This window comes from Micromonospora sp. CV4, assembly GCF_003667455.1.
Lineage (GTDB): Bacteria > Actinomycetota > Actinomycetes > Mycobacteriales > Micromonosporaceae > Micromonospora.
The window spans coordinates 1-57,671 of sequence record NZ_RCVI01000293.1 but is presented as its reverse complement, the minus strand read 5'-3'; the positions used below and the strand labels follow the sequence as shown (position 1 = coordinate 57,671).

Below are 57,671 nucleotides of genomic sequence, written 5' to 3'. Positions count from 1 at the left end.
GGGCGTCGCGATGCTGCTCGCCGGCCTGGTGTTGTGGGATCGCCGGCCCGCGCGCTGACGCCATGTCCTCGCCGGTTCCATACACCATGCCTTTCCCGGCCTGTGCGAAAAGGGCCGGGGGAGGCCTGTCTCTGCTGATCTCGCTGCGACCGGGCTGGCACCTCGTCTAGTGTCAGGCTGTTCATATTTGGTGTGATTAGTCGGGAAGGTGCGGCGATGGGGGTGCGCAGCTGGTTCGAAGGCTGGCCGGTCTATCGCCAGCTGACCGGCACGGACCCGCTCGGCCGGGGCGCCGCGTCCAAGTCCGCGGGCTCACTGTCGCTCACCGCCCGCACCGACACCGCCGATTCGGTGGCCAAGTCCGTCTGTCCCTACTGCGCCGTAGGCTGCGCCCAGCGGGTGTACGTCAAGGACGGGCAGGTCAGCCAGATCGAAGGCGACCCGGACAGCCCGATCTCGCGTGGTCGGCTCTGCCCGAAGGGCGCGGCCAGCAAGAGCCTGGTGACCAGCCCGTTGCGACAGACCACGGTCCGCTACCGCCGGCCGTACGGCACCGAGTGGGAGGACCTGGACCTCGACACGGCGATGAACATGATCGCCGATCGGGTGTTGGCGGCCCGGGACGAGACGTGGGAGGACGTCGACGCCGAGGGCCGACCGCTCAACCGGACGCTGGGTATCTCCAGCCTGGGCGGGGCGACGCTGGACAACGAGGAGAACTACCTCATCAAGAAGTTGTTCACCGCGATGGGGGCGCTCCAGATCGAGAACCAGGCCCGTATTTGACACTCCGCCACCGTCCCCGGTCTGGGGACCAGCTTCGGTCGCGGCGGCGCCACCCAGTTCCAGCAGGACCTGGCCAACTCCGACGTCATCGTCATCCAGGGCTCGAACATGGCCGAGGCGCACCCGGTGGGCTTCCAGTGGGTGATGGAGGCCAAGCGCCGCGGCGCGAAGGTCTTCCACGTCGACCCCCGGTTCACCCGCACCAGCGCGCTGGCTGACGGGTACCTGCCGATCCGGGCGGGCACCGACATCGCGCTGCTGGGCGGGGTGGTGCGGTACATCCTGGAGAACGAACTCGACTTCCGGGAGTACGTGATCTCCTACACGAACGCCGCCACGATCGTGACCGAGGAGTACCGCGACACCGAGGACATGCACGGCCTCTTCTCCGGCTTCAAGGAGGAGAACGCCAGCTACGACCAGAAGAGCTGGCGGTACGCGGGAAACGGCCAGAACGCCGCGACCCGGGACACCGAGACACAGCGGGAAACCGCCGCCGGGCTGGAGCACGAGTCACACGGCGCGCCGGTGAACGGGCAGACCGAACGGGACGAGACGTTGCAGCATCCGCGCTGCGTCTACCAGATCCTCAAGCGGCACTATGCGCGCTACACACCGGAGATGGTCGAGCGGGTCTGCGGCATCTCGCAGGAGAAGTTCCTGGAGCTGGCCGAGGCCTGGACGCGGAACTCCGGCCGGGAGCGCACCGGCATGCTCGTCTACTCGGTGGGCTGGACGCAGCACAGCGTCGGGGTGCAGTACATCCGTACCGGGGCGATCATCCAGCTGCTGCTCGGCAACGTGGGTCGCCCGGGCGGTGGAGTCATGGCGTTGCGCGGGCACGCCAGCATCCAGGGCTCCACCGACATTCCGACCCTGTTCAATCTGCTGCCCGGCTATCTGCCGATGCCGCACCACTCCGACCACCCGACCCTGGACGACTGGGTGGACAGCATTCGGCATCCGGGGCAGAAGGGCTTCTGGGGCAACGCCCGCACCTACGGGGTGAACCTCCTCAAGGCGTACTGGGGGGACGCGGCCACCGCCGAGAACGACTACTGCTACGGCTACATGCCGCGGATGACCGGCGATCACGGCACGTACCAGCAGGTGCTGGACATGATCGACGGGAAGATCAAGGGGTACTTCCTGCTGGGGCAGAACCCGGCGGTCGGCTCGGCGCACGGGCGGGCCCAGCGCCTCGGCATGGCCAACCTGGACTGGCTGGTGGTCCGCGACCTGTTCGAGATCGAGAGCGCCACGTTCTGGCAGCACGCGCCGGAGATCGAGACCGGCGAGATCGTGCCCGAGGAGTGCCGTACGGAGGTGTTCTTCCTGCCCGCCGCCTCGCACGTGGAGAAGGAGGGCAGTTTCACCCAGACGCAGCGGCTGTTGCAGTGGCGGGAAAAGGCCGTCGAGCCACCAGGCGACGCCCGTTCCGAGCTGTGGTTCTTCTACCACCTCGGGCGGATCATCCGGGAACGGTTGGCCACGTCGACCCGACCCCGCGACCGGGCACTGCTCGACCTGAACTGGAACTACCCGACGCACGGCCCGAACGCCGAGCCGAGCGCCGAGGCGGTGCTGTACGAGATCAACGGCTACGAGGTGGCCAGCGGCCGGCCGTTGTCGACGTTCACCGAGATGAAGGACGACGGCTCCACCGCCGGCGGCTGCTGGATCTACACGGGGGTGTACGCCGACGGGGTGAACCAGGCCGCGCGGCGCAAGTCCCGGCACGAGCAGGACTGGGTGGCCGCCGAGTGGGGTTGGGCCTGGCCGGCGAACCGGCGGATCCTCTACAACCGCGCGTCCGCGGACCCGGACGGTAATCCGTGGAGCGAGCGCAAGAGGTACGTCTGGTGGGACCCGGACAAGGGCGAGTGGACCGGCTACGACGTGCCGGACTTCGAGAAGACCAAGCCACCGTCGTACCGGCCGCCCGCGGACTCCTCGGGCGTGGCGGGGCTCGCCGGCGACGACCCGTTCGTCCTTCAGGGCGACGGCAAGGGCTGGCTGTACGCGCCCACCGGCGTGCTCGACGGGCCGATGCCCACGCACTACGAGCCGGTCGAGTCGCCGGTGCGCAACCCGCTGTACCGGCAGCAGGCCAACCCGACCCGCAAGGTCTACACCCATCCGATCAACACGCTCAATCCGAGCCCGCCGGAAGAGCACAGTCAGGTCTTCCCGTACGTGTTCACGGTCAGCCGGCTCACCGAGCACCACACCGCCGGCGGGATGAGCCGGATGGTCCGCCCGCTGGCCGAACTGCAACCGGAGATGTTCGTCGAGGTGTCCCCCGAGTTGGCCGCCGAGGTCGGGCTGAACCACCTGGGCTGGGCCCACCTGATCACCACGCGCGCGGCCGTCGAGGCGAAGGTGCTGGTGACCGACCGGCTCACGCCCCTGCGGGTGGACGGTCGGATCATCCACCAGGTGTGGCTGCCGTACCACTTCGGGTTCGAGGGTCTGGTGACCGGCGACTCGGCCAACGACCTGTTCGGCATCAGCCTCGATCCCAACGTCCTGATCCAGGAGAGCAAGGTCGGCACCTGCGACGTCCGGCCCGGTCGACGACCGCGGGGCCAGGAGTTGCTGGACCTCGTCGCCGACTACCAGCGACGGTCCGGGGATCTCGGCCCGCACTATCCACCGCAGGTCACGACCGACGTCGCCGACAGCGGCCGCGACCCGGAGGTCTGACGATGCCCCATGTCAACAGCCTGTACGGCCCACTCGACCCGGCGCCCGACGCCGGCTACGTCGACGCCCCGCCGCGGATGGGGTTCTTCACCGACACCAGCGTCTGCATCGGCTGCAAGGCCTGCGAGGTGGCCTGCAAGGAATGGAACCTCGTCCCGGAGAGCGGCCGGGATCTGCTGGGCATGTCGTACGACAACACCGGGGCGCTGACCGCGAACTCGTGGCGGCACGTCGCGTTCGTCGAGCAGCCCCGCCCGGCCGGTTGGGCGACCCCGGCGTTCCTCGACACTCCGGACGGGCCGCCGGTCAGCCCGGCGACGGCGGAGGTCGCGGCGCACACCAGCACCGACACCGGAACGTACCCGGGTCTGCCGAGCGGCTCGCCGGGAGCGGCGGCCCGGATGTCGGGTGGGTCGGAGTTCCTCGGGATGCCGGGTGCGCAGCCGCCGGGTCGGGGCACCGGCGCCGAGGGGCGTACGGATTTTCGGTGGCTGATGATGTCGGATGTGTGCAAGCACTGCACGCATGCGGCGTGTCTGGATGTCTGTCCGACGGGTTCCTTGTTCCGCACGGAGTTCGGCACGGTGGTGGTGCAGGAGGACATCTGCAACGGGTGTGGTTACTGCATCTCCGCCTGCCCGTACGGGGTGATCGATCAGCGTAAGGACGACGGTCGGGCGTGGAAGTGCACGCTGTGCTACGACCGGTTGGGTGTGGGGATGACCCCGGCGTGTGCGCAGGCGTGTCCGACGGAGTCGATCCAGTACGGGGAGTTGGAGGAGTTGCGGGAGCGGGCGGCGGCGCGGGTGGCGACCCTGCACGAGCGGGGGGTGCCCGAGGCGCGGTTGTACGGGCACGACCCGAACGACGGGGTGGGTGGTGACGGCGCGTTCTTCCTGCTCCTGGACGAGCCGGAGGTGTACGGGCTGCCACCGGACCCGGTCGTGACCACCCGCGACCTGCCGGCCATGTGGAAACGCGCCGGGCTCGCGGCGATGACGATGGCTGCCGCCACCGCGGTCGCGTTTCTGGGCAGGCGGCCATGACGGACACGACGCGACCCGACAGGCAGCACCAGGCCGGTCGAGGGCGTGGCCACGGCGGCGAACAGCTGACCGTGCCGCCCGCCGACTTCAGCTCCTACTACGGCCGGCCGGTCCTCAAGCCGCCGGTGTGGAAGCACGACATCGCCGGTTACCTGTTCACCGGCGGCCTCGCCGCGGGGAGCGCCCTGATCGGCGCGGGCGCCCAACTGACCGGACGGCCCGGACTGCGGACGGTGAGCCGCTGGACGGCCCTCGGCGGGGTCGCCGCCAGCACGTACCTGCTGGTTCACGACCTCGGGCGGCCAGCCCGGTTCCACCACATGCTCCGGGTGGCGAAGCTGACCTCGCCGATGTCGGTCGGCACCTGGATCCTCGCCGCGTTCGGACCGATGGCCGGCGTGGCCGCGGTCGCCGAGCTCGCGCCGCTGCTTCCACAGCACGGCGCGCTCGGGCTCGCCCGCCGACTGGCGCCGCCCGTCGGTGACATCGCCGGTCTGGCCGCCGCGGCCACCGCGCCGGCGCTGGCCACCTACACCGGGGTGCTGCTCGCCGACACCGCCGTACCGTCCTGGCACGACGCGTACCCGTCGTTGCCGTTCGTCTTCGCCGGCAGCGCGCTTGCCGCCGCGTCCGGGGTCGGGCTGATCGCGGCACCGGCCGCGGAGACCGCCCCGCTGCGGCGACTCGCCCTGGCCGCCGCGACCATCGAACTTGTCGGCGGTCGCCGGATGGAGCGGCTGGGCGTGACCGGCGAGCCCTACGCCCACGGACGCAGCGGCCGACTGGTCCGGGCGGGGCGCGCGCTGCTCGCGGTGGGCACCGTCGCCGCACTGGTCAACCGGCGCAGCAGAATCCTGTCGGCCGTCGCCGGCGCGGCCCTCGTGGCATCGTCCGTCGCCACCCGGTTCGGCGTCTTCGAGGCCGGCAGGGTGTCCGCGCGCGATCCGAAGTACACGGTCCTGCCGCAACGGGAGCGGCTCGACCAGCACGGGCCGACGGCCGGCCGTTAGCGCGCGCGGAACGCCCCGGGCCACCCACCTAGCTGGTGGGTGGCCCGGGGCGTGTCGGCGGTCAGCCAGCCACCAGCGGCGCGGCTGACATCAGCCGGTGAACAGCTTCGCGGCGGTGATGGCGGTCTGGACGATGCCGTATCCGAGCAGCGCCGTGACGAGCAGCCACGAGAGCCAGAGGCGCCCGGTCTGGTTGCCGACCTGCTTCGGCACCGACGGTTGACTTTCCGGGCCCAGGGCGACCGGCTCGGTCACCGTGGCACGCGCCACCGGCGAGGTAGGCCCCCGGTCGGGTTCGTGGAACCGCTCCGGCACGGCGCGGACCAACAGGTTGGCGATGAAGCCGATGGCGAGGACGCCGACCATGGTGAACAGCGCGGGCCGGTACGCCGACGCGGTGAGGGTGCCGGGCTTGCCCTGCGTGTCGAGGATCCCGTTGACGATCAGCGGCCCGGCGATGCCCGCCGCCGACCAGGCGGTCAGGAGTCGGCCGTGGATGGCGCCGACCTGGAAGGTGCCGAACAGGTCCCGCAGGTAGGCGGGGGCAGTGGCGAAACCGCCGCCGTAGAACGAGATGATGGCGGCGGCGATCAGCACGAAGACCGCCGTCGCGGCGTGACCGGCGATGGCCAGCAGCGCATAGAGCACCATGCCCACGCCGAGGTAGACCATGTAGATGGGCTTGCGGCCGATGAGGTCGGACGTCGTCGACCAGACGAACCGTCCGGCCATGTTGAACAGCGACAGCACGCCCACGAAACCGGCCGCCGCCGACACCGAGACGGCGCTGACGCCGTTGTCCCGGAAGAAGTCCTGGATCATCGGGCTGGCCTGTTCCAGGATGCCGATGCCCGCGGTGACGTTGCAGAACAGCACGATCCACAGCAACCAGAACGAACGGGTGCGTACGGCGTTCGACGCGGACACGCTCGCCCGTGTCACCAGCGGCTTGCTGGCGACGCGCGTGGGGTCGAACCCGGCGGGCCGCCAGTCCGGCGCGGGTACGCGGACGTTGAACGGCCCGAACATCATGATCACGAAGTATCCGATGGCGAACGTGACGAAGAGTGCCACCAGGGCGTGCCCTGATGCCACCGCGGCCGGGTTGGCGGGGTTGTAGCCGGGGTCGTACAGGGAGAGCAGCTGGCGCGCGAGCGGGCCGGCGACCAGGGCACCGCCGCCGAAACCCATGATGGCCAGGCCGGTCGCGAGGCCGGGCCGGTCCGGGAACCACTTGATCAGCGTGGAGACCGGCGAGATGTAGCCGATGCCGAGCCCGATGCCGCCGACGACGCCGTACCCGAGGTAGAGGAGCCACAGTTGCTTGGTCGCGATGCCGAGCGCACCGATCAGGAACCCGGCGGCCCAGAAACAGGCGGAGACGAACATCGCCCGGCGCGGTCCGTTGCGCTCCACCCACCGGCCACCCACGGCGGCGGACGAACCCAGCATGACGATGGCGATGCTGAAGATCGCCCCGATCGCCGTCTGGCTGGCGTCGAAGTGCGCGATCAGGGAGTTCTTGTAGACGCTCGTCGCGTAGACCTGCCCGATGCAGACATGCACGGCCAGCGCCGCGGTCGGGATGAGCCAGCGGCTGTATCCCGGTGGAGCGACCGTGTGCCGAGGATCGAATACCGACAGCATGGGCATCGTCCGCACCTCCTGCGGCTGCGTGGGCCGACGGTGGCGCAGAGCAGGCCGAAGCCTCGCACCGTCACAGTGCCCACTGGGCAGAATCCACGCGTACCCGGATCACCGCCGGGTCGGTAATCTCGCCGGACCCACGGCAGTGTGCCGAGCGGCGCCGCCGCAGTGGCGGCCCGGCGCACGTCTGGCGTCAGCCGTTGACCGGCTGTACCTCACGTTACGTGCCAACCGGTCGGCAGCTTGTGGTTACCGAAAAACGCGGCCACGGCACCGGTGGCCAGCGACGACGGCGTGCCGGCGGAGCGCGCAGAGACGGGGGCGGGCCATTTCGGCCCGCCCCCGTTCGCACAGGCGCAGCTCAGTGAGTCGCCGCCTTCGCGGCTGCTTCCTCCTGTGCGCGTCGTTCGTCCCCGCTGAGGGTGTGGAGCGGCTTTTCCTTGATGAACAGCACGACGATCAGCGCGATCAGCGCGATCGGGGCGCCGACCAGGAACAGGTCCGCGGTGGCCGTGCCGTACACGTCCTGCACGATGCGCAGCACCGGCTCGGGCAGGGTGGACAGGTCGGGCACCTCGGCGGAGCCGCCACCGGCCGCGGCCGGGCCGAGCCGCTCGGCCGTCAGCGAGGTCACCCGGTTCGCCAGGACCGCGCCGAGGGCGCTGACCCCGATCGCGCCGCCCATGCTACGGAAGAACGTCAGCACGGAGGTGGTGGCACCGAGCTCGTGGGCCGGCACGTCGTTCTGCGCGGCGAGCACGAGGTTCTGCATGAGCATGCCGACGCCGACGCCCAGCACGGCCATGTAGATCGACAGGACGACGACGCTGGTGTTGGCGTCGATGGTGCCCAGCAGCAGCATCCCGACGGTCATCACGGCGGCGCCGGCCACCAGGTACGCCTTCCACCGGCCGTACTTCGTGATGAGCTGGCCGGCCACCGTCGACGAGACGAGCAGACCGAAGATCATCGGGAGGCTCATCAGGCCCGCGACGGTGGGTGACTTGCCCAGCGAGATCTGGAAGTACTGGGACAGGAAGACGGTGCCGCCGAACATCGCGACACCGACCAGCACGCTGGCGATGGTGGCCAGGGAGACCGTGCGGTTGCGGAAGATGCTCAGCGGGACGATCGGCTCCGCCGCCCGCGACTCGACGACCACGGCCAGCGCCAGCAGAACCAGACCGCCGATGACCATCAGGGCCGTCCAGCCGGAGGCCCAGTCGAACTTGTTCCCGGCCAGGGACGACCAGATCAGCAGCGTGGAGACGCCCGTGGTGATGAGCAGGGCGCCCAGCCAGTCGATCTTTGCCTTGCGACGGACGACCGGCAGGTGCAGGGTGCGCTGGAGCAGGACGATGGACAGGATGGTGAACGGAACCCCGATCAGGAAGCACCACCGCCAGCCCAACCAGGACGTGTCGACGAGCAGGCCACCGATCAGCGGACCGGCGATGGTGCCGACGCCGAAGACCGCGCCGAAGATGCCGGCGTAGCGGCCCAGCTCACGGGGCGGGATCATCGCCGCCATGACGATCGTGGCCAGCGCCGTCATGCCGCCGGCGCCGATGCCCTGTACGACCCGGCTGATCAGCAGCACCTCGACGTTCGGCGTGAAGCCCGCGATCAGTGAACCCACCACGAACAGCCCCAGCGACAGCTGGATCAGCAGCTTCTTGCTGTAGAGGTCGGCCATCTTGCCCCAGAGCGGCACGGTCGCCGTCATGGCGAGCAGTTCGCTGGTGACGATCCAGGTGTAGACGGTCTGGCTGCCGTTCAGGTCGGCGATGATCCGCGGCAGCGCGTTCGCCACCACCGTGGAGGCGAGGATGGACACGAACATGCCGACCATCAGGCCGGAGAGGGCCTGAAGAACCTCCCGACGCGACATGCGCGTGCTGACATCGGCCACGTCAGCGGGCGGGGCGGTTGTGGTCATTGACGCTCTCTTTTCGGGGTCTTGTCGGAGTGGCTGGCCCCGGAGCCGGTGCACCGGGGCGGAGACTGGTGGTCAGGCCGGGTGTGGTGGATCCGGCAGGCCGGCGGCGACCGCGGCGAACGACTCGTCCACGAAGTCGCGCAGGGGCCGGCTGTCGTCGTCGGCGGCCCAGCGCAGCATCGCGGTGCGGAAGGTCGCGCCGGCCACAGCGGTGACCAGCGCCGGGTGGCCGTGGTCGGGATCGACGCCGAGGCGGGCGGCGATGGTCGTGATCATGGCCCGCTCGGTCTCGATGTTCCCCGCCATCAGCCGGGGCAGCAGCGCGGGGTTCTGGGCGATGACCGCCAACCGCAGTCGCCACAACTCCCGGTCGGCCTGCATCGTGTCGACCGCCTCGTCGAGGGCGAGTCGCACGGCCTGCAACGCCGGCACCTCCTGCGGGGCGGTGGCCAGCCGCGCCACGACCGGCGTGCCGTCGAGCGCCGGATCGTCGGTGAGCGCCTCGTCCTTGCAGGTGAAGTAGTTGAAGAAGGTGCGCGAGGAGACGTCGGCGGCCTCGCTGATCTCCTCCACCGTCACGTGCTCCAGGCCGCGTTCGGCGACCAGCCGCAGCGCGGCGGCGGTCAGCGCGGCCCGCGTCTGCCGCTTCTTGCGGTCACGACGCCCGGTGGCGGCCTGGTCGGTATCGGTCACCCGGGGAGGCTAGAAGGCAACTTGCGGATCCTGCAAGTTTTTATTCTGTGAAGTGATGTTCCTGACCCACCCGATCCGGTCGATCGGTGCGGGGCACGGCACCGGTCGTCTCCAGGATGAGCGCGGCGACCAGATCCGGGTCGTCACTCATCGGCACGTGCCCGCAGCCGGGCATCGTCACCACCCGGGCCGCCGGCAGGCCGGCCCGGGCGCGCTCGGCCTGGTGTACGCCGAAGATCCGGTCGCAGTCACCCCAGCCGATGGTCACCGGCACCGTCGTGTCGGCCAGCCGGAGACCGTCGAAGCGGTAGTCGCGGGCGGCCCTGGCCACGGCGCTGAAGCCGAGCCCACGCCGTAGGGCGAGCGCGTCGCCCAGCGCGCGGTCGACGTCCAACAGCCTCGGACGGGCCACCAGCGGCGCGAAGCACATCGCCCGCAGGTACGCCGAGCGCAGGGCGACCCGCATGATCGGGGTGGGCAGGTACGAGTTGGCTCGCAACATCGTGAGGACGGCCAGGGCCCGTCGGCGCTCCGCGGGGGTGAAGAAGCCGGCGGGGGAGAAGGCGGTGGCCGAGGCGACCGCCCCGGTGGCGGCGAGTTCCAGGCTGATCGCCCCTCCGAGGCTGTAGCCGGCCACGTGCGGGCGCTCCAGCCCCCACCCGGTCAGGACCGGCAGGATCCCGGCGACGGTGCCGGCCATGTCGGCGGGCATGCCGGCGTCGGGCACCGGGGAGTTCCCGAAGCCGGGCAGGTCGAGCGCGATCACCTCGTGGTGGGCGGTCAACCGGTCGAACACCGGTTCCCAGGCCTGGTGGCGGTGGCCGATGCCGTGGATGAGCACGAGCGGCTCACCGCTGCCCGCGCGACGGAAGTGAACGGTCATGGCTACCCCTCCACGGAGGTCCTGCCGAAGGAACGCCCCAGCTGGCGTACCTCGTCTTCCATCTGGTCGACCATGCTGTGCCCGCCGAACCGGGTGATCAGCGCGTCCGAGAACCCGCTCAACACCACCGGTCGCAGCGCCTGCACCACGGCGAGCGAGCGCGGCACGTAGACCTTGCGTTTGCGTCGTTCGATGCCCCGCAGCAGGGCGTCGACGCACTGCTCGACGGGTACGACGGTGGACAGCGGCCACGGCAGCCGGCGCAGCGTGTCGCGGAACGACGCCAGGTCGGCACGAATGTCGCGGACCAGATCGGTGTCGATCCAGATCGGGTGCGCGGTGCCGACGGTGACGCCGCGCTGGCGGGCCTCCAGGCGCAGCGCGTTCGCGAACTGCTCCACGCCCGCCTTCGACGCGCAGTAGGCCGCCATGCCGGGCATCGCCGCGAAGGCGGCGGCCGACGAGACGATGAGCACGTGGCCGCGGGCGGCCGTGACGTGCGGCAGCGCCGCGCTGACCGTGCGGATCGCGCCGCAGAGGTTCACCTCGACGGTACGGACCAACGCGTCGACCGGCCCCACGGCGACGGTGCCGAGGTTCGCGATGCCGGCGTTCGCCACGACCACGTCGATGCCGCCGAAGCGGTCCACGGTGGAGCCGACCGCGGCGTCCAGAGCCGCCTGATCGGTGACGTCACACTCGTACCAGTGCGCGTCCAGTTCGGCGCTGAGCTGCTTGAGCAGCTCGGCTTCCAGGCCCACGACGGCGACCTGGGCGCCGCGGGCGACGGCCGCGCGGGCCAGGTGCGCCCCGATCCCGCGTGCGGCGCCGGTGATGAGCAGGGTCCTGCCCGCCAGGTCATACCGCATCGGCGTGCTCCCGTTCCGGTCCGGCCGCCGGCGGCCAGGGCGGATCGCCCACGCCGGTGATCCGTACGCCACCCCACGGGTCGACCTCGGCCAGCCGGGCGGGCCGGACCCGGTCGGCGATCCGCAGCTCGACGTCGCGCCGGCCGGAGCGCAGGAGCTGGGCCACCCGCGGGTCGGGTTCGATCCGCCCGCCCCAGTGGTAGCGCCCGTCGACCGGCTCCCACCGCCCGCTGAGGTGCACCCGGACGGTGGCGCCCGCGACGCCGGCCGGGCCGTGGTAGCTCATGGCGCGATCCGTTCGTGGGCGCGGGTGAGCTCGCGAGGCAGGTCGGCGCTGGCCCGTACGCCCTCGATCCCGTTCCACAGCAGAGCGGTCAGGTAGTCGGTGAGGGCCGCCCGGCTGATCGGCTGGCCGTGCGTGGTCCACCAGTCGCCGACCGCCTGCACGAAGCCCACCAGGCCGTACGCCCACGGTTCGGCGGGACCGGCGTCCAGGCCCAGCGCGCGCAGCCGGTCGCCGATCACGCGAGCCAGCCCGGCGGCGACCTGCTGGCTGGTCCCGGCGACCACCTGGTGGATGCCGGGGTGCCCGGACTGGTGCATCAGGAACCGGTAGAGCGTGGGCTGCGCCTCGATCACCCCGAGGTACGCGTCGATCGTCGCCTGCACCAGGCCGCGTTCCTCGCGGACCTGCTCCACGGCGGGCGCCACGGTGTCGATGATCCGGGCTGCCACGACCTCGCTCACCGCGACCCAGAGCTGCGACTTGTCGGCGAAGTAGCGGTACAGGACGGGTTTGCTGACGCCGGCGGTGGCGGCCACCTGGTCCATGTCGACCTCCGGGCCGTACCGCAGCAACGCCTGGACGGCGGCCCCGATCAGCTCCCGTCGTCGTTGCTCGCGATGGTCGGCCCACCGGTCCCGGCGGCCGTTGCCCTTCGCCTTCCGGCGCTCGTCAGGGGCCGGGGCCGGGGGATCGGATCCATTGACATCGTTGAGCGGCGATTGCATGCTACTACTCGTAACAGTTACCCGACGTCACGTCAATATGGAGGGGCCATGGACGCGGCACCGGCGGAATCCGAGCGGGCGGCGGTCGCCGAACGACTGCTCACGTCCTCGCTACGTACCAGCTACGACCCGGTCGTCGAGATCGACTGGGACGCGCCACACGTCCCGGGCGCCTACTGGCTCCCGCCGCACCGCAGCAGCCTCTACGGCACCCCGCTCTGGGCCCAGCTCAGCGAGGAGCAGCGCGTCGAGCTCACCAAGCACGAGGTCGCCAGCGCGGCCAGCGCCGGGCTGTGGTTCGAGACGATCCTCATGCAGATGCTGATCCGGGAGTACTACGACGCCGATCCGACCAGTCGACAGGCGCAGTACGCGCTGACCGAGGTCGCCGACGAGTGCCGACACTCCATCATGTTCGGTCGGCTGATCGAGGCGATGGGCTGCCCGGTCTACCGGGCCAGCACGAGGGATCACCTGCTCGGCCGGTTCCTCAAGGCGACCGCCAGCGGCCCCCGCATGTACGCCGCGATCCTCATCGCGGAGGAGATCCTCGACGCGTTCCAGCGCGAGATCATGGCGGACGAGTCGCTCCAGCCGCTCATCCGGATGGTGTCGCGCATCCACGTCGTGGAGGAGGCACGGCACGTCCGGTTCGCCCGCGAGGAACTGGCCGGCCAGGTCGAGGCCGCGGGCCCGCTGAGCATGTCGTACGCCCGGCTGTTGGTCGGCCGTGCCGCCCACACCATCGCCAACCGCCTGGTTCATCCGGACGCGTACGCGGCGGTGGGTATTCCGCCGGCGGTCGGCCGGGCCGCCGCCCGCGCCAACCCGCACTGGCGAGCCACGCTGCGCTGGTCGGCGGAGCGGGTGCACACCCACCTGGCGGGCGTGGGCCTGGTGGCCGGGCCGGGACGTCTGCTGTGGACCCGCGCCGGGCTGATCTGACCGTTCGCCGGCAGGTGGGCCACCGGGGCGCTGCCCACATCAGGCAGCCGCGTCAGGCCCGCCCGATCCGCGGCTCCTGGCGGTCGGTCAGCCGCAACCCGACGCCGCGTACGGCCTCGATCGTGGCGCCGGTGCCGAGGTCGTGCAGCTTGCGGCGCAGCCGCTTCACCAGCGACTGGACGTCGGCCTTGCGCTCGCGCCCTTCGTCGCGCCAGACCGACCGGTGCAGCTCGGCGTAGCTCCACACCCGGATCGGCTCGGTGGTCAGGCAGATCAGCAGGTCGTGTTCGAGCCGGGTCAGGTCGACCTCGCGGTCCTGGCAGCGGGCGGTGGACCGGGGTGAGTCGATGACCAGGGCGGAGTCGGTCGGGGCGGCGGGCGCCGGCTGGGACGGTGCCCCGGCGGGGCCCGGGGGAGTGGCGATCAGCCGGCGCAGCTCGTCGAGGTCGGCCACCAGCAGCAGCGGCGCGATGCCCTCAAGGCGTTCCGCGAGCCGGATCCGCTCGGTCGGCGAGGAGGTCACCGCGATCAGCAGCGGAAACGGCTCGTCAACCGGCTCGGACCCGTCCACCGCCGCTTCGTCGTCCTCGGCCACAGCACCCACCCGGGATCCATGGGCATCATCATGCCCAGCTTCCGTCATGGTCCTGACAGTGTTTGGCAAGCGTGCCGCCAGCCTGGCAACCGTTAGCGACAAGTTGCTCACGGCAAGTTCTTGATCGTCCTTTCTTCTCGATCATAGTGTCCACTCGGGCAACCGGCGTGACCCGCGCGGTGCATGGGGGGGCATGAAGGGGTTCGTCCGCTCGGTTCCATTCGAGACGGACCCCCTGCACCTTCACCATGGCCCATTTTTCACCCTGGGTCGTTCTGAGGGAGGCAGCACCGATGTTCAGACGTCCACGATGGAGGCGCACCGCCAGATCACTGGTGAGCGCCGGTGCGGCGATGATCCTCGCCGCGACATGCCTGGCCAGTATCAGCTCGGGCGCGCAGGCCGCGCCCGGCGCGACGGGGGCCGGCGCCGCTCCGGGAGACAAGATCCGACCGGAGCTCGCGAAGCAGCTCCAGGCCAAGAGCGAAGGGGACTTCTGGATCCGGTTCAAGGACCGGGCGGACCTGAGCAAGGCCAGTGCCATCAAGGACTGGTCGAAGCGGGGCGCCGCGGTCGCCGAGGCACTGCGCAAGACCGCCGCCGAGAGCCAGGGCAAGATCCGGGCCGATCTCGACGGCTCGGGCGCGAAGTACCAGACCTTCTGGGCGACCAACGCCATCAAGGTGAGCAGCGGCTCGCTGGCGATGGCGCAGAAGTTCGCCGCCCACCCGGAGGTGGAGGGTCTCTACGCTCCGGTCGCCTACAAGGTGCCCGAGGTCACCAAGGGCACCGACGAGAAGACCGTGAACGCCCTCGAGTGGGGTATCGCGAACATCAACGCCGACGACGTCTGGTCCCAGTACGGCGCCACGGGCGAGGGCATCACCATCGCGAACATCGACACCGGGGTCCAGTTCGACCACCCGGCGTTGGTCAACTCCTACCGCGGCAACAACGGCGACGGCACGTTCGACCACAACTACAACTGGTTCAACGCCGCCGGGACCTGCGCGACCGCGCCCTGTGACAGCGATGGCCACGGTACGCACACGATGGGCACCATGGCCGGCTCCGACGGCGCGAACCAGATCGGTGTCGCCCCCGGCGTCAAGTGGATCGCGGCGAACGGCTGCTGCCCCAGCGACGCCGCCCTGGTCGAGTCCGGTCAGTGGATGCTCGAGCCGACGGACCTCAACGGCGAGAACGCGGACGCGGGCAAGCGACCGAACATCATCAACAACTCGTGGGGCACCCAGAACCCGTCCAACGAGCCCTTCATGGAGGACGTGACCCTCGCCTGGGCCGCCTCCGGCATCTTCGGTGTCTGGTCCAACGGCAACAGCGGGCCGGCATGCCAGACCAGTGGTTCGCCGGGCAGCCTCGTCAGCAACTACTCGACCGGCGCGTACGACATCAACAACAACGTCGCGGGCTTCTCGGCCCGGGGGGTCGGACAGAACGGCGAGATCAAGCCCAACATCTCGGCGCCGGGCGTGAACGTCCGGTCGAGCATTCCGGGCAGCTCCTACGGCAGCATCAGCGGCACGTCGATGGCCGCCCCGCACCTCGCGGGCGCGATCGCGCTGCTGTACTCGGCGGCCCCGTCGTTGGTCGGTGACGTCAACGCGACCCGTGCGCTGCTCAACGGCACCGCGATCGACAAGGCCGACGACCAGTGCGGTGGCACCCCGGCGGACAACAACGTCTACGGCGAAGGCCGACTGGACGCTCTCGCCCTGCTCAACGCCGCCCCGACCGGCGACACCGGCACCCTGGCCGGCACGGTCACCGACGCGACCACCGGCAGCCCGATCGCCGGCGCCACCCTCACGCTGACCGGACCGACCGGCCGAGAGGTGACCACCGGCGCGGACGGCAAGTACTCGACCACGCTCCCGATCGGTGACTACCAGGTCGCCGTGGCGGCGTTCGGGTACGCCAGCTCGACGAAGTCGGCGACCGTCACCGAGGGCGCGACGACGACCCTCAACGTCGCGCTGACGGCGGTGGCGAGCGTCAACGTCAGCGGTGCGGTCACCGACGGGTCCGGACACGGCTGGCCGCTGTACGCCAAGGTCACGGTGACCGGCGTGTCGGGCGTGTACGACTACACCACGCCGGTGAACGGCCGCTACAGCATCAAGCTGCCGGCCGGGCAGACGTACACCCTGAAGTACGAGACGCAGTACCCGGGCTACCAGACCGTCACCAAGGAGGTCGTGGTCGGCTCGCGCAACGTGACCGCCAACGTCGCGGTGCCGGTGGACACCACCACCTGCACGACGGCGCCCGGCTACACGTTCGGCTCCGACGGTGAGTACGAGACCTTCGACGGCACGACCGTGCCGGCCGGCTGGTCCGTGGTGGACAACGCGGGCAAGGGCCAGGTCTGGAAGTTCACGGACGACGGCGCCCGCGGCAACCTGACCGGCGGCACCGGCAACTTCGCGGTGATCGACAGCGACGCCTACGGAGCCGGTGGCAGCCAGGACAGCTCCCTGGTCAGCCCGGTGGTCAACCTGACCGACGTCACGGCCCCGGTCATCCGGTTCAACCAGGACTTCAACCAGCTGGCCGACGACACCGCCGATGTCGATCTCAGCATCGACGGCGGTGCCACCTGGACGAACGTGCTCCGGCAGGAGACGGACGTCCGGGGGCCGAAGGTCACCGAGATCCCGATCCCGCAGGCGGCCGGCAAGGCGCAGGTCCAGGTGCGGTTCCACTACTACGACGCCTCGTACGAGTGGTGGTGGGAGGTCGACAACGTACTGATCGGCAGCCAGGTCACCTGCGTTCCGGTCGACGGCGGTCTGGTCGTCGGCAACGTCCGCGACAAGAACGACAACAGCTACGTCAACGGCGCCACCGTCACCAGTGTCGACCGGCCCACCGAGAAGGCCGTGACCGTGGCGACCCCGGACGACCCGGAGCTGGCCGACGGCTTCTACTGGCTCTACTCGACGCTGACCGGCACCCACAAGTTCACCGCGACGGCCGGCAACTACGTCAGCCAGAGCAAGCAGGTCGACGTCCAGGCCGACTGGGCGACCACCGCGAACTTCCAGCTCGCGGCCGGTCGGCTGGCAGTGACGCCGGCTCAGCTCAGCGCGACGGTGCAGATGCCCAACGGAAAGGCCACCAGGACGTTCACGGTGACCAACACCGGCGGGGCGCCGGTCGAGGTCGAGTTCAGTGAGCGCGACAACGGATTCGAACTCCTCCGGGCGGACGGATCCCGCATCACCAGTCAGCAGGTGCTCGGCGCCACCGGCGCACCGGAGCAGCGGCTCACCGTCCCGACGTCGTTCGCCGCCAAGGCGTCCGGCAAGGCGGCGATGGCGACCCCCGCCGCGGTCGGCCCCCAGGCCGCGCCGTGGACGGACATCACCGACTACCCGGCCAACATCATGGACAACCGGGTGGTGACCCTGGACGGCAAGGTGTACTCGATCGGCGGCGGGGACGGGTCGAGCTCGACCACGAAGAACTACGCGTACGACGCGGTGGCCCAGACCTGGACGGCGATCGCCGATCTCCCCGGTGCCCGCAACGCCCTGGCGGTGGGCGTCGTGGACGGGAAGATCATCGCGACCGGCGGCTGGGCGGACGGCGGCCCGGACTCCGCCACCTGGTCGTACGACCCGGCGGCGAACACCTGGACGGAGCTGGCCGACAACCCGGCGCCGAGAGCCGCCGCCGCGCAGGCGGTCGTCGACGGCAAGCTGTACGCCATCGGCGGCTGCACCACGGCGGCCTGTACGCCGATGTCGAACACCGTCGTCCGGTACGACCCGGGCAGCGACAGCTGGGAGACGATGGCCAACTACCCGAAGTCGGTGGCGTTCGCCTCCTGCGGCGGGATCGACGGCACCATCTACTGCACCGGCGGCAACGACGGGGCCGCCTCGCAGAAGGCCAGCTACTCCTTCGACCCGGGTGCCAACACCTGGACCGCCATCGCCGACGCGCCGGTCGACAACTGGGCCAGCTCGTTCGCTGTCGCGAGCGGCAAGCTCCTCGTCGTCGGTGGTTCGCAGGGTGGGGCCATCAGTAACGCCGGCTTCGCCTACGACCCGGGCACCAGCTCGTGGTCGAACCTGCCGAACTCCAACACCGCGCGGTACCGCGGTGGCGCGGCGTGCGGCTTCTACAAGATCGGTGGCTCGTCCGGCAGCTTCAGCGCGGCGCCGGACAGCGAGGTGCTGCCCGGGTTCGAGGGTTGCGCCGAGGCGGCGGCCGATGTCAGCTGGATGACGATCGACAAGTCGGCGGTCACCCTGACGCCGGGTCAGAAGGTCACGGTCACCGTCGGCATGACGGCGAACGTGGACCAGCCGGGCACCTACTCCGGCTCGGTCGGCATCAAGGAGAACACGCCGTACACGGTGGCGCCGGTGGCGGTGACCATGACCGCGACGCCTCCGAAGACGTGGGGCAAGCTGATGGGCACGGTGACCGGGACCAGCTGTGCGGGTGCGACCGCGCCGATCGCCGGCGCGGTGGTCCAGGTCGACTCGTGGGCCATGTCGTGGACCTTCGCCACCGACGCCCAGGGCAGGTACGCCTACTGGGTGGACCGTCGGAACAACCCGCTCACGATGATCGTCGCCAAGGACGGCTGGAAGCCGCAGACCCGTCAGACGAGGATCGACACCACCACGCCAACGGTGGAGAATTTCGGGTTGTCTCCCGTCCGGTGCTGAAACGCCTGACCGGTAGCTGACAGATCCGGCCCGCCTGGTCGCTGACCAGGCGGGCCGGACCATGTTTCCCGGCGGTCAGACCGGCGCGAGCCGGAAACCGACGCCGCGGACCGCGTGGATCGTCGCCGCGGCGTTGAGGCGGGCGAGTTTGCGGCGTACGCGGCGGATCACGGAGTGCATGTCCGAGCCGCGGCCGAGGTGCCGGTTGCCCCAGACCTCAAGGTGCAGTCGCTCGTAGGTCCAGACCTGCCCGGGCGCGTCGACGAGGCAGAGCAGGACGTCGTGCTCCAACCGGGTCAGGTCGATCTCCCGGTCGCGCCACCGCAGGACCCGCCGGTCGGAATCGACCGCCAGGTCGGGAGGTGGCGGCGTCTGTGCGCTCTGCGCCGCCTCGGCGACCACGCTCTGGGCGGTGGGTATCACCGCGGCGGCGGCCGGCATCTCGACCACCCCGAGAAACTCCCGCGCCTGGTCGACATTCGAGACGATCAGGAAGGCGTCACTGCCGCCGAGCAGCCGGGCCAGCTGTCTGCGCTCGGCCGGCGAGGACGCGATGCCGATGACCAGGGAGGCGACCGGAATCTCCTGCATTTTCCCCAACCCCTTCCGGTTCCCCAACTCACTCCGGATGGTTTTCGCACCGCCGACCGAAACATTGTTGATCGGCGTCCTGACCTTAGTGCTATTGCGTCTCGGCAGGGTAAAACATAGTTGCATGCAAGCATATGAATGACCTTTCACGCTTTACATAAGTCATTCGATCCACCTTGGCAGGATTTGCGGGGGAGTTAGCGGTATCGACGCTGCGGCACCCTCCGGCCGCTCGCGTACCGGCCCGGTCCGCCCGATCTCCTGCGGCGGGGGCCGGGAACTGTGACAGAACGAAGACAATCCGCGGACGCCGTCCGGACCTGGCGGGCCGACGATGGCCCGTATGTCCATCGGTTCGTCGTACCACATCGGACGGTCGGCGCCCGGCCCGCAGCCGGCGCGACCGCTGCCACGTGTCCGCGCAGCCGCGCCCCTGGGCCGGCTGCTGCTCGGGGCGGCCCTGGGCCACCTGCTCGCCCTGGGCGTCACCTGCGCCGTCTTCGTGCGAACCCACCCCGGTCAGTGGCTGGACGGGCTGCTCCTGCCGCGCGCCGAGCGGGGCGGGGGCTACGAACAGCAGACCGTCCTGGTGGATCCGGCCCGGACCGTGCTGGCCACCTTCGGCAACCCGATGCTGCTGGCCGTCCTGCTCGGCACGGTGCTGCTGGTGGGCGTGCTCCGCCGGCGGCTGCTGGCCGGAGTGGTCGGCGTCGGCATGGTCCTCTTGGCGGTGGTGGTGGCCGGTGTGGTGAAGTCGGTGCTTCCCCGCGCGGACTTCCAGATCGTCAGTTCCAGCACCCATAACAGCTTTCCCAGTGGGCACGTCGCGGCCGCGACGGCGCTGCTGCTCGCGTTCATGCTGGTCCTGCCCAGGTGGGCCCGACGCTGGCTGGCGGTGCCGGGCGCGGCGGGTGTCTCGGTGATCGCCTCGGCCACCATGATCGCTGGGTGGCACCGCTTCAGCGACGCGCTCGGCGGCGTCCTGCTGGGCGTGACGCTGTTCTACCTGGCCGCGGCGGCGCTGGCCGCGGGTCGGCGCGGTGACGTCGACCCGGGCGGCGGCGCCGGTCCGCGCCGCGGACCGGACAGCGCCGTGGGCCGCCGGTTGGTCGAGGGGACCGTGGGGCTTGCTGTGCTGCTCTGGGCGCTTCTGGTGGTGCTGCCCGGTCTGGCCGCGTCGGTGCAGTCCGGGCTGCTGGTCGCCATCGTGGTGGTGACCGGGGTGACGATGCTGGCGGTGGGCTCGGTGGTGTTCCTGGCTCGGTCGGCGGAATTCGTCGTGCCGGCCCGGCTGGGGCGCCGTGGCCAGGGGCACCCGACGTCGGACAGCGGGCACGGCGGGACGTCACAGGGCTCATACCCGACGGCCCGGACATCGACGGATGGGTAAATCTATTCATGATGGGATACTTGGCGACATGTCCCAGGTCCTGCTGATCGAAGACCACCAGACGGTGCGCGACGGGTTGCAACTGGCGCTCACTCGGCAGGGCCACACGGTCGATGCCGTGGCGACGGGTGAGCAGGGGTTGGACCGCCTGCGGGCGGTCCCGGCCGACGTCGTGGTCCTCGATCTCATGCTGCCCGGGATGGACGGGTTCGAGGTCTGCCGCCGGATCCGGCAGCTCGGCGACCTTCCGATCATCATGCTCACCGCCCGCAACGACGACATGGACGTGGTGGCGGGCCTGGAGGCCGGCGCCGACGACTACGTGGTCAAGCCCGTGCAGCCCCGGGTGCTGGAGGCGCGTATCCGCGCCGTGCTGCGACGGACCGCTGGCGAGTCGCGCCGCACCGGCGGCGAACGGTCCGGCCCCGAGGAGCACGGTGGCCTCAGCATCGACCGGTCCGCGCTGGTGGTCAGCAAGGATGGCGTGCCGGTCGGCCTCGCCCCGACGGAGCTGCGTCTGCTGCTCGAACTCGCGCAGACGCCGGGCCAGGTGCTGAGCCGCCAGCAACTGCTGGAGGCCGTGTGGGAGCACGGGTACCTCGGCGACTCGCGGCTGGTGGACGCCTGCGTGCAGAGGCTGCGCGCCAAGATCGAGGACGATTCGTCGGCGCCGGTCTTCATCCAGACGGTACGGGGTTTCGGATACCGGTTCGGGCCGCTGTGACGCCGTGGCGCTGGGCCGGTGGCCGGGCGTCGGGCCTGCGGGTCCGGCTGCTGCTGGCCTTCGCGTTGCTGGGCGTGACCACCACGGCGGTGGTGGCCAGCGGAAGCTACTTCCAGGCCCGGAAGGTCATCCTCCAGCAGGCGCAGGACGCGGCCGTGGCGTCGCTGACCGACCAACTCACGAAGGTCTACCCGCTACGCCGGATCCCGCCGTCCCAGGAGGACCTCGACACGCTGGCCCAGCGCCTCTCCGACCGGGAGGGGTTCGCGGTGGTCCTCTACCGTGACATGCGGGCGCAGGGCGCTCAGGTGCCCGAGCCGCTCACCCCGGAACTGCGGCAGGCGGTCGGGGATGGCGTCCTCGCCTGGCAACGCGTCTCGCGCGACGGAGAGCCCGTGCTGCTCATCGGGACCCAGCTGGAGATCGACCGGCCCGACGGCACGCCCATGCCGTCCGGCCTGGAGGTCTACACGGTGCGCAGCCTCGCCTCCGAGCAGCAGAGCGTCGACCGGCTCGCCACCCTGGCGTGGCTGACCGGCGGGCTCTCCCTGGTCCTCGCCGTCCTGCTGGCGCTGCTGGCCGCCCGGGGAGTTCTGCGGCCGGTCCGCGAGCTGGGCCGGGCGGCGCGCCGGCTGGGTGAGGGCGACCTGACCACCCGGCTGGCGGTCCGGGGGGTCGACGAGCTGGCCGACGTGGCGCGGACCTTCAACGACACCGCGGGGACGCTGGAGCGGCAGGTCGGTGAGCTGCGACGGATGGAGGCCGACGCCCGACGCTTCGTGGCCGACGTGTCCCACGAACTCCGCACGCCCCTGGCCGCGATGACGGCGGTCACCGACGTGCTCGACGAGGAGGCGGACCGGCTGCCCGGAGATGCCGGCCGGGCCGCCCGGCTCGTCAGCCAGGAGACGCAGAACCTCACCCAGCTGGTCAACGATCTCATCGAGGTCAGCAGGTTCGACTCCGGCACGGCGCGACTCGCCCTCGACGACGTCGACGTGGCCGCGGCAGTGACCGCGACCCTGCGGGTCCGGCGCTGGTCCGATCGGGTACGCGCGCAGCTGCCGTCCGGAGTTCTCGCCCGGCTGGACCCCCGCCGGCTGGACGTCATCGTCGCCAACCTGGTCGGCAACGCGTTCCGGCACGGGGCCGAGCCGGTGTCCGTACGCCTGCGCGCCGAGCCGGACTGGATCACCATCGAGGTCCGCGACCACGGGCCGGGGCTGGACCCGGAGGTGTTGCCGCACGTGTTCGACCGCTTCTACAAGGCGGACACCGCCCGGACCCGCTCGGAGGGCAGCGGCCTCGGGCTCGCCATCGCGTGGGAGAACGCGCGCCTGCACCAGCACGCCGGGGAGCCCGGCAGTCTCATCGCGGGCAACGATCCGTCGGGCGGCGCGGTGTTCACGCTCCGGCTGCCCCGGGTGGCCACGGACACGGCGGTCGCGGCGGACGCCGGAGGCGTACGGTGACCGGCCGCCGGGCGGCCCGAGCGTTGCTCACCGGCGTGCTCCTGCTCACGCTGCTCGCGACGGGCTGCGGGGTCCGGCCCAGCGGGGTCATCACCGGCCGCTCCGCGACGACCGGCCCGGCCGTAGGCGTCGGCCTCTACCTGCTCTCGCACGGACGGCCCGCGCTGGTCATCCGCGAGACCAAGGGGATCACCGTCTCGCCCGAGCAGACGCTCGGGTTGCTGGCGGCGGGTCCGGGCGAGTCCGAGCGGAGCCGGGGTCTCGTCAGCGAGGTGCCGGCCGGCCTCGTCCCGGCCTCCCCGGTGGCGTGGACGGCCGACGGATCCGGCCTCACGGTGACGATGACGGGTCCGGTGCTGCCGTTGTCGACGGGCGCGGCCGACCAGATCATCTGCACCGCGGCCCTTGCCGTGGCGGTCACCGGAGGTGGGGACAGCTTCGCCCCGGTCACCATCGCCGGGCCGGACGGCGCCCGCCCGCCCCGGCCCTGTCCGATCAAGTGACCGGGGCGACGGCCCCTCAGACCAGGTCGACCGCCCGTGCCGGCCGGGGCAGCCCGCCGGCCCGGATCCGGCCCGGACTGGTCAGCGCACCGGAGATCAGGATGTCGAGCAGGCTGGCGAACCCGACCCCCGCCTGCTGCCAGATCTGGGGGAACTGCGACGCGGTGGTGAACCCCGGGAACGTGTTCACCTCGTTCACGATGGGCTCGGTGGACCCCTGCGTGGGCAGGAAGAAGTCGACGCGCAGCAACCCGCGGCAGTCGAGAGCGTCGAAGGCGCGGATCGCGCGGTCCTGAAGCACCTCGGTGGTGGCCGGGTCGAGCGGGGCGGGGATCTGGAAGACCGCCCCGCCGTCGTACTTCGCGTCGTAGTCGAAGAAGCCGGCGCCGGCCACCCTGATCTCCAACGGTGGCCCGGCCTGCACCCGGCCGTCGGGATGCTGGAGGACGGCCACGTCGATCTCCCGTCCCCGCGCACCCTGCTCGACCAGCACCTTCGGGTCGACCTCCCGGGCCTGCCGCAGCGCGGCGGGAAATCGCGCCCAGTCGGTCACCTTGACCACGCCCAGGCTGGAGCCGGCCCGGGCGGGCTTGACGAACACCGGCAGGCCCAGCCGTCGCTGCTCGGCCGGGGACAGCTCCTCGCCGGGACGCAGGGTCACCCCGGGGCTGACCCGCAGGCCCTCCGCGGCGAGCAGGCGTTTGGTGACGCCCTTGTCCATGCCGGCCGCGCTCGCGAAGACGCCGTTGCCGACGTACGGCACCCCGAGCCACTCCAGCAGCGACGCGACGGTGCCGTCCTCGCCGTACGGGCCGTGCAGGGCCGGGAACACCACGTCCTGGGCGCGCAGCACGCGCAGCGCCAGGGGGAGTGGTACCGCACGGCCGTCGACGTGCCACCCGCCGTCCCGACCGATGAGCACCTCGGTGACCTGGTACCTCTTGCGGTCCAGGCCGGTGAGGATGCTCTCCGCCGAGCGGCGGGACACCTCGTGCTCGCCGCTCTGCCCGCCGTACAGCACTGCCAGTCGGATCGTCATGACGTTTCCGCCCTTTCCTGGAGGTGGTCGCGGGCCACCCGGGCCCCGACACCGGTCAAGATCTCGTGTGGGTTCGTGCCGGCCCACCGCGCCCAATCGGCGACCGTCGGCTGGGCACGGTCCCCGTGTCCGGGGCCGAACACCACGACCGGATCCCCGATCGCCACGGGACGGTCGCCCGCGTCGACCACGCACTGGTCCATGGCGATGCGTCCGACGATCGGGCGACGCCGGCCGCCCAGCCACACCTCGGCGCGGCCCTCGGCGGCCCGGGTCAGGCCGTCGGCGTAGCCGAGCGGCAGCAGGGCCAGGGTGGTCGGGGCGCGGGTCACGTACCCGGGTCCGTAGGAGACACCGGTTCCGGCCGGCACCCGCTTCACGTTGACCACGGTCGTACGCAGGGTCATGGCGGCGTGTAGCCCGACGTCGCCGGGACCGTTCGGGCCGAACGGATCCACGCCGTACAGCGCGAGCCCGATCCGGCAGAGATCGAAGCGGGTCCGGGGCGCCGCCAGCGCGGCCGCGGAGTTGGCCAGGTGCACCAGGTCCGGGTCGAGGCCGGCGGACCGGGCGACCCGCAGCGCCTCCTCGAAGGCCGCCACCTGAGGGACGAGCCGGGGGCTGCCCGGTTCGTCGGCGTCGGTCAGGTGCGACCACACGCCGCGCACCCGGACCCCGCCCTCCACCTCGTACTTGCGGGCCCAGCCGACCAGTTCGGGCCAGTCGTCGCCGGCGGCCCCGTTGCGGGACAGCCCGGTGTCCGCCTTGAGCTGCACCGTCGCCGGCACGCTGAGCCGGTGGGCGGCGTCGACGACAGCGTGCAGGTGGGTCGTGGTCGACACGCCGATGTCGACGCCGGCGGCGATCAACTGGCCGAAGTCGTCGTCGGGGCGGTGCAACCAGCTCAGCGTGGGTGCGGTGATGCCCGCCGCACGCAGGGCCAGCGCCTCGGACGCGGAGGTCACCCCGAGCCAGCCGGCGCCGGCACGCAGCGCGGCCCGCGCGACCGGCACCGCGCCGTGGCCGAACCCGTCCGCCTTCACCACGGCCATCAGCGGGGTGCCGGCGACCGCCGCGATCGTCCGCACGTTGTTGGCGATCGCGTCGAGGTCGATCACCGCCTCGCCCAGGGCGCTCATCCGGCCGCCTCCACCCGCCGGTGTTCGGGGAGGGCGAACAGCCAGCGCGCGTGGACCGCCAGGAGGCCGCGGTGGATGGTCAGGCTTGCGCCGATCACGAGCCCGGTCAGCACGATCGGGTAGCTGAGCACGAGCAGGCCCTGGCCGACCTGGTCGAGCCCGGAGACCGGCCCGAGCAGCAGCCGGTGCAGCAGCGCCAGCACCGGCATGTGGATGACGTAGATGGGCAGGGTGCTGCGGCCGAGCGTGGCGAGCCGGGTGCTGAGGGCGGGCCACCGGCCCAGCCGGGCGGCGGCCGTGATGCCGAAGGCGACCGCCACGACGGAGACCACCGGCCACACGCCGAACCATCGCTGCGCGCCGGCCGCCGCCATCGCGGCGAGCGCGAGGACGTAGGCGGCCGAGGTCAGCGCGAGCCGGCGCCCGGTGGCGGTGGCCGCCCAGCGTTCGATCCGGGGGCGCAGGTGCAGGCCGGCGAGAAAGAAGATCAGGTTCTGGTACAGGCCGGCGCGGTTGCCGGGTGTGGCGAGCAGGCCGGCGGCGGCGACGGCGGACAGCGTCGCGGCGGGTGCGAGAACCAGTACGCGGGGGGCCCGACGGGCGACCTTGGCGATCGTGAAGTAGAGCGCCAGCGCGTACAGGTACCAGAGGTTGGAGGGCGTGACGGTGAGCTGCTCCAGCAGACCGGGGACCGACGTGGCCCGGTCGGTCGGGAAGTCCGGGACCGCGGCGAGGATCGCGGTGTGGATCAGCAGCCAGGCGGCGTACAGGTAGAGGAACCCCGCGATCCGGCTGCGGGCGACGACCCGCCAGGGCCGCTGGACGGCGTTCGCCGCGAAGACACCGGAGATGGTGAAGAACAGCGGCATCCGCAGCGGCAGGAACTGCTCACCCACCGTTCCCCACAGACCCGGCACCGGTACGCCGATGTGCCAGTCGATCTGCAGGTAGTCCTTGACCACCACGTGCCACAGAACGACCAGGATGATGCAGACGCCCTTCGCGGCGTCGGCCCACTCCGCTCGGTGTGGCCGTCCCGGGGTGGTGCCGGACAGCGTCCGGTGCCTCCGGTGGCGGAACCGGACGTGCGTACCGTCGGGCTCATGCTCGGGTGGCCGGGCGTCGGTGGTTGTCGGCTGTCGGATCACCCGACCGAAGGTGTCAGTCGGATATCCCCGGGTGATCCGTGAAGTGTCATGAACCGGTAATGGATGTCGGCGGGGCCACTAGGCTCGGTGCGGAGGTGGCGAGGGATGAAACTCGGACTGCACTACTGGACCTACTCGACCCCGGCCGAGGCGGCGGCGATCGCACCGACCCTGGCCGAGGCGGCGACCACCGCCGAGCAGGCCGGCGTCGCGTCGTTCACGGTGATGGACCACTTCTTCCAGATGGAGGCGGTGGCGGCGGCCGAGGAGCCGATGCTGGAGGCGTACACCACGCTGGGCTTCGTCGCGGCGAAGACGCAACGGATGACGCTGGGCGTGCTGGTCACCGGCGTGATGTACCGGTATCCGGGGCTGCTCGCCAAGACCGTGACGACCCTCGACGTGCTCTCCGGCGGCCGGGCCCGGCTCGGGATCGGCGCGTCCTGGTACGAGCGGGAGCAGCGCGGGCTCGGCGTCCCCGTGGTCCCCGTGGCCGAACGGTTCGAGCGGCTGGAGGAGACGCTGCGCATCGTGCGGCAGATGTGGAGCGACGACAACGGGCCGTTCGCCGGACGGCACTACCAGCTCGCCGAGACGATCAACTCGCCGCAGCCGTTGAGCCGCCCGCACCCGCCCATCATGATCGGCGGCGGTGGCGAGAAGAAGACCCTGCTCCTGGTCGCCCGGTACGCCGACGCCTGCAACCTGTTCGGCACGGCCGCCGGCGCCGACGACGTGGCGCGGAAGTTGGACGTGCTGCGGGGGCACTGCGACGCGGAGGGCCGTGACTACGACATGATCGCCAAGACCGTGGTCGCCCATCAGCCGCCCCTGGTCGACGTCGACGCGTTCCTCGCCGAGGTGTCCTCGTACGCCGCGCTCGGGGTCACCGAGGTGCAGGTCACGCCGGAACGCCACCCGGTGGAGTTCGCCCGGCGGCTCGGCGACGAGGTGCTGCCGCGGTTGGCCGACATCGGCTGACTCTGGTCGACGGGAATGGTCCGAGGCACACAAAGGCCGACGTCGTCCGTCGAAATCTGCTGTCAGGAAGAGCAGGTTCCACCACCCGATGGAGGCGGTCGCGGCATGACGTCTGAGGAGCCGCAGGGCGCGGTCGCCCTGATCTTCGACGATGTCGGCAATCTTCTTCTGCACCTGCGGGACGACATCCCGGGGATCTCCTGGCCCGGCTACTGGAGCGTCCTGGGTGGGGGTTGCGATCCGGGGGAGAGCCCGCGTGCGGCCATCGAGCGTGAACTCGCCGAGGAGGCGGGTCTGACCGCCGACGGGTTCGTTGAGCTCTTTCAAATCAGGGACGAGTTCGGGTCGGGACAGCTGATCACCTTCTTCGCCGGGCGCTGGACCGGCCGACCGGAACGACTCATCCTCTCCGAGGGTGTCGAGTTGCGATTCTTTCCGCCGCAGCGCCTCCCGGAGCTGCGAATTCCCCCGTACATCCGTGCGGCGATCAACCGGGTGCTCGCTCACGACAACGCGTGGTGAACCACGCTGACGAGGGCTGACCTCCGGGCGAACCGGAGGACAGCCCTCGTCGACGGTTGGTCGTGTCAGGCGACCGAGGCGGGGAACCGGTCCCACACGCGGTGCGCGGCCATCAGCTGCCGTACCGCACTCAGGGCTTCGACGCCGGTGCCGGCCGTGACGACACCGGGAGTGCCGGTCACGCCGGCCTGCTCCAGCACGCTGCCGCCGGCGCCCCAGGCGCCGATCGCCTTGGCGTGCCGCCAGCACTCCTGGACGAGAAGCAGCACGCGGGGATCCACGGTGGTCCGGTCCGGCGTCCCCGCCTTGTCGTCGCGGGCGGGGATGGCATCGGGGGCGGGCGCCGGCGCCCCGGCCAGCAGGAGCGCGTCGAACTCGACAGATCGACCGGTGGCGAAGGTCCGCTGTACGGGCAAGTTGCCGACCATGCCGCCGTGCGGGGCGATCAGGAGGGGCACCATGCCGGCCTCGAACACGGCTTCGCGTACCTGGTTGACGCCGTCGAGGTCGGAATCGGGGTCGACGACGATCCCGATCATGCGGCCGTCGGCCGGCCACTCCCCGCCGACCTGCGACAGCGCGGGGCTGGGCGTGGCGTCGGCGAGCGGCACGGTCGGCTCCGGCGCGGGCAGGCCCAGACCGGTGGCGACCTGCGCGCACAGCACCGGGTCGATGTTGGCGAGGCACTGGAGCTGGCGTTCCTTGATCGCCTGGTGGTAGCACTTGCCCAGCTCGAAGGTGTAGGCGCGGATGATGTGCTCCTTCTCGACCGGCGACATGCTCAGCCAGAACAGGCGCGCCTGGCTGAAGTGGTCGTCGAACGAGGCGGGGTTCGCGCGGACCTTGGGCGCCTCCGCGACCTTCACCGGCACGTCGAGGAACGCGTGTTCGTCATCGCCCGCCGGGAACGGGTTGCCGCCGTCGAGCGAGTTCGGCCGGTACGGCGCGACCCCCGCGTGGACGGCGTGCTGGTGGAAGCCGTCGCGGAGCATGTCGTTGACCGGGGCGTGCGGCCGGTTGATCGGGATCTGGGAGAAGTTCGGTCCGCCGAGCCGGGTGAGCTGCGTGTCGACGTACGAGAACAGCCGGCCCTGCAGCAGCGGGTCGTTCGTGACGTCGATGCCCGGCGGGAGGTGGCCGAGGTGGAAGGCGACCTGCTCGGTCTCCGCGAAGAAGTTCGTCGGCGTCCGGTTGAGCGTCAGTGTCCCGACGGGCTGCACCGGTGCCAACTCCTCCGGCACGATCTTCGTCGGGTCCAGCAGGTCGATCCCCGCGAAGGTCTCCTCGGGGGTGTCCGGGAAGACCTGGATGCCGAGTTCCCATTCCGGAAACGCGCCGGCCTCGATGGCGTCGTAGAGGTCCCGGCGGTGGAAGTCCGGGTCCACGCCGCCCAGCATCTGTGCCTCCTCCCAGGTCAGGGAGTGCACGCCGAGCTTGGGCTTCCAGTGGAACTTGGCCAGCGCCGTCTCCCCGGCCTCGTTGACGAGGCGGAAGGTGTGGACGCCGAAGCCCTCCATCGTCCGGTACGACCGCGGGATGCCCCGGTCGGACATGTTCCAGATCGTGTGGTGCTGCGCCTCGGTGTGCAGCGAGACGAAGTCCCAGAAGGTGTCGTGTGCGCTCTGCGCCTGCGGGATCTCCCGGTCCGGGTGCGGCTTGCCGGCGTGGATGATGTCGGGGAACTTGATGGCGTCCTGGATGAAGAAGACCGGGATGTTGTTGCCGACCAGGTCGAACGTGCCCTCGTCGGTGTAGAACTTGGTCGCGAAACCGCGGGTGTCGCGGACGGTGTCGGCGGAACCGCGCGAGCCGAGGACGGTGGAGAACCGGACGAAGACCTCGGTCTGCCGTCCCTTCTTGAGGAAGCCGGCCCTCGTGACTCCCTCCGCGGTGCCGTACGCGGTGAAGACGCCGTGTGCGCCGGTGCCACGGGCGTGCACCACGCGCTCGGGAATGCGCTCATGGTCGAAGTGCGTGATCTTCTCGCGCAGGTGATGGTCCTGGAGCAGGACGGGGCCGCGTGGTCCGGCCTTGAGGGAGTGGTCGGTGTCGCGGAGCCGCGCTCCCTGTGCGGTGGTGAGGAAGGCGCCCTGCTGACCGTTGGCGGTCGTCGGCGCGCCGGTCTCCGCGCCGGTCGGCGTGCGGGTCTGCGGGGCGCCCTGCTCCTTCTTCGGCGGGAGCGGGTCGTGCGGCGTCGTGGGCTCCTCGACGGTCGGCGGCGCGCTGCCCGGTGCACCCGGGACGTCCGGCGTCAGGATGTCGGCGATCTTCTCTGAGGCCGTCTTCACGGCGTGCTTGACCGCTTCGGCGGGCTTGCTGGAATCCACTATGAACGAACCTCTCCATGGAGCGTGTGTGAGCAGCTTCCTGACTCCCTACCCCTGGCCTGAGGGTCAAAACGCATCAAACGCCCCGCCGTGTGCTCACCGGCGGGGCGAGGGCGCCCGCCGTGAGCGCCGCGCCGCGGTGGTGGCGCGGGCTCGTCGGCGGGCCGGCCGGCGGGACTGGTGATTTCACCGATGCGGTGACCGGACGGGGACGCCAACACTGACGCACGTCGATATCCCTCGACTCTAGGGAGTGCCCGACGTGTCGTCACCAACCACCACCCGTCCCCGTTCCATGGCCGCCCGAGCCGCCCGGCTCGCGATGGCCGCCGCCCTGGTCGCCGGCGGTCTCCTGGCCGGACCCTCCGGCGCCGCGCAGGCGGCGGAGAACCCGTACGAGCGGGGCCCCGCCCCGACCACCGCGATCCTGGAGGCCAGCCGCGGTCCCTTCGCCACGTCCTCGCAGAACGTGTCCTCGCTCAGCGTCTCCGGCTTCGGCGGCGGCGTCATCTACTACCCGACCAGCACCAGCGAGGGGACGTTCGGCGCCATCGCCATCTCGCCGGGCTTCACCGCCGCCTGGTCCAGCATCAGCTGGCTCGGGCCGCGGCTCGCCTCGCACGGCTTCGTGGTGATCGGCATCGAGACCAACTCCCGACTGGACCAGCCGGACAGCCGGGGCCGCCAACTGCTCGCCGCGCTCGACTACCTGGTCGAGCGCAGCTCGGTGCGTACCCGGATCGACGGCAGTCGGCTCGCGGTCGCCGGCCACTCGATGGGCGGCGGCGGCAGCCTGGAGGCGGCCTCCGCGCGGCCGTCGTTGCAGGCGGCGGTGCCGCTCGCGCCGTGGAACACCGACAAGAGCTGGACCGAGCTGCGGGTGCCCACCCTGATCATCGGCGGCGAGAGCGACACCGTCGCCCCGGTCTCGTCGCACTCGGAGCCGTTCTACAACAGCATCCCGGCCTCCGCCGAGAAGGCGTACCTGGAGCTGAACGGGGCGAGCCACTTCTTCCCGCAGTCGGTGAACACGCCGACCGCGCGGCAGATGGTGGCCTGGCTGAAGCGGTTCGTCGACAACGACACCCGCTACGAGCCCTTCCTCTGCCCGGGGCCGAGCGGCCTGCAGATCGAGGAGTACCGCAACACCTGCCCCAGCGCCTGAGCGTGACCACGGGGCGGTCGCCGGTGGCGGCCGCCCCGTTCGCGTGTCTGGTGCGGGCACATTGAAGGTCTTGACGCGGTACCCGAGAAACGTACACTGCGAGTGTAAATAACACCCGCCACAACAGAGGGATGGGTGATGGATCGCGGTCTCGAACTACACCACATCGGCGTACGTTTCGGCGGCCTCACCGCCCTCGACGACGTGTCGCTGCGGGTGGCACCCAACCGGGTGGTGGGCGTCATCGGGCCCAACGGCGCCGGCAAGACCACGTTGTTCAACGTGATCTGCGGCTTCGTCGCGCCGGAGACGGGATCGCTCACCCTCGACGGCCAGCCACTGCGGCCACGACCCCACCGGCTGACCCGGCTCGGCATCGCCCGGACCCTGCAGGGGACCGGGCTCTTCGCCGGGCTCACCGTGCTGGAGAACGTGATGACCGGCGCCTCGCACACCGCACGGGCCGGCTTCGTCCCGGCGTTGCTCGGTCTGCCCAGCAGCGACCGTGACGAGCGGCGGCTGCGCCAGCACGCCCTGGACATCCTCGACGACCTGGGCATCGCCGGGCACGCCGACGCCGCGCCGACCACCCTGCCCTTCGCCGTACGCCAGCGGGTCGCCCTGGCCCGCGCGCTCGCCGCCCGGCCCCGGCTGCTCCTGCTCGACGAACCCGCCGGTGGTCTCGGGGCCGACGACATCACCGAGCTGGCGGAGCTGGTTCGGCAGCTTCCCCGGCGGGACGCCGACCCCTGCGCGGTGCTGCTGGTCGAGCACCACATGGACCTGGTGATGGCCGTCTGCGACGAGATCGTGGTGCTGGACTTCGGCAAGGTGATCGCCGCCGGCCCGCCCGACGAGATCCGCGACGACCCGGCGGTCACCGACGCCTATCTCGGAGCCGCCGTCGACGAGGTCACCACGTGAGCGCGAGGAGTGAGCCGGGTTTGCGAGCCCCGCAGTCGCGAACGAAAGGCGGCACCCCGTGAGCGCGAGGAGTGAGCCGGGTTTGCGAGCCCCGCAGTCGCGAACGAAAGGCGGCACCACCAGCGCCTCCGACCTGCTCGTGGTGCGCGGGTTGGTGGCCGGGTACGGCGCCGCGCCCGTGCTCCAGGCCATCGACCTCACCGTCCCGGCCGGCACCATCGCCGCGGTGGTCGGCGCGAACGGCGCCGGCAAGACCACTCTGCTGCGCGCGCTCTCCGGCATGATCCGTCCCGTCGCCGGCCAGGTCCTTCTCGCCGGGGAGGACCTGCGTGGGACGCCGGTGGAGCAGCTCGTCCGGCGCGGCATGGCGCACGTGCCGGAGGGGCGGGGCGTGATCAGCGAGCTCACCGTCGACGAGAATCTGCGGCTCGGCGGGCTGTGGCGACGCGACCGGGCCGACGCCGGTCGCGCCCTCGACGAGGTCTATGAGCTGTTCGAGCCGCTGGCCCGGCGCCGTCGGCATCTCGGCCATCAGCTCTCCGGTGGCGAGCGTCAGATGCTGGCGCTCGGCCGGGCGCTGGTCGGCCGGCCCCGCCTGCTGCTGCTCGACGAGCCGTCGCTCGGCCTGGCGCCGCGGGTGGTGGCCCGGACGATGGCTCTGCTCCGTCAACTACGCGACCAGACCGGCCTGACCGTGCTGCTGGTCGAGCAGAACGTGCGCAGCGCGCTCGCCATCGCCGACCAGGGCGTGGTGATGTCCCTCGGCCGGGTGGTGACCGCCGCCCCGGCCGCCACGCTCCGCGACGACGTCGAGCTGCGGCACGCGTACCTCGGTTTCTGACCACCACCTCGTCCCCAGAAAGGAGGACTGTTGGACCGCTTCGTCTTCCTCACCATCGACGGCCTGTCCCGGGGCGCGGTGTACGCCGCGTTCGCGCTGGCCCTGGTGCTCATCTGGCGGGCGGCGCGGGTCGTCAACTTCGCCCAGGGGGCGATGGCCGTCGCCGCCGCGTACGTCGCCTACACCGTGTCCGCCGAGACCGGCTCGTACTGGCTGGGCTTCGTGGTCGCCATCGTCGCCGGGCTGCTGCTCGGCGCGCTGGTCGACCGTGCCGTGATGCGCTTCGTGGACCACACGTCGCCGCTCAACCCGGTGATCGTCGCGCTCGGGCTGGTGCTGCTGATCCAGGCCGTCCTGGGCATGGTGTACGGCAGCGAGTTCCGGCCCGCCGAGGCGCCGTTCAGCCGGTCCGCCCTCAGTGTGGGCGGGGTCGCCGTGCTCTCGCCGTACGACCTGTTCGTCTTCGCGGCGATCGGGGTGGTGGTCAGCGGGCTGGCCTGGATGTTCGCCCGTACCCCGGTCGGGTTGCGGATGCGCGCGGCAGCCTTCGCCCCCGAGGTCTCCCGTCTGCTCGGCGTCAACGTCGGTGGCATGCTGACCCTCGGCTGGGCGCTCGCGTCGGGCGTGGGCGCGCTGGCCGCCATGCTGGTCATCCCCACCGAGCTCGGCCTGCACCCGCACGCCATGGACCTGGTCTTCGTCTCGGCGTTCACCGCGGCGGTGGTCGGCGGCCTGGACAGTCCACCAGGGGCGGTCGTCGGCGGCCTCGTGGTGGGTCTGCTGCTCTCCTACGTCAGCGGCTACGCCGGCAGCGACCTCACGCCGTTGGCGGTGCTGGTCCTGCTGCTGGCGGTGCTGCTGGTCCGGCCCGGCGGGTTGTTCGCCCCGGTCGCTGCGAGGCGGGTGTGAGCGCCACCCGGGCGGCACTGCCGCCGACGCGGGAGCCGGACGGCGTCGGCGAGCGTCCGGTCGACCGGCGACGCGGCTCCACCCTGCTGCGCCACCTGGCCTTCACGCTGGCCGCCGCGCTGCTGCTGGTCGGGGTCAGCTACGCCGTCGAGCCGTTCCGCAATTTCCAGCTCGCCACCGTGGCCGCCTACCTCTGTGCCACCGCGGGGCTGACCGTCCTCACCGGGCTCAACGGCCAGCTCTCGCTGGGGCACGGCGCGTTGATGGCGACCGGTGCGTACACCGTGGCCTTCTGCCAGAACGCGTTCGCCGACCGGGGCATGACCGGTGGTTGGCTGCTGCCGCTGTCGCTCGGCGCGGCGATCCTCAGCACGGTCGTGGTCGGCGCGGTGGTCGGCGTCGCCGCGGCCCGGCTGCGCGGTCCCTATCTGGCCGGGGTCACCCTCGCCGTGGCGATCGTCGTGCCGGCGCTCGCCGTCACCTTCGACGGCGTCTTCAACGGCGAGCAGGGGCTGTCGGTGCCGGTGGAGCCACCACCGGCTTCGCTCGGCCTCTACTTCCCCTATGAGCGGTGGCAGCTCTGGCTCGCCGGCGCGGCCACCCTGCTCGCCATGTTGCTGCTGGCCAACCTGATCCGCAGTCGTTTCGGGCGTACCTTCCGGGCGGTCCGCGACGATGAGGTGGCCGCGCGGCTGGCCGGTATCCACGTGGCCCGTACCCAGGTCCTCGCGTTCGTGGTCAGCGCCGCCACCGCCGGTCTCGGCGGCGCCCTGCTCGCGGTGCTCGCGCAGAGTGTCTCGCCGGGCGCGTTCTCGCTGACCCTGTCGCTCTTCCTGCTGATGGCCGTGGTGATCGGCGGTCTGGGTCGCCTCGCGGGTGCGGTGTGGGGGGCCGTCCTGCTCGTCGCCCTGCCCGATCTCACCCATTCCGTGACCGAGTTGCTGACCCTCTCGCCCGCGGTGGCGCAGCGGCTGGAGGGCAACCTTCCGCTGGCGATCTTCGGAGTGACCCTGATCGTCGTCATGATCGCCGCTCCCGGCGGCGTGCAGGGCCTGCTGTCGCGTCTGGGTCGGGCGCTGCTGGCCCGGTTGCCGGCCCGGCGCTCCTGAGCTGTTCCGGTCCGGCCTCGGCCGGGCGCCCCACCACCACAGAAGTTCGATTTGAGAACCGGACCGAGAAAGGTCGGTGTTTCCCATGCGCCGTACGGCACGACGCGGTCTCGCGATCGCCAGCACCATCGCCCTGCTGATCACCACCGTCGGTTGCAGCGGCGACGACGGTTCCGGCCCCGGCGGGGGATCGGTGCCGGGCGTCACCGACACGGAGATCGTCGTCGGCACCCACATGCCGCTCACCGGCCCGGCCTCGGCCGGCTACTCCAAGATCGCCCCGGCGACGAAGGCGTACTTCGACTACGTCAACGCCAACGGCGGTGTGCACGGTCGGAAGATCACCTACAAGATCATGGACGACGGTTACAACCCGGCGAACACGCAGCAGGTGGTCCGTCAGCTCGTGCTCCAGGACAAGGTCTTCGCCATCCTGAACGGCCTCGGTACGCCGACGCACACCGGCGTGCTCGACTTCCTCAAGAGCAACCGGGTGCCCGACCTCTTCGTCGCCTCCGGCAGCCGCAGCTGGGACCAGCCGGACAAGTATCCCGGCACGTTCGGCTTCAACCCGGACTACACGGTCGAGGGCAAGATCCTCGCCAACTACGCCAAGGCGAACCTGGCCGGCCAGAAGGTCTGCTTCCTCGGCCAGGACGACGACTTCGGCCGGGACAGCCTGGCCGGGGTGGAGAAGGTGCTCGGCCCGGGGACCGTGGCGGTCAAGCAGACCTACGTCACCAGCAACACCAACGTGGCGCCGCAGATCGGCGCGTTCAAGGCGGCCGGTTGCCAGGTCGTCATGCTCGCCACCGTGCCCGGCTTCACCGCGCTCTCCATCGGCACCGCCGCGCGGCTGGGCTTCAAGCCACAGTGGCTGGTCTCCAACGTCGGCGCCGACCATCCGACGCTGGCCAAGCAGCTCGGCGCCGCCGCGCCGCTGCTGGAGGGCGTGATCGGCACCAACTACCTGCCCATGCAGAACGACACCGCGAACCCGTGGATCCAGCTCTTCATGAGGATCAACAAGTCGCACAACGGGGACGCGCCGTTCGACGGCAACACGGTCTACGGCATGTCGGTCGGCTACCTCTTCGTGCAGGTGCTGCTCGCCGCCGGCAAGGACCTCACCCGGGAGAAGGTGCTCGAGACCGTGCAGAAGGGCGGCTTCCAGGGCCCCGGGCTGGTGCCGCTGCGCTTCTCCGCCGACGACCACTCCGGCTACGGCGGGCAGCGGTTGAGCCGGGTGAGCAAGGGAGTGCAGAGCTACTTCGGGCCGGCGTACGAGACGGACGAGGCGGACGGGCCGGTCAACGAGTACTCCGCCGCGCCGGTGGCGCCGCCGGCGAACGGGGTGCCGACCGTCTCCTGACCACCCGTACGCCCGGCAGTCGACCGGGCGTGGTCGCGCGGCAGACCGCCGTGACCACGCCCGGTCGTACGGCTGCCCGCCGCCGTGTCCGGACTTGATCGGCTGCCGGCCGCCGATCGGCCGGTGCGGGGCTGCCCGAGAGCCGACGCTGCTGTCCCGACGTTGACCGACACCGATCGCTGCTCCTAGTATCTGCACCGTGAATGCAGATTCAGGTCGGCTCGTGGGCCGGGTCGCCATCGTCACCGGCGCGAGTCGGGGGATCGGTCTGGCCATCGCCCAGCGGTTGGTGGCCGAGGGCGCGCGGGTGGGTCTGACCGCCCGACGCCCGGAGGCACTGGCCGAGGCGGTCGCCGCCCTCGGCGGCCCGGCGTACGCCGTGGCGGTGCCCGGCCGTGCCGACGACGCCGAGCATCGGGCCGCGGCGGTCGGAGAGGTCACCGCCGCGTTCGGTCCGGTGGACATCCTGGTCAACAACACCGGCATCAACCCCGTGCACGGTCCGCTGATCGGGCTCGACCTGGGGGCGGCGCGCAAGATCCTCGACGTCAACCTGGTCGCCGCGCTCGGCTGGGTGCAGGAGGTGTGTGCCGCCGGCATGACCGACCGGGGTGGCTGCGTGGTCAACGTCTCGTCCATCGCCGGCCTCGGCCCGTCGCCCGGCATCGCGTTCTACGGGGTGAGCAAGGCCGCGCTCAACCACCTCACCGCCAGCCTCGCCGCGGAGCTGGGGCCGACCGTCCGGGTCAACGCGGTCGCCCCCGGCGTGGTGAAGACCCGCTTCGCCGCCGCGCTGTACGAGGGCCGGGAGGACGAGGTCGCCGCGCGGTACCCGCTCGGACGGCTCGGCCTGCCGCAGGACGTGGCCGGCGCGGTCGCCTTCCTGGCCTGCGCCGACGCGGCCTGGATCACCGGGCAGACCCTCGTCTGCGACGGCGGCGTCACGCTGACCGGCCGCGCCGGATGACGGCCACCCGGGTACAGATGATCACCGTTTGTCTAGACTCGGCGGTGCGTCGGGGGACGTCATGTCGGTGAAGGGGCGGGGACGGATGGACGGGGTCGAGGTGGCGGGCCGGGTCGACGGGCGGACCGCCCGGGCCGAGCGCACCCGTGTGGCCATCGTCGAGGCGCACCTCGCGCTCATCTCCGAGGGTGACCTCCGGCCGACCGGGGAGCGCATCGCCGAGCGGGCCGGCATCTCGCTGCGGACCCTCTGGACCAACTTCAAGGACATGGAGACCCTCTTCGAGGCGAGCGGCGCGGAGGTGCTCCGTCAGCAGGACGCGGCCTACCGGCCGATCTCGACCGGGTTGCCGCTGGCGAAGCGGATCGACGCGTACTGCCGGCAACGGGCCCGGCTGCTCCAGCTCATCGCGCCGTCGGCGCGGGCCGCGCAGATGCGCGAGCCGGTCTCCGACCAGTTGCACCGCAACCGCCTCAAGCACATCGACCGGGTCCGGGACGAGGTCGAGCAGCTCTTCGCCGCCGAGCTGGCGCAGGCCGGCCAGGGGCGGGAGCAGGTGCTCAACGCCCTGGTGGCGGCCAGCATGTGGCCGGCCTGGTCGATGTTGCGCGACGGCCTGGAGCTGGGTGTGGACCAGGCCCGCGGGGTCATGGCGCGTACGGTGGGCGCCCTGCTGGCCGAGGTGACGGCCGGCTGACGCCGGCCCTCGGCACGGTGTCGCCCACCTCTTTCCATCCGGTTACCAATAGGTGACACTGAATGCATGGTTACTGCATCACGAGTGCAAATAACCGTGCTGCGCGGCCGCAACGACGAGTGCCGGGCTGTCCGGAACCTGCTCGACGGGATGACCGACGGCGGTGGCGCCCTGCTGCTGCACGGCGAGCCGGGGTCGGGCCGGACCGCGCTGGTCGACTACGCCCACCGGTACGCCGAGCGCTTCGCCGTACTGGCCGCGACCGGCCTGGCCGAGGAGGCCGCGCTACCGTATGCCGGCCTGCAACGCCTGCTCGATCCGCTGCTCGATCGGGTCACCGCCCTGCCCGAACAGCAGTGGCGTCTGCTGCGGCGCGCGCTGGACGGAGAGGGCTGCCCGGCCGACCGCCAGCTGGCACTGTCGATGGCCGTGCTCGGGCTGCTCGCCGCCGCCGCACGGGACCGCCCGCTGCTCGCCACCATGGACGACGTCGACCGGGGGGACCGGCAGACCGCCCGGGTGCTGGCCTTCGTGGCCCGCCGGCTCCGGCACCTGCCGGTCGCCGTCCTGCTCACCGCCGACGCCACCGCCACGGTCGACGGGATACCGGCGCACCGGCTCGGACCCCTGGACGAACGGGAGAGTGCCGCCGTCCTCACCGACCGGTTGGCCGAGCGACCCGCCGCGCCGGTGGTGGCAGCGCTCGCCGCGGTCGGCGGCGGCAACCCGCAGGCCCTGGTGGACCTCGCCGAGGTGCTCACCCCCGGGCAGGGGCGGGGGGAGGAGCCGCTGCCGTGCGCGCCACCGGCCGACGGCGCGCTGGGCCGCGCCTACCGGGCCCGGCTGGACCGGTTGCCGCGGGACACCCGACGGATGCTGCTGCTCGCCGCGCTCGACGAGGACGGGCAGCCGGCCACCCTGATCCGGGCGGCGTCGGTCGCCGGCGCCACGGTCGAGGCGCTCGCCCCGGCGGAGGTCGCTGGCCTGGTCCGCGTCGAGCCACGGGGCGTCACGTTCCCCCAGCCGCTGGCCCGTGCGATGGTCGCGGCCAGCGCGCCGCTGGCGGAGCGCCGCGCGGCGCACCGGCTGCTCGCGAGCGTGCTCGACCCGGACGGGCAGCGGCTGCGCCGGGCGATGCACCTCGCCGCCGCGACGACGGGTGCCGACCCGGCTCTCGCCACCGAGCTGGAACAGGCGGCCGCCGGTGGGGAGGGCGGCTGGACCGCCGCCTCCGCGGCGCTGTGCCGGGCCGCCGAACTCAGCGACCAGCCGGCCCGAGCGGCCGCCCGCCTGCTGGCCGCCGCCCGGTACGCCTGGACCGCGGGCCAACCCGGTCAGGCCCGGCTGCTGCTCGACCGCCTCCGCGCCATCCCCGCGGACGGAACCTTCGCCGGTCACGCCGATCTGCTGCGCGGCGAGTTGGAGCTGCGGTGTGACGCCGCCCCGGTCGCGTCGGCCACCCTGCTGTCCGCCGCCGGGGCGGTGGCCGGCACCGACCGCGCTCTCGCGTTGGCCGCGCTGGCGCGGGCCGGCGAGGCGGTCTGCTTCGCCGGCGACCAGTACCGGTACGCCGAGGTCGGGCGCCGGGCACGGGCGTTGCGGCGCCCGAACGACCCGCCGGCGACCGAGTTGACGAGTTCCCTGGTCGCCGGGGTGGCGGCCACCCTGCGGGGCGACCATGAACGGGCCGGCCCCGCACTGCGACGTGCCGTCGTGCTGGGCGGCCGGTTGACCGGGCCGGCGCTGACCCCGACCGCGCTCACCTGCGCGGCGGCGGCCGGCCTGGTGGTCGCCGTGGACGGCGCGGCGCACCGGCTCGCCGAGCGCGCCGTCGGGCTGGCCCGCGACCGGGGCGAACTGTCCATGCTGTCCCGGGCGCTGGAGCTGCGGGCCGTCGCGGAGTACTGGTTGGGCCGGCACGACGCGGCGGCGGAGACGTCCCGCGAGGGCCTGCGCGTCGCCCGCGCCACCGGCCAGGTCAACTGCGCCAACGTCCACCTGGGCATGCTCGCCGTGCTGGCCGCCGTCCGGGCCGACCGGGACACCAGTCTGCGGCGGATCCGGGAGATCGGCGAGGCGCCGACGCCGGGCAGCCGGCCACACGCGTTCGCCGGGTGGGCGCTGGCGGTGCTCGACCTGGTCGACGGACGGCACGCCGAGGCGGCGGCCCGACTGGCGTCCCTGGCCCGTCTCGGTACCGGCCGGGGTCAGGTTCTCGTGCAGGTGATGGCCACGCCGTACCTGGTGGAGGCGGCCGCCCACCTGGCGCACCGACCGGCGGCGACGGCCGCGCTCGCCGTCTTCGACCGATGGGCCAGCAGCACGGCGAGCCCGTTGCGCCGGGCGCTCTCCGCCCGGTGTCACGCGCTGCTCGCGCCCCGGGGCAGCGCCGAGGCCGAGCGGGAGTTCCGGACGGCGCTGCGGCTGCACCCGATGGAGGCCGGCACGTTCGAGCGGGCACGCACCGAGTTGCTGTTCGGTCAGGAGCTGCGCCGCAGCAGGCGTCCGCGTGACGCCCGCGCACACCTGCACCGGGCCCGCGAGACGTTCACCCTGCTCGGGGCGAGCTGCTGGGCCGAGCAGGCCACCGCGGAGCTGCGGGCGGCCGGCGAGTCGGTGGGTCCGCCAGACCTGCCGGCGGCACGGCTGTTGACCGGTCAGCAGCTACGGATCGCCGAGCTGGTCGCGGAGGGCGCCACCAACCGGGAGATCGCCGCCCGGATGTTCCTGTCCACCCGCACGGTGGACCATCACCTGCGCAACGTGTTCCACCGGCTCGGCATCCGGTCCCGTACCGAGCTGGTCCGCGCGTTCGCCGGCCGGGCACCGTCCGCCCTGGACGACGTAAACTATCACCGCTAGTTTAAGGGTCATGGAGCTCACCCTCTCCGCCGAGCAGGCGGCGGTCCGCCAGCTCGCCGCCGAGTTCGTCGACCGGGAACTGGTGCCGCACGCGGCCGCCTGGGACCGCCGCGAGTCGGTCGATCCGGCCGTCGTCGGCATGCTCGGCGACCTGGGCTTCCTGGGGCTCACCATCGCCGAGTCCGACGGCGGCTCCGGGGGCGACCACCTCGCGTACTGCCTGGTCCTGGAGGAACTCGGCCGGGGAGACTCGGCCGTGCGCGGCATCGTGTCCGTCACGCTCGGCCTGGTCGCCAAGTCGATCGCCGCACACGGGTCGGCCGCGCAGCGGGCCGAGTGGCTGCCCCGGCTCTGCTCCGGGGCCGCGCTCGGCTGCTTCGCGCTGACCGAGCCGGACAGCGGCTCGGACGCGGCCGCCCTGCGCACGCGCGCGGTGCGCGACGGCACCGACTGGCTGCTCACCGGCACGAAGACGTTCATCACCAACGGCACCACCGCCGACGTCGCGTTGGTCTTCGCCCGCACCGGTGGCCCGGGGCACCGGGGCATCACCGCTTTCCTGGTGCCCACCGGGAGCTCGGGGCTGACCCGGCGGGAGATCCACGGCAAGCTCGGCCTGCGCGGCCAGGCCACCGGTGAGTTGCGCTTCGACGAGGTACGGGTGCCCGACGCGGCCCGCCTCGGCGCCGAGGGCAGCGGCTTCCGTCTGGCGTTGGCCACCCTCGCCAAGGGCCGGATGTCGGTCGCCGCCGGTTGCGTCGGCATCGCCCAGGGCTGCCTGGACGCGGCGGTCGGCTACGCCGGGCAGCGGACCCAGTTCGGCAAGCCGATCGCCGGCCACCAGCTCGTCCAGCAGCTGCTCGCCAGCATCGCGGTGGACACCGCCGCGGCCCGGCTCCTGGTGTGGCAGGTGGCCGACCTGATCGACCGCGGCCAGCCGTTCGCGACCGAGGCGTCGATGGCCAAGCTGTTCGCGAGCGAGGCCGCCGTCCGGGCGGCCAACAACGCGGTCCAGGTGTTCGGGGGGTACGGCTACATCGACGAGTACCCGGTCGGCAAGTACCTCCGTGATGCCCGGGTCGCCACCCTCTACGAGGGCACCAGCCAGATCCAGGAGCTCCTCATCGGGCGGGCGCTCACCGGAGTCAACGCCTTCTAGCCCTCGTCCGGCCTCTCGCCGGCCCGGCGTGCCGCGTCCGGGCTGAGTGCCGCGTCCGGGCTGACGGTCAGACGATCAGCGTGTCCGTCCCGGCCGAGCACCGTGCCGAGCCAGCGCAGCTGACGGCGGACGTGGACGGCCTCCCCGCCCTCGTGGCCGTTGAACGGGTAGACGTGCATCTCGCGCTCGGGCGGGAGCGGTCGGCCGGTCGCGCAGCCGTACTGGTTGTAGGCGGCGAAGCCGGTGCTCGGCGGGCAGACGGTGTCCCGCAGTCCGATCCCGAAGTGCGCCGGAGCCGTCGCCCGCCGCGCGAAGGACACCCCGTCGACATAGGACAGGGTGCGTCGGGCCGCCTCCTCGGCCTCGCGGTGCACCGCCAGGTACCGGGCGATCTCCCCGTACGGCGCGGCGTCGGTCAGTCCGATGGCCCGCTGGACGTCGCAGAGGAACGGCGCCGTGGTCACCAGCGCCGCGAGATCGCCGGCGAGACCGGCCACCGCGAGGGCGAGGCCGCCACCCTGGCTGTTGCCGACCACGGCGATCCGACTCGCGTCGACGCCCGCAAGGGCCCGGGCCGCGTCGACGGCCCGGACCGCGTCGGTGATCAGGCGGCGGTAGTGGTAGTCGCGCGGGTCCAGGATTCCCCACGTCGCCGGCCACGGACCGCCGGGAGCCCCGTGCCGATCCGGGGTGTCACCGGCGGCGTACTGCCCCGCCTGGCCCCGGTTGTCCATCAGCAGGTGCGCGTATCCGGCGACCGGCCAGGTCAGCCGTTCGTGCGGCAGGCCGCGGCCGCGCCCGTAGCCGGCGTACTCGACCACGGTCGGCAGCGGCGTCGGCACCCCCGCCGGGCGGGTGTACCAGGCCCGCACCGGGTCGCCGTCGAAGCCGGCGAACGTCACGTCCCAGGACTCGACCAACCGCAGGTCGGTGGGTTCCGGACGGACCTCGACGAGCACCGGCCGGTCGGCCGCGGCGGCGAGGGTGTCGCGCCAGAACCGGTCGAAGTCGTCGGGTTCGACGACGGTGGGCGCGTACCGCTTCAGCTGGTCGAGGGACGGGTCGAGGTGGGGCACGGGTCCTCGCAGGGCGTCAGGGCAGGTGGGCGGGGGGTGCGGTGCTCTCGCGTACGACCAGTTCGGTCACCAGGTCGATCCGGCTCGTCGCCGGCTCGACGCCCCGCGCCAGCCCGAGCAGCATCTGGGTGGCGATGCCGGCCATGTCGTGCAACGGCTGGTTGATCGTGGTCAGGGCGGGGTCCGTCCAGGCGGCGAGCGGCAGGTTGTCGTACCCGATCACCGACAGGTCCTCGGGGACCCGCAGGCCGCACTGCCGGGCGGCCCGCAGCACCCCCATGGCCTGGATGTCCGAGCCGGCGAAGACGGCGGTCGGGCGATCCGGCCGGCGCAGCAACTGCAGGCCGTGGTCGTGGCCGGCGGTCGCGGAGAAGCTGCCGTAGCGGACCAGCTCGCGGTCGACCGCGACGCCGGCCTCGTCGTGGGCGGACTGGAAGCCGGCGGCCCGGGCCCGGCTGCAGAGCACGTCGGGTGGCCCGGAGATGAGCGCGATCCGTCGGTGCCCCAGCTCCAGCAGGTGCCGGGTGGCGAGCAGGCCGCCGTTCCAGTTGTTCGATCCGACGGTGGGCACCGAGGCCGAGGTCGCGCTGTCGGTGTCGACGACGACGAAGGGGATCCCCTGACGCCGCAGCTGCTGTTGCTGGGTCTCGGCCAGGTGGCAGAGGACGAACAGCAGGCCCAGCGGTCGGTCGGCGAGCAGCGCGTCCAGCCACCGTGCCGGCGGGCGGTGCGCGCCACCGAGCTGGGAGACGGCGAGCCGGACGCCCGCTTCGCTGGCGACCGCCTCGACGCCGCGCAGGATCTCCATGGCCCATCCGGCGTCGAACTCGTGGAACACGAGATCGATGCGACCGTCGCCGGACGACGGCTTCCTGCCCCGGCGCTGGTACCGGTGGCGGTCGAGGCTGGCCTCGACCCGGGCCCGGGTGCCGGGCGCGACGTCTGTACGGCCATTGAGGACCTTGGAGACCGTGGCGACCGAGACGCCGACGTCGTTGGCGATCGTCGCGATGGTGGTGGAGGCGGGTGGGTCGAGCGGGCGGTGCTCTGTCATCGCAGCCTCGGCAGCATCCGAAAGTTTCGGAGACCTTAACACGATCGGGTGTTCCCGCCATCCGGGGCTGAGCGCAGAAAGGGATTGACGTGGGTCGAGTTGGAGCCCTTGACACACATCGATGACGCACTTAGGTTGCCGAAAAGGTTGCGCAGGTTTCCGGAAAGTTTCGGGTCGCGTACCGCTCGCCATGCAACCGGTCCCCGCGCGGACGCGGATGTGGCCCGAGCTGAAGGGGTCTGGCATGAGAGGTCCGGTGTCGGTCGACAGCGGCGCGTCGTCCCGCGACGTCGCACCGGCGGAGACCACCGTCCGCGCCCCGCTCGCGCCGCGCCGTCGACGGAGCTGGCGGCAGGCGTGGCGCCGGGACTGGCAGCTCTACTCGCTGGCCGTGCTGCCGCTGCTGTTCTTCCTGGTCTTCCGGTATCTGCCGATGATCGGGAACATCATCGCGTTCCGGCGCTTCAAGCCGGGCGGCAGCATCTTCGGTGAGTACTGGGTGGGGTTGCGGTACTTCCGGATGTTCTTCACCGACCCGACGTTCTGGGAAGCGTTCACGAACACCCTGGTGATCGGGGCGTTGACCCTGCTGTTCTGCTTCCCGCTGCCGATCGTGCTGGCGCTGCTGCTCAACGAGGTGCGTGCCCGCCGGTTCAAGCGGTTCGTCCAGTCCGTGTCCTACCTGCCGCACTTCCTGTCGATCGTGATCGTGGCGGCGATGGTCATGCAGTTCACCTCGGTCGACGGCACGGCCAACCAACTCGTTCGGCTGTTCGGCGGCGACCCGGTGGCGTTCCTGCAACATCCGGAGTGGTTCCGCACCATCTACGTCTCGTCCGAGGTCTGGCAGACCGTCGGCTGGGGCACGATCCTCTACCTCGCGGCCCTCACCACCATCGACGAGGATCTGTACCAGGCCGCCCGGATCGACGGCGCCAGCCGGCTGCGGCAGACCTGGCACGTGACGTTGCCCGGCATCCGACCGACGATGGTGACCCTGCTGATCCTCAACATCGGCAGCTTCATGGCGGTCGGGTTCGAGAAGATCCTGCTGCTCTACAACCCGCTGACCTACCCGACCGCGGACGTGATCTCCACCTACCTGTTCCGGATGGGCTTCCAGTCCAGCAACTTCAGCTACGCCGCCGCCATCGGTCTCTTCGAGGCGGTGATCGGGCTGGTCCTGGTCCTGTCGGCGAACCTCATCTCCCGTCGCACGGTGGGGACGAGCCTGTGGTGACCCTCGGCACCAGACGAGACGCGCCCAGGACGCGCGGGCCGGTGGACAGCCGCGGCTACCGGATCTTCCGGATCGTCAACACGATCGTCCTGATCGGCGTCGTGATCGTGACGCTGTACCCGTTCCTCAACATCGTGGCCCGCTCGCTCAGCGACGAGGCGTACATCATCGCCGGGAAGGTGACCCTCGTCCCGCGTGGCTTCGACGTGACCGGCTACAAGCTGGTGATGTCCGACGCGATGTTCTGGACGAACTACCGCAACACCGTGGTGTACACGGTGGTGGCCACGCTCATCTCGATCGTGCTGACCACGTGTTACGCGTACGTGCTGTCGAAGCCGCAGCTCAAGGGGCGGGGCCTCCTGGTCGGGGTCGCGCTGTTCACCATGTTCTTCTCCGGCGGTCTGATCCCCAACTATGTGCTGGTCACCAGTCTGGGCATGAAGAACACCATCTGGGCCGTGGTGATCCCCAACGCCATCAGCGTGTTCAACCTGCTGGTCATGAAGGCGTTCTTCGAGAGCCTGCCGACCGAGTTGGAGGAGGCGGCGGCGGTCGACGGGCTGAACACCTACGGCATCCTGCTGCGGATCGTGCTGCCGTTGTCGAAGGCGATCATCGCCACGATGGTGCTCTTCTACGCGGTCTCCTTCTGGAACTCGTGGTTCACCGCGTTCCTCTACTTCGACCGGCAGGACCTGCTCCCGGTCACCGTGTACCTGCGCAACCTCATCGCCGGCGCCACCAGCGCCGAGTCGGCAGCCGCCGACGCCGACAAGGTCCAGGCGGCGGCCACCTTCCAGGCCGTGACGATCGTGCTCACCACCCTGCCCATCCTGGCCGTCTACCCCTTCGTTCAGCGGTACTTCGTCTCGGGCGTGATGCTCGGCGCGGTCAAGGGATGACGCCGGCCAACCCGCACCCTCCACCCCCAACCCACCACCGAAAGGACGAGCCATGTTCCGCAAGACGTGGCGCCGCGTGGCACTGGCCAGCGCGGGTCTGCTCGCGCTCAGCCTGGGCACCGCCTGTTCCGAGGACCCCTCCGACTCCACGGACCTGTCGGAGAACCGGGCCGGCGCGATGGCCGACTACGGCGTCGGCGACCAGTTCAAGGCCACCGAGGCGCTCTCCTTCTCCACCCTCTACAACAACCACACGTTCTACCCCCTCAAGGACGACTGGCTGTTCTGGTCCGAGCTCACCAAGCGAACCAACGTCAAGATCGAACCGGTCGCCGTTCCGCTGAGTGACTACGAGCAGAAGCGCAGCCTGCTGATCGGCGCCGGGGACGCCCCGCTGATCATTCCGAAGACGTACCACCCGCAGGAGAACGCGTTCGTCTCCTCCGGGGCGATCCTTCCGGTGAGCGACTACCTCGATCTGATGCCCAACTTCAAGGACAAGCTCACGAAGTGGAACCTCAAGCCGGAGATCGACAACCTGCGGCAGTCCGACGGCAAGTTCTACCTGCTGCCCGGGCTCCACGAGAAGCCCACCCAGGACTACACGGTGCTGGTGCGCTCCGACATTCTCCAGGAGCTGAACCTGTCGGTCCCGAAGACCTGGGACGAGCTGTACACCGTGCTCAAGGCGATGAAGGCGAAGTACCCGAACGTCTACCCGTACTCCGACCTCTTCAGTAAGCCCACGCCGACCGGCGCCCTGCTGAACATCCTCGGCGCGTCGTACGGCACCCAGGCGGGGTGGGACTACCAGCACGCCACCTGGGACCCGGCGGCGAAGAAGTTCACCTACACCGGGGCGTCCGAGCAGTACAAGCAGATGCTCACGTACCTGCACAAGCTCGTCGCCGAGGGCCTGCTCGACCCGGAGAGCTTCACCCAGACCGACGACCAGGCACGCCAGAAGCTCGCCAACGGCAAGTCCTTCGTGGTCACCGGCAACGCGCAGACCCTGGTCAACAACCACCGGCCCGACCTGGCCAAGACCCTGCCGAACGCGAAGATGACCAAGATCCCGCTGCCGGTAGGACCGGCCGGTGAGATCAATCCGTTCCCCCGGCTGGAGAACGGCATCATGATCTCCTCGAAGGCGCGGGAGAGCAAGAACTTCGTGGCCATGATGCAGTTCATCGACTGGCTCTGGTATTCCGACGCCGGCCTGGAGTTCGCCCGCTGGGGCGTCGAGGGCACCACCTTCACCAAGGACGCGTCCGGCAAGCGCACGCTCAACCCCGGCGTCGACTTCCTCGGCCTCAACCCGAAGGCGCCCAAGCACCTGCAGAAGGACTTCGGTTTCCAGAACGGCGTCTTCGCCTACGGCGGCAACCCCGACCTGGTCCGAGGGTTCTTCTCCCCCGAGGAGCTGGAGTTCCAGAAGGTGATGGACGCCCGCACCCCGAGGGCGGTGTCCCCGCCCGCCCCGTTGACCGACGAGGAGCGCGAGCAGGTGTCGCTCTGGGAGACCCCGTTGAAGGACTTCGTCGCCCAGAACACGCTGAAGTTCGCCCTCGGCCAGCGGCCCCTCACCGAGTGGGACGCGTACGTGGGCGAGCTGAAGGCCAAGAACTCCGAGCAGTACATCGACCTGGTCAACAAGGCGTACGAACGGTTCCAGAAGAACAACGGCTGATCAGCGGAAGGTCCGGTCGGGCAGCGCAACCGCGGCCCGACCGGGCCCCTTCCGGCCCTGGCCGGCGCGGCGAACCCGACCCGCCCGGCCCCGGGTAGGACGACCAGAGGACAGCAATGCGCATCACCGTTCCCGACCAGCCCACCGGCCGCCTCACCGACGCCTGGCGGCGCTGCGTCGGCACCGGCCGCTTCGAGTTGGCCCTGCGGCGCGACTACCAGGACTCGCTGGCCCTCATCCAACGCGACATCGGTTTCCGCCACATCCGCGGGCACGGGCTGCTCAGCGACGGCGTCGGCGTGCACCGCCCGTACGACCACCGGGGTGAGCGCCGGGTGCACCACTCGTTCACCTACGTCGACCAGGTCGTCGACGCCTACCTCGACCTCGGTGTCCGGCCGTTCGTCGAGCTGGGGTTCATGCCCTCGGGCCTGGCCTCCGGCGATCAGACGGTGTTCTGGTGGCGGGGCAACGTCACTCCGCCCCGGTCCCTGACCCAGTGGGCGGACCTGGTCCGCGCCACGGTCGCCCACCTGGTCGACCGGTACGGCGTCGACGAGGTACGCGGCTGGCCGATCGAGGTGTGGAACGAGCCCAACCTGACGGCCTTCTGGCAGGGTGCCGACCGCGACGCGTACCACCGCCTGTACGAGGTGAGCGCGCACGCGGTCAAGGAGGTCGACGCGGCCCTCCAGGTCGGTGGGCCGGCGATCTCGCCCGGGGCGGACGAGTGGCTGCTGCCCTTCGCCGAGTTCGTCGCCGATCGCCAGGTGCCGGTCGACTTCGTCAGCCGGCACGCGTACACCTCGGGGCCCGCCCAGCACGTGCCGTTCGGCACCCACCAGACCCTCGCCCCGGCGGCGGACCTGCTGACCCAGTTCGCCGCACCGCGCCGGCACCTGGCCGGCACCGCGTTGGCGGAGTTGCCGGTGCACATCACCGAGTTCAACTCCTCCTACCGACCGGACAACCCGATCCACGACACGGCGTTCCACGCGGCGTACCTCGCGCCCGTGCTGGCCGCCGGCGGCGACCTGGTCGACTCCTTCTCGTACTGGACCTTCAGCGACATGTTCGAGGAGGTGGGCGTGCCGACCGCGCTGTTCCACGGCGGGTTCGGTCTGCTCACCCACCGCCAGATCAAGAAACCGACCTACCACCTGTACGCCTTCATGGCGCGCCTCGGCGACGAGGTGCTGGCGCGCGGCGACGACCACCTGGTCACCCGGCACCCCGACGGGCGGATCGCGGTGCTGGCCTGGGCCCCGGTGGACGTCACCGGTCGGTCGCCGGTGCCCGACCGGCATCCGTTGGCCCTGTCGATCCCGCTCGGCCCACCCGGTACGACGTCGGCGTTCCTGCTCCGCTCGGCGGTGAACGAGGAGGCGGGCAACGCGTGGGCGGCCTGGGCCGAGATGGGGCGGCCCCGCTCGCCCCGCGCCCGGGAACTCGACGCCCTGCGGGAGGCCGCCGAGCCGGCCCGTACCCACCGGGCCCTGCCGGTCGCCGCCGGGCGGGTCGACGTGGACCTCACCCTCGCCCGGCACGAGGTCACCCTCCTGGAGCTGAGCCCGGTGGTGGACGAGACCCCGCGGTGGTGGGACGACGACCGACTGCTCGGCCTGCCGGCCGGGGACGATCCGAAGGAGCAGCCGTGAGCGCGCACACCTGGCGACAGTTCGGCGACGGTCCTCTGTCGCGCGCCGCCGCCCGCGTCTACACCCTGCTCGTGGTCGAGCTGCTGTTCCTGCTCACCACCCTGCCCGGCCTGCTCCCGCTGCTCCTGCTGAACCGGGACCCGAGCAATCTGCCGCTGGCCGCGGTCCTGCTGGTGCCGGTCGGTCCGGCGGTCTCCGCGGCCCTCTACGCCCTGCGCCACCAGCGTGCCGACGTGACGGATCTGCGGCCCGCGGCCGTCTTCTGGCGTGGCTACCGGGCCAACCTGTCCGGTGTGCTGCGGGTCTGGGTGCCGATGCTGGCGTGGCTGACCGTGCTCGCCGTGAACCTCGCCCACCTCGACGCGGCGGCCGTCCCGGGTTGGTGGGCGGCGCCGCTGGTCCTGGTCGGCGTGGGGGTGATCCTCTGCGCCGCCAACGCGTTGGTGATCACCTCGCTGTTCGACTTCCGCATCCGGGACGTGCTCCGGCTGGCCGTGCACTTCCTGGTGCGTACGCCCGGTGTCACCGTCGGCAACGCCCTGCTGCTGGCAGCGGCGGCCGGGATCACCGCGGTCTTCTCCGAGGCGGTGCTGGCGCTGTTCGGCTCGGTCGTGGTCCTGGCGTTCCTGCGCACCGGCGACCCGATGATCCACCTGATCCGGAAGGAGTTCACCGCATGAGTTTGCCCGTCACCGCCAAGGTGCCGTTCGGCGGCGACTACAACCCGGAACAGTGGCCCGAGGACGTGTGGAAGCAGGACTACCGGCTCTTCGACGCCGCGCGCATCGACCTGGTCACGGTGGGCGTCTTCGACTGGGCGCTCACCCAGCCGGCCGAGGACGTGTACGACTTCTCCCTGCTGGACCGGATCGTGGAGCGGGCCGGCGCCGAGGGGCGCGGCATCTGCCTGGCGACCGGCACGGCCGCCCACCCGCCGTGGCTGGCGAAGGCGTACCCGGAGGTGACCCGCACCGACTTCGAGGGCCGCCGGCACCGGTTCGGGCAACGACACAACTCGTGTCCCAGCTCTCCGGTGTTCCGCCGGCTCTCCGCCGAACTCGCCCGCCGGGTCGCGAGCCGCTACGCCGACAACCTGGCGGTCGTCGCGTGGCACGTCGGTAACGAGTACGGCGGCGCCTGCTACTGCGAACTCTGCGCGGCCGGGTTCCGCGACTGGCTGCGCCACCGCTACGGCACCCTCGACGCGCTGAACGCGGCCTGGTACACCACCTTCTGGTCGCACACGTTCAGCGACTGGGAGCAGATCGAGCCACCGTCGGCGCTGACCGAGCACTGGCGCGGGCCGGACCACACGGCCTTCCAGGGCATCACGCTGGACTACCTGCGGTTCTCCTCCGACGCCATGCTGACCAACTTCCGGGACGAGAAGGCCGCCATCCGGGAGTCCAGCCCGGACCTGCCGGTGACCACGAACTTCATGGGCATGTACCGGCCGATCGACTACCACCGCTGGGCCCCGCACCTGGACTTCGTCTCCTGGGACAACTACCCGCCGGACGACGGGTCGGCGGCCCGGATGGCGTTGACCCACGACCTGATGCGCGGCCTCAAGGACGGCCAGCCGTTCTGGCTGATGGAACAGACCCCGAGCGTCACCGCCTGCCGGGACGTCAACCCGCTGAAACGGCCCGGCCTGATGCGGCTGTGGAGCTGGCAGGCGGTGGCGCACGGCGCGGACGCGGTGCTCTTCTTCCAGCTACGTGCCTCCCGGGGGGCCAGCGAGAAGTACCACGGCGCGGTCATCGGCCACGCCGGCCGCGCCGACACCCGGGTCTTCCGGGAGGTCGCCGAGCTGGGGGCGGAGCTGGTCCGGCTCGGCCGGGCGTCGCTGGGCGCGCGGACGCCGGCGCGGGTGGCGCTGCTGTTCGACTGGGACAGCTGGTGGGCGTTGGAGATCTCCGACGGCCCGTCCCGGTTGGTCCGGTACCAGCAGGTGGTGCTGGCGTACCACCGGGCGCTCTGGGAGGCCGGGGTCGACCTGGACGTGGTCGCGGTGACCGCCGACCTGTCCGGCTACGACGTGGTCGTCGCGCCGGCCCTGCACATGCTCAAGGGGGACCTGCCGGAGCGCCTGGAGGCGGTGGCCGCGCGCGGTGGTTCGGTGCTGACCACGTACCTGTCGGGTCGGGTGGACGAGAACGACCAGGCCTTCCTGACGGACGTGCCGGGCCCGCTCGGGCAGCTGATGGGAATCCGGATCGACGAGTGGGACGCCCGCGGCCCGGAGGTGGTCAACCCGGTCCGCCTCGGCGTCGGCGCCGATCAGTTCGACGTCGAGGCGCGGCTGCTCTTCGAGCTGGTGATCCCGCAGGGCGCGGAGGTGCTCGGCACGTACCAGGCCGACTTCTACGCCGGCACCCCGGCGGTCACCCGCAACGCCCACGGCGACGGGCACGGCTGGTACGTCGCCGCCGGGCTGGACCAGACCGGGGTCGCCTGGGTGGTCCGGCAGGTGCTGGCCCGGCACGACCTGCTCGGGCCCTACCCGGACGTGCCGAACCTGGAGTCCGCCGTCCGGGTCGCGCCGGACGGGACGCGGCTGCTGTTCCTGCTCAACCACCGCGCCGAGCCGGTCGAGGTCACCGCCCGGACCGGCGGCGTCGACCTGCTCACCGGTGACCGGGCGGAGACCGGGTGGCCGCTGCGGCTGCCGGCGTACGGGGTCGTGGTGCTGCGGGAGGATCAGTGAGCGCCGAGCAGGCGCGGGTGCACGCCGCCTGGCTGCCGCCGGAGGCGTTCCGGGCGCTCGGGTCGCGCCGCGTGCTGGTGCACGGCGACGGGATGCTCGTCGACACCGTCCTCGACGAGGTCGCCCGCGCCTGCGCGCGGTACGGCGGGCGGGTGTGGCATTCCCCGTCCTGGGACGTGGACGCCGATCTGGTGCTCGCGCTCCGCGGCGCCGCCGAGCTGCCGAGCACGGCAGTGGAGGCAGCGCGGGCAGCGGGGGAGGCCGCGCTCGCGAACGCGGGCACCGGCGCGCTGCTCGGGAGCGAGGGGTTCGTGCTGGCCCAGGCGGGCGACGTGACCGCCGTCCTGGCCGACGCGCCCGCCGGCCTGCTGTACGGGCTGTTCCACCTGGTCCGGCTCGGCGCGGCGGCGTTCGACACCACCCGCCCGGCCGAACGACACCGGCCCGCGCTGCGCCGGCGGATGCTGAACCACTGGGACCACGTGGCCGTGCACCCGGTGATGGGCCAGGTGGAGCGAGGGTACGCCGGCGGCTCGATCTTCTGGCGGGACGGCCGGCCGCGCGGTGACCTGGCCCGGGTCCGGGAGTACGCGCGGCTGCTGGCCGCCTGCGGGATCAACGCGATCTCGGTGAACAACGTCAACGTCGGCCCCACGGAGGCCCGGCTGCTCACCACCCGACTCGGCGACGTGGCGGAGATCGCGGACGTGCTGCGCCCGTACGGCATCCGGGTGCACCTGTCGGTCAGCTTCGCCGCACCGGTGGTCCTCGGCGGCCTGCCGACCGCCGACCCCGTGGACGAGGCGGTGCGGGCCTGGTGGGCCGTGACGACCCGGCAGGTGTACGAGCGCATCCCGGACTTCGGCGGCTACGTGGTGAAGGCCGACTCGGAGGGACAACCGGGCCCGTTCACCTACGGGCGTGACCACGCCGACGGTGCGAACCTGCTCGCCGACGCCCTCGCGCCGCACGGGGGAGTGGTGCACTGGCGGGCATTCGTCTACAACCATCACCAGGACTGGCGGGACCGGTCCACGGACCGGGCGCGGGCCGCGTACGACCATTTCGTCCCGCTCGACGGGCGGTTCCGCGACAACGTGGTCCTGCAGGTGAAGTTCGGTCCGGTGGACTTCCAGGTACGCGAACCGGTCTCCCCGGTGCTCGCCGCGATGCCGGCCACCCGGCTGGCGGTCGAGGTGCAGGTCACCCAGGAGTACACCGGCCAGCAGCGACACGTCTGCCACCTCGGGCCGTGGTGGAGCGAGGTGTTGCGGTTCGCGCCGTGGGGTCCCGGCGGGCGAACGGTCGCCGACGTCGTCGCGGGGGACGCGGGGACGGGCGGTGGCCTGGTCGCCGTCGCCAACGTGGGCGACGACCTCTTCTGGACCGGGCACCCGCTGGCGCAGGCGAACCTGTACACCGTCGGCCGGCTCGCCTGGGATCCCCGGCTGGATCCCCGTGCGGTCCTCGACGAGTGGATCGCGCTGACCTTTCCGTCGTCGGCGATGGCCGACCCGGAGCTGGTCGGGCGGACGCTGCACGACATCATGGACGATTCCTGGCGTACCTACGAGCGGTACACCGCCCCGCTGGGTGTCGGCTTCATGGTTCATCCCGGTGACCACTACGGCCCGGACGTGGACGGATACGAGTACAGCCGGTGGGGCACGTACCACTTCGCGGATCGCGACGGCGTCGGTGTGGACCGCAGCCGCGCGTCGGGCACCGGCTTCGCCGGTCAGTACCCGCCGTACTGGGCCCAGGTGTACGAGTCGGCCGAGCGGTGTCCGGACGCGCTGCTGCTCTTCTTCCACCACGTCCCGTACGGGCACGTCCTGCACAACGGTTCCACGGTCATCCAGCACATCTACGACACCCATTTCGCGGGCGTCGAGGAGGTGGTGGCGATGCGGGAACGGTGGCGGACGCTGAAGGGGTTGATCGATCCCGCCGTGTACGCGCGGGTGGAGCAGCGCCTCGACGAGCAGGTACGCAGCGCCACCGAGTGGCGGGATCAGATCAACACGTACTTCTTCCGCAAGTCCGGCGTCCCGGACGTGCGCGGACGTCGCATCTACTGACCAGGCCGATTCCGGAAGCGTCCCGATAACTCGCCCGGCGCGCCACGCGGACGGTGCGGTCGACATCCGTCGATGCGCTGGTCGCAGCCCGATGCGGGCGCGGAAGGTTCCGGAAGTCTTGACAATCGAGGTGCCTCGATTGAAGCTGGCATGGTCACGCGAGCCGCGGTCAGGGTCGGGCGAAGGGCAGTCCTCGACTTACTCCCCTTCCATGCGCCATTCTCCCCGAGGAATCGCGAACGATGACACTGAAGACAAGAGTGGCTGGCGCCGTCCTGGCGATGGTGACGCTGGCCGCCGCCGCGTTGACGTTCGCCGCGCCGGCGTCGGCGGCGACGCTGACGCAGGTGACCGGCTTCGGCAACAATCCCACCAACCTCCAGATGCACCTGTACGTCCCGGACCGGGTGGCCGCCCGGCCGGCGGTCCTGCTCGCGCTGCACTACTGCACCGGATCGGGTCCCGCCTACCACTCCGGCACGCAGTACGCGTCCCTCGCCGACCGGTACGGGTTCATCGTGATCTACCCGTCGGTGACCCGCAGCAGCCTGTGCTGGGACGTGTCCTCGCCGCAGGCGCTGCGCCGCGGCGGCGGCAGCGACCCCGTCGGGCTCATGTCGATGGTCGACTACGTGCGGCAGCGGTACTCCGCCGACCCCGCGCGGATCTTCGCCACCGGAACCTCGTCCGGGGCCATGATGACGAACGTCATGCTGGGCGACTACCCGGACGTCTTCGCGGCGGGGGCGTCCTTCGCCGGGGTGCCGTTCGGCTGCTTCGCCACCGGGGGCGGCTCGGAGTGGAACAGCGAGTGCGCGAACGGTCAGCTCATCAGAACGCCGCAGCAGTGGGGGGACCTGGTCCGGGAGGCCCACCCCGGCTACACCGGCCGCCGCCCACGGATGCAGATCTGGCACGGCACGAACGACGAGACGCTGCGCTACCCGAACTTCGGCGAGCAGGTCAAGCAGTGGACCAACGTGCACGGGCTGAGCCAGACCCCGACGTACACCGACACGCCGCAGTCCGGCTACACCCGTACCCGCTACGGGAGCAGCGGCCCGACGGCACCGGTCGAGGCGATCAGCATGCAGGGCGTGTCACACAACCTGCCGGTCGACGCCGCACAGGTGATCCGCTTCTTCGGGCTGGACGGCGCAACCCCGCCGCCGACGAACGGTGGTTGCCGGGTCGGGTACGCGGTCAACGCCTGGAACACCGGCCTCACCGCGAGCGTGACCATCACCAACACCGGTGCCACGGCGGTGAACGGCTGGACGCTGACGTTCACCCTGCCCGCCGGCCAACGCATCACCAGCGGTTGGAACGCGCAGTACGCCACGACGAGCGGCGCGGTGACCGCCCGCAACGTCTCCTACAACGCCGCCATCGCCCCGAACGCCTCGGTCAGCATCGGCTTCCAGGCCACCCACGAGGGCGGCACCGGTGCACCCTCCTCCTTCGCCCTGAACGGCATCGCCTGCTCGGTGGCCTGACCCGCCGACACCACCATCGATTGGAGTCGCACGATGAGAAACGCGCACTGGAAGGCGGTATCGAGAGCCGCCCTCGCGGTGACCGGGGTGAGCGCCCTCGCCGCCGGCATGGCGATGGCCCTGGCCGGTCCCGCCACCGCCGGCACCACACTCGGCGCCTCCGCCGCCGAACAGGGCCGGTACTTCGGCACCGCGGTGGCCGCCAACAAGCTGAGCGACAGCGCCTACACCACGATCCTGAACCGCGAGTTCAACTCGGTGACGCCCGAGAACGAGATGAAGATCGACGCCACCGAGCCGCAGCAGGGCCAGTTCAGTTACGGTGCCGCGGACCAGATCGTCAACCACGCGCGCAGTCGCGGGATGCAGGTGCGTGGTCACACCCTGGCCTGGCACTCGCAGCAGCCGGGCTGGATGCAGAACATGAGCGGCACCGCTCTGCGCCAGGCGATGCTCAACCACGTCACGCAGGTGGCGACGCATTTCCGGGGTCAGGTCGTGGCGTGGGACGTGGTGAACGAGGCGTTCGCCGACGGCGGCTCCGGCGCCCGGCGTGACTCCAACCTCCAGCGGACCGGCAACGACTGGATCGAGGCGGCTTTCCGGGCCGCCCGCGCCGCCGACCCGGGCGCGAAGCTCTGCTACAACGACTACAACACCGACGACTGGTCGCACGCCAAGACCCAGGCCGTGTACACGATGGTGCGCGACTTCAAACAGCGTGGCGTACCCATCGACTGCGTCGGCTTGCAGTCGCACTTCAACAGCGGCTCGCCGTACCCCGCCAACTACCGCACCACGCTGTCCAGCTTCGCGGCGCTCGGCGTCGACGTGCAGATCACCGAGCTGGACATCGAGGGGGCCTCGGCCACCACGTACCGCAATGTGGTGCAGGACTGTCTCGCCGTGGCCCGCTGCAACGGCATCACCGTCTGGGGCATCCGGGACAGCGACTCGTGGCGGGCGTCGCAGACCCCGCTGCTGTTCACCAGCAGCGGTGCCAAGAAGCCGGCGTACGACGCGGTCCTCGCCGCGCTGAACAACGGGTCGACCCCGCCGCCGACCACCCCGCCGCCCACGACCT

Annotated in this window: 46 protein-coding genes (1 of these 46 running past the window's edge); 31 read left to right on the top strand and 15 right to left on the bottom strand. The window is 71.3% G+C overall.

The window, feature by feature from the left end:
• The 4 genes from EAD98_RS20060 to nrfD form a co-directional block, all read left to right on the top strand.
• Window positions 1–58, top strand: partial view of a hypothetical protein gene (locus EAD98_RS20060; RefSeq protein WP_121655587.1) — the 3' portion only. It extends 1,775 nt beyond the left edge of the window; 58 of the gene's 1,833 nt are visible here — the last part of the coding sequence; the start codon falls outside the window, past its left edge; its stop codon occupies window positions 56–58.
• 158 nt (window positions 59–216) lie between these two features.
• Complete coding sequence (gene fdh / locus EAD98_RS20050; protein WP_147457449.1) at window positions 217–3,492, top strand: formate dehydrogenase; 3,276 nt, start codon at window positions 217–219, stop codon at window positions 3,490–3,492.
• Between the two features lie 2 nt (window positions 3,493–3,494).
• A complete protein-coding gene (locus EAD98_RS20045; protein ID WP_121655584.1) occupies window positions 3,495–4,538 on the top strand; it encodes a 4Fe-4S dicluster domain-containing protein in 1,044 nt (347 codons plus the stop codon).
• Window positions 4,535–5,548 (top strand): NrfD/PsrC family molybdoenzyme membrane anchor subunit, encoded by a 1,014-nt coding sequence (nrfD, locus tag EAD98_RS20040; RefSeq protein WP_121655583.1) that lies wholly within the window; start codon window positions 4,535–4,537, stop codon window positions 5,546–5,548. The genes EAD98_RS20045 and nrfD overlap by 4 nt, the downstream gene beginning before the upstream one ends.
• Window positions 5,549–5,638: 90 nt before the next feature.
• Here the strand turns inward: nrfD and EAD98_RS20035 are convergent, their stop codons facing one another.
• The 7 genes from EAD98_RS20035 to EAD98_RS20005 all read right to left on the bottom strand — a co-directional run bounded on the left by EAD98_RS20035 (window position 5,639) and on the right by EAD98_RS20005 (window position 12,590).
• On the bottom strand, window positions 5,639–7,195 hold the full coding sequence (locus EAD98_RS20035; protein ID WP_121655582.1) for an OFA family MFS transporter: 1,557 nt from the start codon (window positions 7,193–7,195) through the stop codon (window positions 5,639–5,641).
• A 361-nt stretch (window positions 7,196–7,556) separates the two neighbouring features.
• The gene (locus tag EAD98_RS20030; protein ID WP_121655581.1) at window positions 7,557–9,134 is read right to left on the bottom strand and encodes an MDR family MFS transporter; all 1,578 of its coding nucleotides are present in this window, start codon (window positions 9,132–9,134) and stop codon (window positions 7,557–7,559) included.
• 72 nt (window positions 9,135–9,206) lie between these two features.
• Window positions 9,207–9,827, bottom strand: coding sequence for a TetR family transcriptional regulator (locus EAD98_RS20025; RefSeq protein WP_121655580.1), 621 nt, complete (start codon window positions 9,825–9,827; stop codon window positions 9,207–9,209).
• A gap of 40 nt (window positions 9,828–9,867) precedes the next feature.
• On the bottom strand, window positions 9,868–10,710 hold the full coding sequence (locus tag EAD98_RS20020; RefSeq protein WP_121655579.1) for an alpha/beta fold hydrolase: 843 nt from the start codon (window positions 10,708–10,710) through the stop codon (window positions 9,868–9,870).
• Window positions 10,711–10,712: 2 nt separating this feature from the next.
• Complete coding sequence (locus tag EAD98_RS20015; protein WP_121655578.1) at window positions 10,713–11,579, bottom strand: SDR family oxidoreductase; 867 nt, start codon at window positions 11,577–11,579, stop codon at window positions 10,713–10,715.
• A complete protein-coding gene (locus EAD98_RS20010) occupies window positions 11,569–11,865 on the bottom strand; it encodes a DUF4873 domain-containing protein (RefSeq protein WP_121655577.1) in 297 nt (98 codons plus the stop codon). Before EAD98_RS20010 ends, EAD98_RS20015 begins: the two co-directional genes overlap by 11 nt.
• Window positions 11,862–12,590, bottom strand: a complete 729-nt coding sequence (locus EAD98_RS20005; RefSeq protein WP_121655576.1) for a TetR family transcriptional regulator — start codon at window positions 12,588–12,590, stop codon at window positions 11,862–11,864. Before EAD98_RS20005 ends, EAD98_RS20010 begins: the two co-directional genes overlap by 4 nt.
• A gap of 48 nt (window positions 12,591–12,638) precedes the next feature.
• Here EAD98_RS20005 and EAD98_RS20000 point away from each other — a divergent pair, with 48 nt between their 5' ends.
• Complete coding sequence (locus EAD98_RS20000; RefSeq protein WP_121655575.1) at window positions 12,639–13,535, top strand: diiron oxygenase; 897 nt, start codon at window positions 12,639–12,641, stop codon at window positions 13,533–13,535.
• Window positions 13,536–13,587: 52 nt separating this feature from the next.
• Here the strand turns inward: EAD98_RS20000 and EAD98_RS19995 are convergent, their stop codons facing one another.
• Window positions 13,588–14,139, bottom strand: a complete 552-nt coding sequence (locus EAD98_RS19995) for a winged helix-turn-helix domain-containing protein (protein WP_233578763.1) — start codon at window positions 14,137–14,139, stop codon at window positions 13,588–13,590.
• Window positions 14,140–14,465: 326 nt separating this feature from the next.
• Between EAD98_RS19995 and EAD98_RS19990 the strand changes: the two genes are divergently transcribed.
• Window positions 14,466–18,836, top strand: coding sequence for a S8 family serine peptidase (locus EAD98_RS19990; RefSeq protein WP_233583899.1), 4,371 nt, complete (start codon window positions 14,466–14,468; stop codon window positions 18,834–18,836).
• A gap of 75 nt (window positions 18,837–18,911) precedes the next feature.
• On the opposite strand, the gene EAD98_RS19985 is transcribed toward EAD98_RS19990, so the two are convergent.
• The gene (locus EAD98_RS19985) at window positions 18,912–19,427 is read right to left on the bottom strand and encodes a winged helix-turn-helix domain-containing protein (protein WP_121655572.1); all 516 of its coding nucleotides are present in this window, start codon (window positions 19,425–19,427) and stop codon (window positions 18,912–18,914) included.
• Between the two features lie 343 nt (window positions 19,428–19,770).
• Between EAD98_RS19985 and EAD98_RS19980 the strand changes: the two genes are divergently transcribed.
• From EAD98_RS19980 to EAD98_RS19965, 4 genes are read left to right on the top strand one after another with little or no spacing between them, the layout of a single operon-like run.
• Window positions 19,771–20,817 (top strand): phosphatase PAP2 family protein, encoded by a 1,047-nt coding sequence (locus EAD98_RS19980; RefSeq protein WP_158609826.1) that lies wholly within the window; start codon window positions 19,771–19,773, stop codon window positions 20,815–20,817.
• A gap of 28 nt (window positions 20,818–20,845) precedes the next feature.
• Window positions 20,846–21,541: a response regulator transcription factor gene (locus EAD98_RS19975; protein WP_121655570.1), complete on the top strand. Its 696-nt coding sequence runs from the start codon at window positions 20,846–20,848 to the stop codon at window positions 21,539–21,541.
• Complete coding sequence (locus EAD98_RS19970; RefSeq protein ID WP_121655569.1) at window positions 21,538–23,013, top strand: HAMP domain-containing sensor histidine kinase; 1,476 nt, start codon at window positions 21,538–21,540, stop codon at window positions 23,011–23,013. The genes EAD98_RS19975 and EAD98_RS19970 overlap by 4 nt, the downstream gene beginning before the upstream one ends.
• Window positions 23,010–23,516 carry a hypothetical protein gene (locus EAD98_RS19965; RefSeq protein WP_233583898.1) on the top strand — a complete coding sequence of 169 codons (507 nt, stop codon included), beginning with the start codon at window positions 23,010–23,012 and terminating at the stop codon, window positions 23,514–23,516. Before EAD98_RS19970 ends, EAD98_RS19965 begins: the two co-directional genes overlap by 4 nt.
• 16 nt (window positions 23,517–23,532) lie before the next feature.
• Here the strand turns inward: EAD98_RS19965 and EAD98_RS19960 are convergent, their stop codons facing one another.
• Genes EAD98_RS19960 through EAD98_RS19950 form a run of 3 tightly spaced genes read right to left on the bottom strand, consistent with a single transcriptional unit; the run spans window position 23,533 to window position 26,842 of the window.
• Window positions 23,533–24,555, bottom strand: a complete 1,023-nt coding sequence (locus tag EAD98_RS19960; protein WP_121655568.1) for a D-alanine--D-alanine ligase family protein — start codon at window positions 24,553–24,555, stop codon at window positions 23,533–23,535.
• Window positions 24,552–25,694 carry an alanine racemase gene (gene alr, locus EAD98_RS19955; RefSeq protein ID WP_121655567.1) on the bottom strand — a complete coding sequence of 381 codons (1,143 nt, stop codon included), beginning with the start codon at window positions 25,692–25,694 and terminating at the stop codon, window positions 24,552–24,554. The genes EAD98_RS19960 and alr overlap by 4 nt, the downstream gene beginning before the upstream one ends.
• Window positions 25,691–26,842: an acyltransferase gene (locus EAD98_RS19950; RefSeq protein WP_121655566.1), complete on the bottom strand. Its 1,152-nt coding sequence runs from the start codon at window positions 26,840–26,842 to the stop codon at window positions 25,691–25,693. The genes alr and EAD98_RS19950 overlap by 4 nt, the downstream gene beginning before the upstream one ends.
• A 105-nt stretch (window positions 26,843–26,947) precedes the next feature.
• Here EAD98_RS19950 and EAD98_RS19945 point away from each other — a divergent pair, with 105 nt between their 5' ends.
• A complete protein-coding gene (locus EAD98_RS19945; protein WP_121655565.1) occupies window positions 26,948–27,823 on the top strand; it encodes an LLM class F420-dependent oxidoreductase in 876 nt (291 codons plus the stop codon).
• A 105-nt stretch (window positions 27,824–27,928) separates the two neighbouring features.
• The gene (locus tag EAD98_RS19940) at window positions 27,929–28,345 is read left to right on the top strand and encodes an NUDIX domain-containing protein (protein ID WP_121655564.1); all 417 of its coding nucleotides are present in this window, start codon (window positions 27,929–27,931) and stop codon (window positions 28,343–28,345) included.
• 65 nt (window positions 28,346–28,410) lie between these two features.
• Here EAD98_RS19940 and EAD98_RS19935 read toward each other — a convergent pair whose 3' ends face one another.
• A complete protein-coding gene (locus tag EAD98_RS19935; RefSeq protein WP_121655563.1) occupies window positions 28,411–30,672 on the bottom strand; it encodes a catalase in 2,262 nt (753 codons plus the stop codon).
• 322 nt (window positions 30,673–30,994) lie between these two features.
• Here EAD98_RS19935 and EAD98_RS19930 point away from each other — a divergent pair, with 322 nt between their 5' ends.
• The 10 genes from EAD98_RS19930 to EAD98_RS19885 all read left to right on the top strand — a co-directional run bounded on the left by EAD98_RS19930 (window position 30,995) and on the right by EAD98_RS19885 (window position 42,677).
• On the top strand, window positions 30,995–31,837 hold the full coding sequence (locus EAD98_RS19930; protein ID WP_233583900.1) for an alpha/beta hydrolase: 843 nt from the start codon (window positions 30,995–30,997) through the stop codon (window positions 31,835–31,837).
• A 138-nt stretch (window positions 31,838–31,975) separates the two neighbouring features.
• Window positions 31,976–32,761: an ABC transporter ATP-binding protein gene (locus EAD98_RS19925; protein WP_121655561.1), complete on the top strand. Its 786-nt coding sequence runs from the start codon at window positions 31,976–31,978 to the stop codon at window positions 32,759–32,761.
• A gap of 133 nt (window positions 32,762–32,894) precedes the next feature.
• A complete protein-coding gene (locus EAD98_RS19920) occupies window positions 32,895–33,602 on the top strand; it encodes an ABC transporter ATP-binding protein (RefSeq protein ID WP_121655598.1) in 708 nt (235 codons plus the stop codon).
• A 30-nt stretch (window positions 33,603–33,632) separates the two neighbouring features.
• Entirely contained in the window at window positions 33,633–34,511 is an 879-nt protein-coding gene (locus tag EAD98_RS19915) for a branched-chain amino acid ABC transporter permease (RefSeq protein ID WP_121655560.1), read from the top strand.
• Window positions 34,508–35,620 (top strand): branched-chain amino acid ABC transporter permease, encoded by a 1,113-nt coding sequence (locus EAD98_RS19910; RefSeq protein ID WP_121655559.1) that lies wholly within the window; start codon window positions 34,508–34,510, stop codon window positions 35,618–35,620. Before EAD98_RS19915 ends, EAD98_RS19910 begins: the two co-directional genes overlap by 4 nt.
• A gap of 85 nt (window positions 35,621–35,705) precedes the next feature.
• The gene (locus EAD98_RS19905) at window positions 35,706–36,992 is read left to right on the top strand and encodes an ABC transporter substrate-binding protein (RefSeq protein WP_121655558.1); all 1,287 of its coding nucleotides are present in this window, start codon (window positions 35,706–35,708) and stop codon (window positions 36,990–36,992) included.
• 199 nt (window positions 36,993–37,191) lie between these two features.
• Complete coding sequence (locus EAD98_RS19900; protein WP_199723469.1) at window positions 37,192–37,959, top strand: SDR family oxidoreductase; 768 nt, start codon at window positions 37,192–37,194, stop codon at window positions 37,957–37,959.
• Window positions 37,960–38,044: 85 nt separating this feature from the next.
• Window positions 38,045–38,656: a TetR/AcrR family transcriptional regulator gene (locus EAD98_RS19895; protein ID WP_121655556.1), complete on the top strand. Its 612-nt coding sequence runs from the start codon at window positions 38,045–38,047 to the stop codon at window positions 38,654–38,656.
• A gap of 66 nt (window positions 38,657–38,722) precedes the next feature.
• Complete coding sequence (locus EAD98_RS19890) at window positions 38,723–41,518, top strand: LuxR family transcriptional regulator (protein WP_121655555.1); 2,796 nt, start codon at window positions 38,723–38,725, stop codon at window positions 41,516–41,518.
• A gap of 10 nt (window positions 41,519–41,528) precedes the next feature.
• Entirely contained in the window at window positions 41,529–42,677 is a 1,149-nt protein-coding gene (locus EAD98_RS19885) for an acyl-CoA dehydrogenase family protein (protein WP_121655554.1), read from the top strand.
• Here EAD98_RS19885 and EAD98_RS19880 read toward each other — a convergent pair.
• Complete coding sequence (locus tag EAD98_RS19880) at window positions 42,674–43,753, bottom strand: acetylxylan esterase (RefSeq protein ID WP_121655553.1); 1,080 nt, start codon at window positions 43,751–43,753, stop codon at window positions 42,674–42,676. The genes EAD98_RS19885 and EAD98_RS19880 overlap by 4 nt on opposite strands.
• Before the next feature lie 16 nt (window positions 43,754–43,769).
• Window positions 43,770–44,807 carry a LacI family DNA-binding transcriptional regulator gene (locus EAD98_RS19875; protein ID WP_121655552.1) on the bottom strand — a complete coding sequence of 346 codons (1,038 nt, stop codon included), beginning with the start codon at window positions 44,805–44,807 and terminating at the stop codon, window positions 43,770–43,772.
• Between the two features lie 244 nt (window positions 44,808–45,051).
• Here EAD98_RS19875 and EAD98_RS19870 point away from each other — a divergent pair, with 244 nt between their 5' ends.
• The 9 genes from EAD98_RS19870 to EAD98_RS19830 all read left to right on the top strand — a co-directional run.
• The gene (locus tag EAD98_RS19870) at window positions 45,052–46,047 is read left to right on the top strand and encodes a sugar ABC transporter permease (RefSeq protein WP_121655551.1); all 996 of its coding nucleotides are present in this window, start codon (window positions 45,052–45,054) and stop codon (window positions 46,045–46,047) included.
• Window positions 46,048–46,088: 41 nt separating this feature from the next.
• A complete protein-coding gene (locus tag EAD98_RS19865; protein WP_233578767.1) occupies window positions 46,089–46,952 on the top strand; it encodes a carbohydrate ABC transporter permease in 864 nt (287 codons plus the stop codon).
• Window positions 46,953–47,004: 52 nt separating this feature from the next.
• Window positions 47,005–48,642 (top strand): extracellular solute-binding protein, encoded by a 1,638-nt coding sequence (locus tag EAD98_RS19860; protein WP_121655550.1) that lies wholly within the window; start codon window positions 47,005–47,007, stop codon window positions 48,640–48,642.
• Between the two features lie 116 nt (window positions 48,643–48,758).
• Window positions 48,759–50,300: a xylan 1,4-beta-xylosidase gene (locus EAD98_RS19855; protein ID WP_121655549.1), complete on the top strand. Its 1,542-nt coding sequence runs from the start codon at window positions 48,759–48,761 to the stop codon at window positions 50,298–50,300.
• Window positions 50,297–50,980: a DUF624 domain-containing protein gene (locus tag EAD98_RS19850; RefSeq protein WP_121655548.1), complete on the top strand. Its 684-nt coding sequence runs from the start codon at window positions 50,297–50,299 to the stop codon at window positions 50,978–50,980. The genes EAD98_RS19855 and EAD98_RS19850 overlap by 4 nt, the downstream gene beginning before the upstream one ends.
• Window positions 50,977–53,010, top strand: a complete 2,034-nt coding sequence (locus tag EAD98_RS19845) for a beta-galactosidase (RefSeq protein ID WP_121655547.1) — start codon at window positions 50,977–50,979, stop codon at window positions 53,008–53,010. The genes EAD98_RS19850 and EAD98_RS19845 overlap by 4 nt, the downstream gene beginning before the upstream one ends.
• Complete coding sequence (locus EAD98_RS19840) at window positions 53,007–55,091, top strand: alpha-glucuronidase (RefSeq protein WP_121655546.1); 2,085 nt, start codon at window positions 53,007–53,009, stop codon at window positions 55,089–55,091. The genes EAD98_RS19845 and EAD98_RS19840 overlap by 4 nt, the downstream gene beginning before the upstream one ends.
• Before the next feature lie 242 nt (window positions 55,092–55,333).
• Window positions 55,334–56,587: a PHB depolymerase family esterase gene (locus EAD98_RS19835; protein ID WP_121655545.1), complete on the top strand. Its 1,254-nt coding sequence runs from the start codon at window positions 55,334–55,336 to the stop codon at window positions 56,585–56,587.
• A 33-nt stretch (window positions 56,588–56,620) separates the two neighbouring features.
• Window positions 56,621–57,671: endo-1,4-beta-xylanase (locus EAD98_RS19830; protein ID WP_147457448.1), on the top strand; the 1,051-nt coding region annotated here is incomplete at its 3' end.

Coding starts and splice junctions, on each gene's coding strand:
- EAD98_RS20045 (WP_121655584.1), top strand. CDS start 3,495: ATGCCCCATGTCAACAGCCTGTACGGCCCACTCGACCCGGCGCCCGAC.
- nrfD (WP_121655583.1), top strand. CDS start 4,535: ATGACGGACACGACGCGACCCGACAGGCAGCACCAGGCCGGTCGAGGG.
- EAD98_RS20035 (WP_121655582.1), bottom strand. CDS start 7,195: ATGCTGTCGGTATTCGATCCTCGGCACACGGTCGCTCCACCGGGATAC.
- EAD98_RS20030 (WP_121655581.1), bottom strand. CDS start 9,134: ATGACCACAACCGCCCCGCCCGCTGACGTGGCCGATGTCAGCACGCGC.
- EAD98_RS20020 (WP_121655579.1), bottom strand. CDS start 10,710: ATGACCGTTCACTTCCGTCGCGCGGGCAGCGGTGAGCCGCTCGTGCTC.
- EAD98_RS20015 (WP_121655578.1), bottom strand. CDS start 11,579: ATGCGGTATGACCTGGCGGGCAGGACCCTGCTCATCACCGGCGCCGCA.
- EAD98_RS20010 (WP_121655577.1), bottom strand. CDS start 11,865: ATGAGCTACCACGGCCCGGCCGGCGTCGCGGGCGCCACCGTCCGGGTG.
- EAD98_RS20005 (WP_121655576.1), bottom strand. CDS start 12,590: ATGCAATCGCCGCTCAACGATGTCAATGGATCCGATCCCCCGGCCCCG.
- EAD98_RS20000 (WP_121655575.1), top strand. CDS start 12,639: ATGGACGCGGCACCGGCGGAATCCGAGCGGGCGGCGGTCGCCGAACGA.
- EAD98_RS19985 (WP_121655572.1), bottom strand. CDS start 19,427: ATGCAGGAGATTCCGGTCGCCTCCCTGGTCATCGGCATCGCGTCCTCG.
- EAD98_RS19980 (WP_158609826.1), top strand. CDS start 19,771: ATGTCCATCGGTTCGTCGTACCACATCGGACGGTCGGCGCCCGGCCCG.
- EAD98_RS19975 (WP_121655570.1), top strand. CDS start 20,846: ATGTCCCAGGTCCTGCTGATCGAAGACCACCAGACGGTGCGCGACGGG.
- EAD98_RS19960 (WP_121655568.1), bottom strand. CDS start 24,555: ATGACGATCCGACTGGCAGTGCTGTACGGCGGGCAGAGCGGCGAGCAC.
- alr (WP_121655567.1), bottom strand. CDS start 25,694: ATGAGCGCCCTGGGCGAGGCGGTGATCGACCTCGACGCGATCGCCAAC.
- EAD98_RS19945 (WP_121655565.1), top strand. CDS start 26,948: ATGAAACTCGGACTGCACTACTGGACCTACTCGACCCCGGCCGAGGCG.
- EAD98_RS19940 (WP_121655564.1), top strand. CDS start 27,929: ATGACGTCTGAGGAGCCGCAGGGCGCGGTCGCCCTGATCTTCGACGAT.
- EAD98_RS19930 (WP_233583900.1), top strand. CDS start 30,995: ATGGCCGCCGCCCTGGTCGCCGGCGGTCTCCTGGCCGGACCCTCCGGC.
- EAD98_RS19925 (WP_121655561.1), top strand. CDS start 31,976: ATGGATCGCGGTCTCGAACTACACCACATCGGCGTACGTTTCGGCGGC.
- EAD98_RS19905 (WP_121655558.1), top strand. CDS start 35,706: ATGCGCCGTACGGCACGACGCGGTCTCGCGATCGCCAGCACCATCGCC.
- EAD98_RS19895 (WP_121655556.1), top strand. CDS start 38,045: ATGGACGGGGTCGAGGTGGCGGGCCGGGTCGACGGGCGGACCGCCCGG.
- EAD98_RS19890 (WP_121655555.1), top strand. CDS start 38,723: ATGGTTACTGCATCACGAGTGCAAATAACCGTGCTGCGCGGCCGCAAC.
- EAD98_RS19885 (WP_121655554.1), top strand. CDS start 41,529: ATGGAGCTCACCCTCTCCGCCGAGCAGGCGGCGGTCCGCCAGCTCGCC.
- EAD98_RS19875 (WP_121655552.1), bottom strand. CDS start 44,807: ATGACAGAGCACCGCCCGCTCGACCCACCCGCCTCCACCACCATCGCG.
- EAD98_RS19870 (WP_121655551.1), top strand. CDS start 45,052: ATGAGAGGTCCGGTGTCGGTCGACAGCGGCGCGTCGTCCCGCGACGTC.
- EAD98_RS19860 (WP_121655550.1), top strand. CDS start 47,005: ATGTTCCGCAAGACGTGGCGCCGCGTGGCACTGGCCAGCGCGGGTCTG.
- EAD98_RS19855 (WP_121655549.1), top strand. CDS start 48,759: ATGCGCATCACCGTTCCCGACCAGCCCACCGGCCGCCTCACCGACGCC.
- EAD98_RS19845 (WP_121655547.1), top strand. CDS start 50,977: ATGAGTTTGCCCGTCACCGCCAAGGTGCCGTTCGGCGGCGACTACAAC.
- EAD98_RS19835 (WP_121655545.1), top strand. CDS start 55,334: ATGACACTGAAGACAAGAGTGGCTGGCGCCGTCCTGGCGATGGTGACG.